The organism is Microbacterium sulfonylureivorans, from assembly GCF_003999995.1.
Taxonomy (GTDB): Bacteria; Actinomycetota; Actinomycetes; order Actinomycetales; family Microbacteriaceae; genus Microbacterium; species Microbacterium sulfonylureivorans.
This window is the reverse complement of the sequence record NZ_RJAD01000001.1, coordinates 227660-283051: the sequence shown is the minus strand read 5'-3', so window position 1 is coordinate 283051 and position 55392 is coordinate 227660. Positions and strand designations below refer to the sequence as shown.

Here is a 55392-nt window from a genome sequence, read left to right as displayed (position 1 = left end):
AGCGACAGCCGCGGCATCATGTCGGCGCGGCGCGCAGTCGTGTACCGCTACGAGCAGGATCCGACCTTCCCGCCCTTCGGTCCCGACGACGTGTACCTCGGCAACGGCGTGTCCGAGCTCATCACGATGGTCATGCAGGCGCTGCTCGACGAGGGCGACGAGGTGCTGATCCCTGCGCCGGACTATCCGCTGTGGACGGCGATGACGAGCCTCGGCGGGGGAACGCCGGTGCACTACCTCGCCGACGAGCAGAACGGCTGGCAGCCCGACCTCGACGACATCCGGGCGAAGGTCACGCCGCGCACCAAGGCGATCGTCGTCATCAACCCGAACAACCCGACCGGCGCGGTGTACTCGCGCGAGGTGCTCGAGGGCATCGCCGAGATCGCACGCGAGAACTCGCTCCTCGTCCTGTCGGACGAGATCTACGACCGCATCCTGTTCGACGACGCCGTCCACATCCCGATGGCGTCGGTCGCCCCCGACCTGCTCGTGCTCACCTTCAACGGCCTGTCCAAGACGTACCGGGTCGCCGGCTACCGCTCCGGCTGGCTCGTCATCACAGGGCCCAAGTCGCACGCCTCGGGATTCCTCGAGGGCATCACGCTGCTCGCGTCCACGCGCCTGTGCCCCAACGTCCCGGCACAGCACGCCGTGCAGGCGGCGCTGTCGGGGGTGCAGTCGATCGATGCGCTCATCGCCTCCACCGGGCGCCTCCACGAGCAGCGCGATGCCGCATGGGAGGGCCTCGAGGCCATCCCCGGCGTCACGTGCGTCCGCCCCGAGGGGGCGCTGTACGCCTTCCCGCGCCTCGATCCCGACGTGTACGAGATCCGCGACGACGCGAAGCTCGTGTACGACTTCCTCGTCGCCGAGCACGTGCTGCTCGTCCAGGGGACGGGATTCAACTGGCCGACACCCGACCACCTGCGGATCGTCACGCTCCCCGAGGCGCGTGTGCTGTCCGAGGCCATCGAGCGGCTCGGCAACTTCCTCTCCTCGTACAAGCAGTGATCGGTCGGATGCCGCGGGAAGCGGCATCCGTCAACCCCTTCCGCCACCCGGGAAGGCGTCGTAGCGTCTCGGCATGGCCATCCAGTTGAATCAGGCGGCGCTGCGCCATGCGCGCGCGCTCATCCGCGAGGGGAAAGTCGTCCGCGACGAGCGGGACGAGTGGTCGGAGGCGGCGCCGACCCCCGATGAGGAGAACGGCTTCATCGAGCGGGAGGGCTGGACCCAGTACTCGCACTGGCACATCGGCGTCGACAGGCGCGAGGATGCCGAGACCAAGGGGGCCTACTCGTTCCCGTTCGGCGACTTCCGCAGGGTGCACCGATCAGGGGTGATCGCGGGGGAGAGTCGTGCGGGGCAGCACGACCACACCGAGATCCGTGACGCGATGAAGTCGCTCCTCGACCTCATCGACGAGGACGACGGGAAGAGTTGACGACAGGGCCGCCCACGTCGTTGTGGTCGACCCTGGCGTCGGTCTGAGATCGCCTCCTCGGCGTCAGAGCAGGGCGAGGGATGTCGCGCGCCAGCGCCCGTCCATGCCCTCGAGCCGAAGGGCGACAGCGCGCGTGCGGGCGGGGCCCTGGACGATGACGACGGACTCGACGACCCCGTCGACGGGCGAGGAGTGGTGCACCGAGAGGATCGTGTGCACGGGACGCTTCGCCGGCATGCCGCGGGCGCTGCGCGCACGTGCCGCGAGGTTGGATCTCGTGACGAGCTTGCGGTACGGCTCTTCGGTGAGCCAGCGTGCGAGCTGGTCGACTTCGCGCACTCCGGCGAGCACTTCGAGCACGCCGCGCGTGATGTTGCGCAGGAACGGCTCGGGCTCGGGGAGCGCGGTGGAGGGCGTCCGCTGCGGTGCGAAGAACTCCGAGAGTTCGACGCTGCCGCCGGGCGCGCGATATGCGCGGGCAGAGCCCGCGGGCGTCATTGCCATTGGTGCCTATCTCGACAGGGGGGATGTCTTGCGGACAGTAGAACACACGGCGAACTCACAGAAAGAATCCGGAAGGGCTCTTGTGGATAACTTGTGATCGAGTCGTGATGATTTGCCCTACTCTCGCTGGGTGCGCTGGGACCGGTTCTTCGACGACCTCGAGGATCAGCTCGCCTCCGAGTGGGAGGCAGAGCGTGCCGCGCTCGACACCGAGGCGGAGCGACTCCGCCTCTCGCGCGTGGCGCTGCACGAGCGCCTCGCGATGCTCGCCGCCGCGGATGCCACGTCGCCCGCCCTGTCGTTCGAGTTCGCCGACGGCACGACGCTGCGGGCCGCCGTGACCGGCGTCGGTGCGGACTGGGTGGCGCTCCTCCCCGCGGAGGGCCGGGCAGGGGCGGTCATCGCGCCGTTCTCGGCGATCGCCGCCATCGGGATGCCCCACCACGAGATCCTCCGCAGCGCGCGGCCCGCTCCCGCCCGGTCGGCGCTGGCCGACCGATTGACGTTCGGGTTCGCGCTGCGCGACCTCGTCCGCCGCCGCGTCGGCGTCTCGATCCACCTCGGATCGGGGAGGGCGCTCACCGGGACGATCGATCGCGCCGGCGCCGATCACCTCGACCTCGCCCTGCACGAGCCAGGTGCGCCGCGACGCGCGGAGAGCGTCGCCGGGCACCGGATCGTGCCGTTCTCCGCCGTCGCGTGGATCCTGGTCGAGGGAACCTCGTCGGTGCTCTGACGCGCCGTCGTCAGTCGGGGTGGCGAACCGAGCCTGTTCCCCACAGCTCGGGGAAGCTCGCGTTCTGCGCCTGACGCCAGAGAGCCGTGCGGCGAGCCTCTTCGGACTGGTCGTCGAGATACGCCGCGACGCTCGCCTCGTCGACGCGCCACCGCGCGGGAGAGCCGACTCGGAGGCCACGGAGCCGCCCCTCGAGAACGAGCGCCATCACCTCGTCGACGGACACGCCGAGCACCTCGCCCACCTGGGCGGGGGCGAGCAGGCGCACGTCCGAAGTCGGGATCTCGGGCATGCCCCCATTATGGCCTCGCCCCGAAGGAGAGGGCCTGGCCCGGAAGGGGCTGTGGATAAAGAATCCGGCCGATCCGCGCCCTGGGCGACGATGGGGGAATGACCGCCGTCGAGTCCGTTCGCACCCCTCGCCGAGCCTTCTGGGGCGACGCCCGATTCCTGCTCGGCATCCTGCTCATCGTCGCCTCCGTGGCGGGCGTGTGGTTCGTCGTGACGGCGTCGCGGCAGACCGTCCCCGCCTACGCCGCAGCGCGCACGATCGTGCCGGGCGAGACGGTGACCTCTGACGACGTCCGCGCGGTCGAAGTCGCCCTCGGTGCACTCGGCGACGCGTACCTGGCCCCCGAGCAGCTCGCCGACGGCCTCGTCGCCACGCGCACCATCGCCGAGGGCGAGCTCGTCCCCTCCGCCGCGCTCGGCGACGCCGCGGGCGCGCGGACGACCAACGTGGTGGTGCACAGCGCGGTCGACGTGCCGGCGTCGGTCGACGCGGGCACCGTCGTCGAGGTGTGGGCGGCACCCCTGGGCAAGTCCGGCGAGTACGACAAGCCGCGCATCCTCGTCGCCGACGCGACCGTCGTCTCGGTCACCCGCGACGACTCGATGATGGGCGGGGGAAGCGCGGCGCTCGAGCTCGTCATCCCCCGGGCGGACGTGGCCGCCACGCTGGCCGCGATGGCGGACGAATCCGCGCTGTCGGTGGTGCCGACCGCGGGCGTGGGCTCGTGAAGCTTCTCCTCGCCGTCGCCGACGGTGCCGCACTGGCCGATGGCCTGCATCGCGAGGGGCAAGAGATCGTCGCCGTCGTGGAGGCCTCCGCCCTTGCGTACGCCGCGCACGAGATGATGCCCGACGCAGACGCGCAAGCCGTGCTGCGCGCGGTCGCGGATGCGGACGCGGTGGTGCTCGACGTCTCGCGCGAGACGGTGACGACGGCGGTCGTGGCGCTGTGCGACCGCGCCGGCACGCGCATCGTCCCGCGCTGCGCCGACATCGCGGCCGAGCGGCTCGCGGGCGCGTTCGGGCTCGAGCGCTCCGTGCCGCTCGACATCGAGACCTGGCGCCTCGCAGACGTGCTCGCCGCCGCTCCGGAGCCGGCAGCGGGCGCACAGCCCGCCTCGCGTCAGGAGCCGCGGGTGATCGTGGTCTGGGGCCCCGGCGGGTCGCCCGGCCGCTCGACGGTCTCCATCGAGCTCGCGGTCGAGCTTGCCCGCGGCGGACGCCATGTCGGGCTCGTCGACGCAGACACGCACGCCCCGTCGATCGCCCTCGCACTGGGCCTCGCCGACGAGGGGCCGGGCTTCGCCGCCGCATGTCGGCAGGCCGGCCTCGGCGGGCTGGATGCCCGCGAGCTGTCACGGGTGAGCGCTCCGCTGGGCCGCTCGGGGGTCGACGTGCTGACGGGACTCAACCGGCCATCGCGCTGGCCCGAGCTCAGCGAGTCCCGCGTCGCCGGCGCACTCGCGACGTGCCGCGAGTGGGCCGATTACACCGTCGTCGACGTGGCCGCGTCCCTCGAGCGCGACGAGGAGATCATGAGCGACCTCGACGGCCCGCGACGCAACGCCGCGACGCTCGCCGCGCTGCGCGCCGCCGACCTCGTGGTCGCCGTCGCCGGTGCCGACCCGGTCGGCGTCTCGCGGTTCCTCCGCGCGCACTCCGAGCTGCGAGCCACGATCGGCGCCACGCGCGTCGCGGTGCTCGCGAACCGGCTCCGACCCGGCACGCTCGGCATCGACGCACGAGGGCAGGTGCGGCGCACGCTCGATCGCTTCGGAGGCATCGACGACGTCTGGTTCCTCCCGCAGGACCCCCGCTCGGCCGACGCGGCCCTTCTCGCGGCGCGGCCGATCGCCGAAGTGGCGCCGAGGTCGCCGATCACCCTCGCCCTGCGCCGGTTCGTCGGCGATGCCATCGCTGCGGCACCCGCCCCCGCCGGGCGAGGCCGGCGCCGCGCGCGCCTCGTCGCACAGCCGGTCGGCTGACACCAGGACCGCACCCCATGGCGCTCCGCACCGAACGCCCGGTTCGCCGACGCGCCCTAAGCTGAGAATCGTGTCCACCCTCAGCGACCTCGTCTACGCCCAGGGCCGTTCCAGCGCGGAGGATGTGGAGTGGCTCCACCGTCTCGCGGGCGACGGTCAGCTCCTCGCCGATCTGGCGTTCGCCGACATCGTGCTGTGGGTTCCGACATCCGATGACTCGTTCGTCGCCGTGGCGCACACGCGCCCGAGCGGCGCCGCCACCCTCTTCTACCGCGACATCGTGGGGGACCGCGTCCGCCCGCAGTGGCGCACGCAGGTGCGGGACGCCTTCCAGACCAGCCGCATCGTCGACTCCGCGTCGCCGGACTGGTTCGAGGAGACCCCGACCCGCGTGCGGGCCGTGCCTGTCGTGCGCTCGCGCGGGAGCGAGGCGGCCCTCACGATCGGCGTGCTGACCCGCCACACCAACCTCGGCGAGGCCCGTACGCCGTCACGGCAGCAGATCACCTTCAACGACTGCGCCGACGAGCTCTTCGGCATGATCGCGACCGGGCACTTCCCCGATATGTCGGCGCCCACCAGCCCGCGTCGAGGTGCGCCCCGAGCGTCGGATGGGCTCGTGCGACTCGATGTGGACGGCATCACCACCTTCGCGAGCCCCAACGCGCTCTCGGCCTTCAACCGACTCGGGTTCGACGACGAGCTCGAGGGCGAGTCGCTGGTCGAGGTCGTCACGCGCATCCTTCCGTCCAATCGCCAGTTCGACGAGTCGCTCCCGGTCGTCGTGACAGGTCGTGCGCCGTGGCGCACCGACGTCGAGGCGCGCGGAGTGACCGTGTCACTGCGGACGATCCCGCTGCGCGATCACGGCAGGCGCATCGGGGCGATCGTGCTCTGCCGCGACGTGACCGAGATCCGCCACCAGGAGCAGGAGCTCATCACCAAGGACGCGACGATCCGCGAGATCCATCACCGCGTCAAGAACAACCTTCAGACCGTTGCGTCGCTGCTTCGCATCCAGGCCCGCCGGTCGCACAGCGAGGAGGCGCGCGAGGCCCTGACGCAGGCCATGCGCCGTGTGTCGGCCATCGCGGTGGTGCACGACACCCTCTCGGAGGGCCTCGCGCAGAACGTGGACTTCGACGAGGTCTTCGACAGGGTGCTCAAGCTCGTCGCGGAGGTCGCCGCCGCCCCGAACACGCGGGCGCGCACCCACTCCACCGGACGCTTCGGCACGCTGCCGAGCGAGTACGCGACCCCTCTGGCGCTCGCGCTCACCGAACTGGTGACCAACGCCGTCGAACACGGGCTCGCCGGACAGGAGGGCGACGTCGAGATCCTCGCCGAGCGCAACGAGGAGAACCTCGAGGTGCGCGTGCGCGACACCGGCTCCGGCCTGCCCGAAGGTCAGGTCGGGCGCGGTCTCGGGACGCAGATCGTCCGCACCCTGATCCAGGGCGAGCTCGGCGGCACCATCGACTGGCACACCATCATGGGCAGCGGAACCGAGGTCACGATCGAGATCCCGTTGCGCTACATCGAGCGCGCCAGGGGCTGATCGGATGCCGCGACCCGCGGCATCCCCCGCTGGGGTGTGATGCCGGGCCGTGCGCGCGACGCGACATTCCGGTCGATACGAGGCTCGATGCGCCGGGTGTCGACCGGAATGATGTGCGTCGGCGGGAGCCGGCGTGCGGCTGTGTCAGGAGGCGCGGCGGGCGCGGGCGGCGCGGCGCTTCAGGGCGCGCCGCTCGTCCTCGGAGAGGCCGCCCCACACGCCCGAGTCCTGACCGGTCTCGAGGGCGTACTGGAGGCAGACCTCGGTCACGGTGCACCGTGCACAGACCGACTTCGCCTTCTCGATCTGGTCGACGGCTGGTCCGGTGTTCCCCACGGGGAAGAACAGCTCGGGGTCGACGGTCAGGCAGGCGGACTTATCGCGCCAGTCCATGGTGGTGCTCCTTGATGACGGGGGTTGGGTGACGAGGACACCGAATTCGGGTCCGGTACCCTGTGGGGATGTGCGAGCGTTGCTCGCCCCACGTCGCTGTGGGAGCACACGGCTTCACCAATCGTCCCATAGCGGTTTACCTAGATCAAGGGATGAACGGCACGTTTCTGTGCAGGTTGCTGAGTATTCCCTTTGCGACATAGAGGGTTCGCACAATCGACAGGCCATTCACTGAAGGATCGTTAGGAATGCGAACAAACACGTTCGGTCGCGTCGCGGCCGTCCTGGTCGGCCTCGAGGGCCTCGGACTCGTCGCGCTCGCGATCTGGCAGGTCGTGGCGCTGGCCTCCGGCGACACGGCGTCGATCGAGAGCGCGCTCGCGCTCGTCGTCCTCACGGTCGTCGGCGCTGCGGCGGTGCTCGCCTTCGCGGTGGCGATCTGGCACGGACGCTCGTGGGGTCGCTCCGGCGGGATCGTCGCGCAGCTGCTGATCCTCGCCGTGGCGCTCGGGGCGGCGACGGGCGCCTACGCCGAGCCGCTCAGCGCGCTCGTGCTCGCTGTGCCCGCCGTCGTCGTGCTGGTGCTTCTCGTGCTCGCCGTGCGCGAGGCGGGTCGCCACGCGCGGGACGAGGCATCCGCCTGACCAGACCGCGCAGGAGAGAGGGCGACGGGTCTACGAGGCGTCGAGCCCGACGAGCTTGCGGATCCGCGCGACGTGCCCGGTGGCCTTGACGTTGTACAGCGCGTGCGCGACGCGTCCGTCGGGGTCGATGACGAACGTGGAGCGGAGCACTCCCACCACCGTCTTGCCGTAGTTGAGCTTCTCGCCCCATGCGCCGTACGCGTCGTGCACCGCGTGGTCGGGGTCGCTCAGCAGGTCGTAGGTCAGACCGTCGCGCTCGCGGAACCGCCGCAGCTTCTCGGGCTCGTCGCGCGAGATGCCGAGCACGGTGTAGCCGGCGGCCTGCAGCGGGGCGAGGCTGTCGCGGAAGTCGCACGCCTCGGTGGTGCATCCGGGCGTCATCGCCTCCGGGTAGAAGAACAGGATGACGCTGCCGCCGCGCAGGGTCGAGAGCGACACCGGGCGGTCGTCCTGATCGACGAGCGTGAAGTCGGGAGCGGGGGAGCCGGGTTCGAGGCGCGTGGTCACGCCTCCAGCCTAGGCGCCGTCGCGCTGCGGACCGGCGTCGCGTTTGGCGAACGTCTCGAGCAGGCGCTGGAGCGAGTCGAGCCGCGCCGCACCGCCCGGTCCGAGCCTGCCCTCCTCGACGGCCTCGACGATCGCGCAGTCGGGGGCATCGGGCAGGTGCGTGCAGCCGCGCGGGCACTCCTCGGCGAGCTCCGCCAGATCGGTGAACGCGCGCAGGATGTTCGAGGTGTCGACGTGCCCGAGACCGAACGACCGCACACCGGGGGTGTCGATGACCCACCCGTTGCCCGCGGGCCCGACGTAGCGAAGCGAGACCGTCGAGCTCGACGTGTGGCGCCCGCGCCCGGTCACGACGTTGACGTGGCCGGTAGCCCGCCGGGCGTCCGGCACCAGTGCGTTCACGAGGGTGGACTTGCCGACGCCGGAGTGGCCGACGAACACGGTGGAGTGCCCGACCAGCGCTTCGCCGATGCGGTCGATCGGCATATCGCTCGTGGGGTCGTCGGCCGAGCCGAGCCCACCCGTGAACACCTGCAGGTCGAGGCCCTCGAAGTGCGCGAGGAACTCGGTCGGGTCGGCGAGGTCGGTCTTGGTCACGACGAGAAGGGGCCGGATGCCGGCATCCAGCGCCGCGACGAGGTAGCGGTCGACCAGCCGCGCGCGCGGCTCGGGGTCGGCGGCAGCCACCACGACGAGCATCTGATCGGCGTTCGCCACGATGACCCGCTCCACCTGGTCGGTGTCGTCGGCGCTGCGGCGGAGCAGTGACGTGCGGTCCTCGATCCCGATGATGCGCGAGAGCGTGCCGTCGTCGCCCGACGTGTCGCCGACGACGCGCGCGCGGTCGCCCGTGACGATCGGCATCTTGCGCAGCTCGCGGGCGCGCACGGCGAGGATCGTGTGCTCGTCGGCACCGTCCTCGTCGACGAGGACGGTGTAGCGGCCGCGGTCGACCCCCAGGACACGCGCGATCCGCGCGTCGGAGTGCGCGGGCCGCCGCTTCGTGCGGGGCCGGTTCGCCTTCGGGTTGGGCCGGACACGGATGTCGGCCTCATCGAACTCGGGTTCGTCGTCGTCGTCGAGGTCGTCGAGCCAGCTCACGATGCCCGCATCGTCTCCGCAGGATGGGCGGCGGCCGCGCCGTCGTCGTCGATCATCGCCTGCCACAGCTGCGGGAACTCCGGCATCGTCTTGGCGGTGGTGCCGATGTCGTCGACCTCCACCTCGGGGACCGCGAGGCCGACGAGGGCGCCGGTCGTGGCCATCCGGTGGTCGTGATGGGCGTGCCACACGCCGCCGTGGAGCGGACGCGGCACGATGCGGATGCCGTCGGGCAGCTCCTCGGCCTCTCCGCCGAGCCGACGCAGCTCGCCGACGAGCGCCGCGATGCGGTCGGTCTCGTGCCCGCGGATGTGCCCGATGCCGTGCAGGGTCGACGGAGCGTCGGCGAAGGCGGCGAGCGCGAAGATCGTGGGGGTGAGCTCGCCCGCGGCCGACAGGTCGAGGTCGACGCCCTGGATGCCGGCGCCCGCCGTCACCGTGAGCGCGCCGCCGCGGCGCTGCACCTTGGCGCCCATGAGCGCGAGGATCTCGGTGAGCATCGCCCCGGGCTGTGTCGAGTGCGCGGGCCAGCCGGTGACCGACACGGAACCGCCGACGATCATCGCCGCCGCGAGGAACGGCGCGGCGTTGGACAGATCGGGCTCGATCGCGACGTCCTTGCCGCGGAGCGGACCGGCGGGGACGATCCACTCGCCGGGAGCCGGTCGCTCGACGTGCACTCCGCGGTGTGCGAGCGCCTCGACGGTCATGTCGATGTGCGGAATGCTCGGCAGCCGCGCACCCGCGTGATGCAGATGCAGGCCGACGTCGAATCGGGGTGCGGCGAGCAGCAGGCCGGAGACGAACTGGCTGGAGGCGCTCGCGTCGATCGTGACCTCGCCGCCCCGCGTGTGACCGTGGCCACGGACGATGAACGGGAGCGCCCACCGGGCGCCGTCGTCGATGTCGACGCCGACGTCGCGGAGCGCCGTGATCATCGCGCCCATCGGGCGGTGGAGGGCGCTCTCGTGCGCGGTGATGGTGACGTCGCCTCGTGCGAACCCGCCGAGGCCGGCGACGAAGCGCATGACGGTCCCCGCCTGCCCGCAGTCGACTTCGGTGTCGCCGCGGAGCGGCCACACGGGCGTGACGACGATGTCGTCGCCGAATCGGCCGGCTCCGGGTTCGAGCTCGATGCCGACTCCGAGCGCCCTCAAGGCCTGGATCATCCGTGCCGAGTCGTCGGAGTGCAGGGGCGCCGTGAGGCGACTGGGTCCGTCGGCGAGGGAGGCGAGGATGAGCTCGCGATTGGTCAGCGACTTCGAGCCCGGGACGGTGACCGTCGCGTGCAGGGGACCGGCCGCCACAGGCGCGCGCCAGTGGCCGCGCCCAGCCGGCGCGGTGGAAGGGGAATAGCCGCTGCCTGTCATCGGGTTCTACCCTACTGAACCCCGTCCCCACGGACCCGGATCAGACACAGAAGCGGAGCCGGATGATCGCCACACTCGATCGCCTCGATACCGAGGCGTCGCTGCGAGACCCTTCAGGTGAGAGGGATGGCGCCGCCGTAGACTGGCGCGTGATGAGCGAGCCGATCGACCAGGTGCAGGACACGCGGAGCCAGTTCGAAGAGCAGGCGCTGCCCTTCATGGACCAGCTGTACGCCGCGGCCATGCGCATGACGCGCAACCCGGCGGACGCCGCCGACCTCGTGCAGGAGACCTTCGTCAAGGCGTTCGCCTCGTGGAAGACCTTCACGCAGGGGACGAACCTCAAGGCGTGGCTGTACCGGATCCTCACGAACACCTACATCAACACCTATCGCAAGAAGCAGCGCGAGCCCTACCAGGGCACCATCGACGAGCTCGAGGACTGGCAGCTCGGCGGCGCCGAATCGACCACGGCCACGAGCACGCGCTCGGCCGAGGCCGAGGCGATCGACCACATGCCGGCCTCGGTCGTCAAGGACGCGCTGCAGTCCATCCCGGAGGACTTCCGGCTGGCGGTCTACCTCGCGGACGTCGAGGGCTTCGCCTACCAGGAGATCGCCGACATCATGAAAACCCCGATCGGCACCGTCATGAGCCGTCTGCACCGTGGCAGGCGAATGCTCCGCGAGCTGCTGGCCGACTATGCGAAAGAGCGCGGCATCTCGACCGCCGCCGCCACGAGGAGCACGAAATGACGGACTGCGGCTGCGACAAGGCGCGGCGCGACCTGGAGGAGTACCTGCGCAACGAAGTGTGCAAGACCCAGCACACCGACATCGCCGAGCACCTCGAGAACTGCCCCGGCTGCCGAGACGAGGCACTCGTCGCCACCACCCTCACCGAGGTCGTGGCGCGGGCGTGCAAGGAGACGGCTCCCGAGGAGCTGCGCGACCAGGTGCTCGCGAAGCTCCGGGCGGTCCAGGCCACGCATTGAGCGCAGTCCCGCCTCTTCAGGATGCGGGAGCGAACACCGTGAGCGCGCCCGGCGCCACGTCGATCGTGAGCGGGAGCGCCCCGATGGGATCGCCGTCGGCATAGGCGGTCACGCCGGACGCCGACAGGCGGACAGAGCGCACCCGGTGCATCGCCACTTCGGGAACCGACGCGTGTGTTCCGGCGTAGACGCGCGGCAGCAATCGCAGCAGCCGCAGGCGTCCTGCCGGCCGCACCAGCACGAGGTCGAGAAGACCGTCTGCGGGATCCGCATCGGGGCAGATCGGGATGCCCCCGCCGTAGGTGCGTCCGTTGCCGACGGTCGCCATGACGAGATCGCCGCCGATGCGCTCGCGCGATCCGTCGGCGAATTCGATGTCGACGTCGTACGGGATGCCTGACAGCGTCAGGAACTCCACGAGGATCGCGATGTTGTACCGCGACCCGCCCCGCGGCCACCGCATCGCGTTGGCACGGTCGTTCACCTTCGAGTCGAACCCGCTCGCGAGGACCGACCCGAAGAACGCCGTCGATCCGTCCTCGCGCGTCACCCGCGCGAGATCGACCGTCCTCGTGACGCCGGCCGCGATCGTGTCGGCCGCTGCGGCGACGTCGAGCTCCCGCAGCCCGAGGGTCGCCGCGAAGTCATTGCCGGTGCCGGCGGGGATGATGCCGAGAGGGATGCCGGTGCCGGCGACTTCCTGGATCGCGAGGTTCACAGTGCCGTCGCCGCCGGCCACGGCGACCGCGTCGGTTCCGAGCGCGATCGCGGCGCGGAGCAGCTCGCTCGACTCGGCGGCGCTGCCGCCGCTGATGATCGCGGTCTTCACGCCGTGCGCGCGCAGCCGCTCGGCCGCATGCGTCGCCGCGCCGGTGTGAGCGCCGGCCCTCGCCGCGGGGTTCACGAGGAGCGCGACGTTCATGCGTCGTCGCCGGTGAGAGGCGACGACGACGCGGCCGCCTGCACGAGGGCGCCGGGGTTCATGATCCCGCGCGGGTCGACGACCGACTTGACCGCGCGCAGGATCTCGGCTCCGAGCGGACCGATCTCGGCCTCGAGGTAGGGGAGGTGGTCGCGGCCCACGGCGTGGTGATGGGTGATCGTCCCGTGCGCGTCGCCGATGGCGCGGGACGCGGCATCCTTCGCCCCGGCCCACTGGGCCGCAGGATCGTCGGTCAGCGCCGCCACGACGGTGAAGTACAGCGAGGCGCCTGCGGGATAGACGTGCGAGATGTGACAGAGCACGATCGGCGTGGTGCCGGCGGCCGCGAGACTGCCGGTGAGCGCTGCCGTGACCGCGGCCTTGAGGGCGGGCAGCTCCGTCCACGTCGCCGCCGTCTCGAGCGTCTCCGCGAGGATTCCCGAGTCCATGAGCGTGTCGCGCAGCGCGGGGGAGGCGAAGCGCCCGCGCTCCCACGAGCGTGCGGGATCCTCCCCGCGCGGCTTGGCGCCGTGCGCGGCGAACACGGCGTTGAGCGAGGCACGTGTCGCCTGCGCGGCCGCGGTGCCGGCGCCTTCGAAGGTGGCGAGGGCGAGGCATCCGCGCAGCCGCGTGAGGTGCCCGCCCATCGCGGCGTTCACGCGCGTCTCGGTCTCGTCGCTGAGGCGCAGCACCGTGGGGCGGATGCCGCGCTGCGTCGCCTCCCGGAGGGCGGCCGCTCCCGACGCGAAGTCGGGGAACGTCCAGGCGCCGTACGCGGTCGCGGCGGGAACGGGCACGATGCGCACGGTGACCTCGGTCAGCACGCCGAACGCGCCCTCCGAGCCGAGGAAGAGCTCGCGGAGGTCGGGTCCTGCGGCGCTCGCGGGGGCCCGGCCGAGGGCGAGGTCGCCGGCGGGCGTCGCCACGCGGAGCGCGTGCACGAGGTCGTCGAACCGGCCGTACCCTCGGGACGCCTGGCCGCTCGATCGCGTCGCGGCGTACCCGCCGATCGAGGCGAACTCGAAGCTCTGCGGGAAATGGCCGAGCGTGTAGCCGCGGGCGCCGAGGAGCTCCTCGGCCTGGGGTCCGGTCGTCCCGGCGCCCAGGGTTGCCAGCAGCGACGTCTCGTCGAGGTCGAGGAGAGCGGCCGTGCGGGCGAGGTCGAGCGAGATCACGGCACGGTGGGCGCCGGTCTCGGGGTCGACGCCGCCGACGACGGACGTGCCTCCCCCGAACGGCACGACGGCGAGGCCGCGCTCGTCGCAGATCGCCAGGAGGGACGCGACCTCGGCGTGATCGGCGGGCGAAACGACGGCGTCGGGCGCCGACTGCAGGTCGTCGCGCCGGCGTCTGAGCAGGTCGGGCGTGCTCTTGCCGCCCAGGTGCAGACCGCGCACACCGTCGTCGCGCGAGGCGTGCGCGTCGCCCACGACCTGCGCGAGGGCCGCCAGGTCTGCGTCAGTGAGCCGTGACGGCGTCAGCGTGGGGTGGTCGCGGCGAGGGACGGGGTGCGCCTTGCCGGGAAGCAGGGTCGCGATGATGGCCTTCGCGCCGGCCGGGAGCCGCGCGGGCTCGTTCCCCCACGCATCCCACATCGAACGCGGGCGCGGTTCCGGCACGGCCAGCGGGCGTGGGGGTGGACCTGAGTGCGCCGTCGCCGTCATGGCGACAGTATGACACATTCTGTATGGTTGTCACATGGCCGATGGTGTGACCGAGACGGAGACCGCGATCCTCGACGCGGCGCTGGCCGAAGTGCTGGCGCACGGCATCCGCCGGACGACGGCATCCGACATCGCCCGCCGCGGCGGGATCGCCCGCCAGACCCTCTATCGGTACTGGCCCGACGCGCAGTCGATCTTCGCCGCCCTCGTCACCCGCGAGCTGGTCGCGGTGCTGCCGGCCGATGCGCCCGAGGCGGACGATCTGGACGGCATGGTCCGGCTTCTCGTCGAGACCGCCGACCGCATCCGGCGCCTCCCGCTCGTCGACCGGCTGCGCGACACCGACCCCGAGCTGTTCGCGAGGTACATCCTCGACCGGCTCGGAACGAGCCAGCGCGCGATCCACGCGGAGACGGCGCGGCGGCTCGCCGCCGGGCAGCGCGCGGGCGTCGTGCGCGACGGCGATCCCGCCCGGCTCGCGGCGATGGTGCTCCTCGTCGCACAGTCCGCCGTACAGTCGGCGCCACTGGTCGCGGAGTGGCTGCCCGACGAGGCGTGGCGCGCCGAGCTGGGCCGCGCCCTGGCCGGCTACCTGCGTCCGGAGGCATCGTGATCCCTCGCATCGTCGGCCGGACGCCGCAGCCCTCCGCGCTGAGCGCCGGTCGCCGTGCCCGCGAGCTCGACGCGCTCGCCGCCGACCCGGTGGTCGACGTCCTCGTCATCGGGGGCGGGGCGACGGGCGCCGGGATCGCGCTGGATGCCGCATCCCGAGGCCTGCGGACGGTGCTCGTCGAGCGGCGCGACCTCGCCCACGGCACGAGCCGGTGGAGCTCCAAGCTCATCCACGGCGGCCTGCGCTACCTCGCATCCGGCCAGCTCGGGATCGCGCACGAGAGCGCGGCCGAACGACACCTGCTCATGACCCGCCTCGCGCCGCACCTCACACGCCCGCTCGCCCAGGTCGTGCCGCTCTACGCTCCCGGCCACGTCTCGCGCGGCGCCTACCTGGGGCTCGGCTACGGTCTCGGCGACGGTCTGCGCCGCTTCGTCGGCACGCCGGGAGACGTCCTCGCCCCGCCCGGCCCGATCGGCCGCGCCGAGACGCTGCGCCTCGTGCCCGCCGTGGATCCCGATGGCCTCCGCGGCGGCGTGCGCGGGTGGGATGGGCAGCTCCTCGACGACGCCCGACTGGTCGTCGCGATCGCCCGCACGGCCGCCGGGTACGGGGCATCCGTCCTCACCCGCGTCGAAGCGGTGTCGGCCGGCGGCGACGCCGCCGTACTGCGGGACGCGATCACCGGATCGGAGATCCGCGTGCGCGCCCGCGCCGTCGTGAGCGCGACCGGCGTGTGGGCGGGCGAGCTCGACCCGTCGGTCCGGCTCCGGCCGAGCCGCGGCACCCACCTCGTCGTCCCCGCCGACGTCCTCGGCGGAGCGGACGCGTCGCTGACCGTCCCCGTGCCGGGCTCGTCGAGCAGATTCGTGTTCACACTCCCCGCACCGCACGGGCGTGCCTACATCGGGCTCACCGACGTCCCGGCCCCGGGCCCGCTGCCCGAAGAGCCGCACGCGACCGAGGACGAGATCGACACGCTCCTTGCGACCGTGAACACGGTGCTCGCCCGGCCCCTCGTCCGTGACGACGTGATCGCGACGTTCGCGGGTCTCCGGCCGCTGCTGGCGGGGGCGGAGGGAGGTGGCGGCGACGACGCGACGAGCGACCTGTCGCGTCGCCACGCCATCCTCGAAGGCCCTTCGGGCGTGCTGAGCGTCGTCGGCGGCAAGCTCACCACGTACCGCCGGATGGCACAGGACGCCGTCGACGCGGTCGCCGAACGTCGCTTCGGCGGCGTCGATCTCCCCGGATCGCTCACGCGCGGCATCCCGCTGACCGGCGCGTGGCCGCGTCAGCGGCTGGGCGGCATCGCCGCGCCGGCGCGCCTCGTCCGCCGCTACGGCGCCGAGGCTCCGTTCGCCGCGAGCCTGCCCGACGGGCCCGGCGCGTCGTGCGGCGTCACCCCGCAGGAGCTGGAGTGGGGCGTGGTGGTCGAAGGCGCGCTGACGATCGACGACCTGCTCGACCGTCGCACGCGCCTGGGCCTCGTCGGAGCCGACCGAGATGCGTCGACGGATGCCGCGGCCGCCGCCTTCGAGCGGGCGGGCGTCGACCCGATCTGACGTTGGCAGGATTCCGCAGAACGACGTCCGATGACCGCGAGCACGGCGTCGTCGGCACCCGCGAGACTGGGTGCATGACCTCGCCCGACCACGCATCGCCCGCCCCGCGCGGGGGCCTCGGCGTCGTGCAGGGCACGGCCCTGTACATCGCCTCCGTGCTCGGCACCGGACTCCTCGTGCTGCCCGGCCTCGCGGCCGAGGCCGCCGGGCCGGCGAGCATCGTCGCCGTTCTCGCCGTGATCGGGCTCTCCGTCCCGCTGGCGGGCACGTTCGCCGTGCTCGCAGCGCGGTACCCCGATCCGGGCGGCGTGGCGAGCTACGTCCGCCGCGCGCTCGGCGGCACGGCCGCCCGCATGACGGGGTACTGGTTCATGTTCGGCGTCTGCGCGGGCGCTCCGGTCGTCGCCGTCCTCGGCGGCGAGTACGTCGTCGCCGCCGCGGGGATCGACCGCGGCATGGTCCCGATCATCGCACTGGCGATCCTGGTTCCGCCGTTCGCCGCCAATGCGTTCGGGGTCCGCGTCGCGGGCTGGGTGCAGTTCGTGCTCACCGCCCTGCTCCTCGCCGTCGTCGTCGGGGTCGTCTCGCTCGCGGCGCCGGCCGTGGAGCCGCAGAACTTCGCGCCCTTCCTGCCGAGCGGCTGGGCCGGCGTGGGCACCGCCATCAGCCTGTTCGTGTGGGCGTTCGCGGGATGGGAGGTCGGCACGCACATCTCGGGCGAGTTCCGCGACCCGCGCCGCGCCATCCCGATCGGAACGGCCATCGCGCTCGTGGTGACCGGCGTCTGCTACCTCGTGCTGCAGATCATCACGGTCGGCGCCCTGGGCGACTCCGCCGGCGACGGCGCCGTGCCGCTCCTCGAACTCGCCCGGCTCGGCTCACCCGGATTCGGCGCCGCCGCGGTCGGAGCCATTGCCGCGATCGTCGCGCTGGGCGTCATGAACGCCTACCTCGCCGCATTCGCGAAGCTCGGGGCATCCCTCGCGCTGAACCGGGATCTGCCGCGCTGGTTCTCCGCCGGGGCGGAGTCCGGCGCCGTGCCGCGACGGGCGCTCGCGCTCACGGGTGTCGTGGTGCTCCTGTACTTCTCACTCATGCTCTGGTCGGGACTCGAGCTGACGCCGTTCATCCTGGTCCACACGAGCAGCATGGTCGCGATCTACGCCGTCGGCATGGTCGCCGCCGTGCGCCTGCTCCGACGCGGCACGGCCGGATGGTGGATGGCCGTCATCGCCGCCGTGCTCTGCGCGGGCATGCTCGTGCTCGCGATCGGCTCGCTGCTGCCGGCCGCCGCCCTCGCCGCCGCCGCCGGCGCCGTCACGGTCGTGCGCCGCGTGCGGCGCGCACGCACCCCCGCGGACCTCGACGCCGGCGAGGCGAAGACGGCGGATGCCGGGGCCGGACGCACGTCGGCCCTGGAAGCGGTCGCTCCCAGGGCCGACGTGACGGCGGTCGACTGACTAGAGGGTCAGCGCCGACGCCATGATCTCGGCCTGCTCGGCCGCGTGCACCTTAGGCGAGCCCGTCGCGGTCGACGCCGCGGCGGCGCGCGAGATGCGGCGGATCGTGCGCCCGTGCAGGTGCTTGCTCACCTCGAGCGCGATGAACGGCCACGCACCCTGGTTCTCGGGCTCGTCCTGCACCCACACCAGCTCTGCGTCGGGGTAGTTCTCCACCACCGCGTTGAGCTCGTCGACGGGAGCCGGGTAGAACTGCTCGAGACGCACGAGTGCGATCCCGGGGTTCGGGTTCTTGTCGAGCTCGGCGCGCAGATCCCAGTGGATCTTGCCCGAGTGCAGGAGGACGCGCTTGACGGCCGCCTTCTCGATACCGCGATTGTCGTCGAGCACGGGCTGGAAGCGTCCGGTCAGGAAGTCCTCGACGGGGCTGGTCGCGCCGCGCAGGCGGAGCATCGCTTTGGGCGTGAAGACCACGAGCGGGCGTCGCGGACGGGCGTAGGCCTGACGACGCAGCAGGTGGAAGTACGACGCGGGCGTCGACGGGCGAGCCACGGTCATGTTGTCCTGCGCGCACATCGCCAGGTAGCGCTCGATGCGCGCCGACGAGTGGTCGGGTCCTTGGCCCTCGTAGCCGTGGGGGAGGAGCAGGGCGACGCTCGACTGCTGGCCCCACTTCTGATCGGCCGACGAGATGAACTCGTCGATGACCGACTGGGCGCCGTTGGCGAAGTCGCCGAACTGGGCCTCCCACAGCACCAGCGAGTCAGCGCGCTCGACCGAGTAGCCGTACTCGAACGCCATGGCCGCGTACTCGCTCAGCAGCGAGTCGTAGACCCAGAACCGGCCCTGGTCGCCCGACAGGTTCGAGAGCGGGATCCACTCCTGGCCGTTCGCGCGGTCGTGGAGCACCGAGTGGCGCTGCACGAACGTCCCGCGCCGGGCATCCTGGCCGGCGAGGCGGACGTTCGTCTTCTCGAGGAGAAGCGAGCCGAAGGCGAGCAGCTCGCCGAAGCCCCAGTCGATCGATCCGTTGCGGCTCATGTCGAGACGCTTGTCGAGGAGCTGCTGCAGCTTCGCGTGCACCGTGAAGCCCTCGGGCTTGTTGACGAACGTGTCGCCGATCAGGTTCACGACCTCACGCGGGACCCCGGTGGTGTCGGGCTCGCCGACGGCGGGCTCGGCGACGGCATCCGGATCGGTCTCGATGACCGGCGAGGAGCCGGTCTCGGCGGCGTGCGTCTCGGCGAAGGCGATCTCGAGGCGGTTCTGGAAGTCCTGCTTGGCCTTCTCGTACTCCTCCTCGGTGATGTCTCCGCGGCCGACGAGAGCCTCGGTGTACAGGCGACGCACCGAGCGCTTCGCCTCGATGAGGTTCGTCATGAGCGGCTGCGTCATAGAAGGGTCGTCGCCCTCGTTGTGGCCGCGCCGGCGGTAGCAGACGAGGTCGATGACGACATCCCGGTGGAATCGCTCGCGGTACGCGAACGCGAGCTGCGCCACCCGAGTGACGGCCTCGGGGTCGTCGCCGTTCACGTGGAAGATCGGCGCCTGGATCGTCTTGGCGACGTCGGTGGCGTACACAGACGTCCGCGCATCGATCGGGGTGGTGGTGAAGCCGACCTGATTGTTGACGACCACGTGCACGGTGCCGCCGGTGCGGTAGCCGCGCAGCTGCGACATCTGCAGCGTCTCGACCACGACGCCCTGGCCCGCGAACGCGGCGTCGCCGTGCACGAGGATCGGCAGCCAGGAGAATGTGCCGATGGGCTTGCGGTCCTGCTTCGCGCGCACGATGCCCTCGAGCACGCCGTCGACGGTCTCGAGGTGCGACGGGTTCGCGGCGAGGTAGACGGGGAGCTGGTCGCCGCCGTCGGCGACGAACGTGCCCTCGGTTCCGAGGTGGTACTTGACGTCGCCGGAGCCGCTCTTCGAGCCGATCGCGACCGAGCCCTCGAACTCACGGAACACCTGTCCGTAGGTCTTGCCGCCGATGTTGGTCAGCACGTTCAGTCGGCCGCGGTGCGCCATGCCGATGGCCGCGCCGTCGAGGCCGGCTTCGGCCGCGCCCTGGAGGATCTCGTCGAGGAGGGGGATGAGCGACTCGCCGCCCTCGAGGCTGAAGCGCTTCTGGCCCACGTACTTCGTCTGCAGGAACGTCTCGAACGCCTCGGCCTGGTTGAGCTTGTCGAGGATCCGCAGCTGCTCGGCGTGGCCGGGCTTCTGGTACTTGAGCTCGACGTTCTCCTGGAACCACTTGCGCTGCTCGGGGTCCTGGATGTGCATGTACTCGATGCCGATGGTGCGGCAGTACGAGTCGCGGAGCACACCGAGGATGTCGCGGAGCTTCATCGTGCGCTTGCCGCCGAACCCGCCCGTGACGAACTCGCGGTCGAGGTCCCAGAACGTCAGACCGTGCTGCTCGATCTCGAGATCGGGGTGGGTGCGCTGCACGTACTCGAGCGGGTCGATGTCGGCCATGAGGTGGCCGCGGACGCGGAACGAGTTGATGAGCTCCTGGACGCGGGCCTGCTTGTCGACGCGCTCGGCGAGGTCGACGTTGATGTCGGCCGCCCAGTGGATCGGGGCGTAGGGGATGCGCAGCGCGGCGAAGATGTCTTCGTAGAAGTTGCGCTGGCCGATGAGCAGCTCGTGCACCTTCTTCAGGAACTCGCCCGAGCCCGCGCCCTGGATGACGCGGTGGTCGTAGGTGCTCGTGAGCGTGATCGTCTTGCCGATCGCCAGCTCGTTGAGCGTCTTGTCGCTCGCGCCCTGGAACTCGGCGGGGTACTCGAGCGCACCGGCCCCGACGATGCAGCCCTGGCCCTTCATCAGCCGGGGGACCGAGTGCACGGTGCCGATGCCGCCGGGGTTCGTCAGCGAGATCGTCGTGCCCTGGAAATCGGTGGCGGTGAGCTTGTTGTTGCGTGCACGGGAGACGAGGTCTTCGTAGGTCGCGAGGAACTCGCCGAACGTCAGCTGGTCGGCCCGCTTGATGCTGGGCACCAGGAGCGCGCGCGTGCCGTCGGGCTTGGGGAGGTCGATCGCGATGCCGAGGTTCACATGCGCGGGCGCGACGACCGACGGCTTGCCGTCGATCTCGGCGTAGAACACGTTCTGGCTCGGCGTCTCCTTGAGCGCCCGGATGATCGCCCAGCCGATCAGGTGCGTGAAGCTCACCTTGCCGCCGCGCGTGCGCGACATGTGGTTGTTGATCACGATGCGGTTGTCGATCATGAGCTTCGCCGGGACGGTGCGGACGCTCGTGGCCGTGGGGACGGTGAGCGACTCGTCCATGTTCGCGGCGAGGGTCTTCGGCATGCCGCGCAGGACGGTGACCTGGTCTTCGACGGCCTCGGCGGCGGCCGACGGCTGGGCCTTCGGCGCCTGCGCCGGGATCGGCTGCGGCGCGGCGGGGCGCGTCGTGGTGCGCGCGACGGGCTGCGCGCCGATGACGGGTATCGGTGCCGTGACGGGGCGGGGCTCGGTGGCGATCGAGGTGGTGGCGGGCGGATTCGCCCCCTCCGACACGGGCTGCGTCGGCACCGTCGGCGCCGGTGCGGGGTCGGCTTCGTCGACGGGGTGGTAGGCCTCGAGAACAGGCCACCATGCCTTGTCTACGGAGTTCCGGTCGATTTTGAACTGCTCGTACAGCTCGTCGACGAGCCACTCGTTGGCTCCGAACTCTCCTTCGTTCGAAACCCCGAGGCCCGTCACCTGGCTCGACACGCTGGATCGCCTGCTTTCATCGGTGAAGATCTGAGATGCGTGCGGGGCCGCTGAGTGCCCTCCCGCACGACTGTTAAGCGTATCCCAGTCTGCCGGGGCGATTCCGGCGGAGAGTGTGCCCCACCTGAAAGAACGCACATCATTATCCGTACAGGAACTGTCACTACCCTTGCTGGATATGGAGTTCTACGGCGACCAGCCTGACGTCGACCTGACGTATTCGGATGTCTTCCTCGTTCCCCGGCGATCGTCGATCACCAGTCGCCTCGACGTCGACCTGTCTCCGGGCGACGGCACGACCGCGACGGTCCCACTCGTCTCGGCGAACATGAACTCGGTCACCGGCGCGCGGCTGGCGGCGACGCTCGCACGTCGCGGCGGTCTCGGCGTGCTGCCCCAGGACATGCCGCTGCAGGAGCTCGACGCCACCATCCGGTGGGTGAAGTCGCAGCCCGTGCCGTGGGACACGCCGCTCGTCCTTCCGCCCGAGGCGACCGTCGCCGACGCCCTCCGGCTGCTTCCGGCCACCGACGGCCATGGCATCGTGGTGGCGGATGCCTCGTCCGGCCATGTCGATGTCGACGACATCCTCGGCGTCGTGCCCGCGCAGCGGCTCGGCACGGCCCTGCCGGACGCGCGTCTGGGCGACCTCGCGCGCGGGCGTGCGGCATCCGTCGACGCGGTCGACATCGAGAGCGCGCGCCATGCGTTCGACGTCATCGTCGCCGCCGGGGCCGAGACCGTGTGCGTGGTCGACCACGGGCACCTCGTCGGAACCCTCTCGCGCCGGAGCGCCCTGCGCTCCACCCTCTACCGGCCCGCGGTCGACGCCTCGGGCCGTCTGATCGTCGCCGCCGCCATCGGCATCAACGGCGACATCGCCGCGAAGGCGCAGGCGCTCGCCGCGGCAGGCGTCGACGTGCTCGTCGTCGACACGGCGCACGGCCACCAGGAGGGGATGCTGCGCGCGCTGCGCGCCGTCGCCGACCTGGGGCTCGGCATCCCGATCGCCGCCGGCAACATCGTCACCGCGGAGGGCGTGCACGACCTCGTCACCGCCGGGGCCGACATCCTCAAGGTCGGCGTCGGACCGGGCGCGATGTGCACGACCCGCATGATGACCGCCGTCGGCCGGCCGCAGTTCTCCGCCGTGCTCGAGACCGCCGAGGCGGCCCGCCTCATGGGGGCGCACGTATGGGCGGACGGCGGAGTGCGCTACCCGCGCGACGTCGCCCTCGCCCTCGCGGCGGGTGCGGCATCCGTCATGATCGGCTCGTGGTTCGCAGGCACGATCGAGGCTCCCGGCGAGCTGCAGACCGATGCCTCCGGACGGGTCTACAAGGAGTCGTGGGGCATGGCCTCCACGAAGGCCGTGCACGAGCGCTTCGGGCGTCTCGACCCGTACGAGCTCGCCCGCAAGGAACTCTTCGCCGAGGGCATCTCCTCGTCGAAGATCTACCTGGACCCGCTGCGCCCGGGGCTCGAGGACCTGCTCGACATGATCACCTCGGGCGTGCGCTCGTCGTTCACCTACGCCGGCGCCTCGACGGTCGCCGAGTTCCACGACCGCGCGCGAGTGGGCCTGCAGTCCGCCGCAGGGTACGAAGAGGGCAAGGCGCTCCCCGTCAGCTGGTGACGGTCCGGTTCAGGCGAGCACCTGACGCGGTTTGCGCCTCCAGCCGCGGCTCGGCCTGCGGCATACGCCGCGAACTGCGGCGGATCGTGCGGGTCAGCGTCCAGGACGGCCGCGCGTGGACGGAAGGCCGTCCGCCGTGAGGATGTCGTACAGCAGGCGCGGCCGCTCGAGCGACGGCGTGCGCCACCGCGAGAGGGCTCTGACCTGACGACGGAGTTCGTCGCCGCGATCCTTCTCCGCGATCAGCGCCTGCTGCGGAGACCGCCCGCGCAGCAGCTGAGGATCGAGGTACTTCCCCGTCCCGTCGAACTCTCCCGCATGGCGATGTTCCGGCCACCAGAAGTCCGTGTACGCGAACCCTGTCGACAGCCGGAATCGCTGCTGCAGCACCGGATCGGGAAATCCGAGGTGCGCGATCAGCACGCGACTGTGCGACTCGCGGACGCTGTCGGCGCCGCCACGTCCGAAGGCGCTCGCTCGGAGGACGGTGGCCGATGCACGACCGTCGTAGGAGCGCGCGGCATCCGACAGGAGCGCGGGCGTCGTCAGGGCGCCGCCGCGCCGTCGCGTCCAGAGCGCCTGATCCGCCGCGACGACCCCGGCCAGGAAACCCGAGGACGCCGCGAGGTCGACCGCGGTGCGGGCGGGGGCGGTGATGAAGTGGTCGCCCCACGGCATCAGCTCCGTGGTCGCCACCCCACGACGATGTCGGCGGATCACTCCCGATGAGCCGCCGATGGCCTCGCCGCTCACATCGATGACCTCCGGCCAGCCGCCGAGGCGATCGATGCCGAGCACGGCGGCCGCCGACGAGTGGGAGAAGACCGCACCCGGCGCCATCCTCGCCGCGGCCTCCCAGACCCGCTGGGCGTGCCGCGCGATGTCGGACAGCCGCAACCAGTCCGCGGCCGGGACGTACGAACCGCGCGACACGCGGACGAGTGCGCCCTCGGCGACGCCCTTCCGGGTCCGGCGGGCGTCTGCGCCGCGGTCGAGACCGTCGCGGGACCGTCGCACGTCGTCGAGCGGGGATTCGAAGAGCCAGGCCATGCGCTCCACGATGGCGGCACCGGTCGCCCCGCGGGCCGGCGCCCTCGATCGAACTCGGCCTCGGGCTCGAGCGGCGTCCTGGGGAGGAACCCTCGCCGGTTCCGCCGCTCGCGGTTCGCGGCATCCGACGCAGTTCGTGCTGCGGCTCGCGCGAGGAACTGCGTCGCGCGAGCGGAGCGCATGCGAAGGGTGGGCGCGAGAGGCGCGAGAGAAGAGGGGATCGGGGATGCCTCGGCCGAGGCATCCGCTCTCTGTGGGTCACCCGGCCTGCCGTAGACTTGTCGGCACGATGGACGACCCTCCCAGTTGCAGACCTTCGCCCCACCGACCCGCCTCCCGTTCGATCGGGGGTGACGCGTGATGGATTACGTCATGCTGGGCGTGGGGCTCCTGCTCACGGTCGGGACCGGCCTGTTCGTCGCGAGTGAGTTCGCGCTGGTCAACCTCGACCGCGCCGACCTCGAGGCCCGCCAGGCCGCCGGCGAAACCAGGCTCGCGCTGACGATCAGCGCATTGAAGATCACATCGACGCACCTGTCGAGCGCGCAGCTGGGAATCACGCTGACGACGCTGCTCACCGGTTACACGATGGAGCCGGCGATCTCGAACCTGCTGCGCCCGGTGTTCACCGCATGGGGTCTGCCCGAGGGGCTGGTGAGTCCGCTCGCGGTCATCATCGCCGTATCGATCGCCACGATCTTCTCGATGATCATCGGCGAGCTCGTCCCGAAGAACTTCGCTCTCGCGATCCCGCGGCAGACGGCCAAGCTCGTGATCCCGTTCCAGACGGCGTTCACGACGGTGTTCCGACCGGCGATCTTCGTGCTCAACGGCAGCGCGAACGGCGTGCTCCGCTCGTTCGGCATCGAGCCGAAGGAGGAGCTGTCGGGCGCCCGCACCGCCGAGGAGCTCTCCAGCCTGGTCCGCCGCTCGGCCAGCGCCGGCGTGCTCGAGGAGGACACGGCATCCCTCCTCGACCGCAGCCTGACCTTCGCCCGCCTGAGCGCCGCCGATGTGATGACGCCGCGGCCCAGCATCCACGCCGTCGCCGCCGACGACACCGCCGAGGACGTGATCCAGCTCGCTCGGCGCACAGGCCACAGTCGCTTTCCGGTGTACGACGACTCGATGGACGACATCACCGGCGTCGTCCACCTGAAGGCCGCCGTCGGCGTGCCGCGGGCCCGTCGCGCAGACGTGCCGGCCGCGGCGCTCGCGACGGAGCCGCTGCGCATCCCCGAGGCGGTCCACCTCGACGCCCTCGTGTCGGAGCTTCGCGCCCGCGGCTACCAGATGGCCGTCGTGGTCGACGAGTACGGCGGCACCGCCGGCGTCGTCACCCTCGAGGATCTCGTCGAGGAGATCGTCGGCGAAGTGCTCGACGAGCACGACCGCCGCCGCGCCGGCGTGGTCCGAGCCGAGGGGTCGGTCAGCTTCCCCGGCGAGCTCCGCCCCGACGAGGTGCGCGACCGCACGGGCATCCGCATCCCCGAAGGCGACGTGTACGACACCGTCGGCGGCTTCATCATGAGCGAGCTCGAGCGGATCCCCGTCGTGGGAGACGCGATCGAGGTCGAGGACGGGACGATCGAGGTGCAGCGCATGGACGGCCGGCGCGTCGACCGGGTGCGCTTCACGCCCTCGCCGATGCCGCACGACGACGCGGCGACCGAAGGGGGTGAGCGTCGATGAGCGATTGGGCGGGTATCGCCTGGCTGGTCGTGCTGCTGGCCTTCAACGCCTTCTTCGTCGGAGCGGAGTTCGCCGTCATCTCCGCGCGCCGTTCGCAGATCGAGCCGCTCGCCGAGAAGGGGTCGCGCTCGGCCAGGACCGCGCTCTACGCGATGGAGCACGCGACGCTCATGCTCGCGACCAGCCAGCTCGGCATCACGATCTGCTCGCTCCTGATCCTGAACGTGTCGGAGCCGGCCATCCACCACCTCCTGGCGGAGCCCCTCGGGCTCACCGGGTGGTCGGAGGGCGTCGTCGACGCGGTCGCGTTCGTGATCGCCCTGCTGGCCGTGTCGTACCTCCACGTCGTGTTCGGCGAGATGGTGCCGAAGAACCTCGCGTTCTCGGTGCCCGACCGTGCGGTGCTCATGCTCGCGACGCCCCTGGTGTGGGTGTCGAAGGTCTTCCACCCCGTGATCGTCACGCTGAACTGGATCGCGAACCACGTGGTGCGCCTGTTCCGCGTCGAGCCGAAGGACGAGGCCGCCTCGACCTTCACCCTCGAGGAGGTCGCCACGATCGTGAACCAGTCGCGCATCGAGGGCGTCCTCGACGACGTCGCCGGGACGGTCGCGGCGGCGGTCGAGTTCACCGACAAGAAGGCCGGCGACATCGCGGTGCCGCTCGCCGATCTCGTGACCCTTCCCGCGACGACGACGCCGGACAGGATCGAGCGAGCCGTCGCGAAGCACGGCTTCTCGCGGTACGTGATCGTCGATGCCGCGGGCGCACCCCTGGGGTACGTGCACCTCAAGGACATCCTGCAGGCCGCGGAGGGAGCGGATGCCGAGGCCGCCGTCGCGCGCCCGATCCCGTCGAAGCGCATCCACCACATGGTGCCGGTGCTCGAGACGACCGATCTCGAGGACGCGCTCGCGGTGATGCGCCGTGCGGGGCGCCATCTCGCACAGGTGCGCGACTCCGAAGGACGCACGACCGCGGTGCTGTTCCTCGAGGACATCATCGAGGAGCTGATCGGCGAGGTGCAGGACGCGACCCGTCGCGGCCTTCGCTGACCGCGGACGGGGGCCCGGCCGCCGCTGCGCGCCCGCTCGTGGTTCGGGGCGGTCTCAGCCGAGGCGGGCCCGCACGTACTGCTTCGGCCAGTAGTCGATGTCGGCGCCGAGCTCGGCGGCCGCCCGCAGGGCGTAGTGCGGATCGCGCAGCCATTCGCGGCCGGCCATGACCGCGTCGGCGTCGCCTGCGGCGACGACCTGTTCCGCGAGGCCGGGCTCGTCGATCATGCCTACGGCGCTCACCGGCACGCCGGCAGTCCGGCGGACGTGGGCGGCGAGGTCGACCTGATACCCGGGGCCGGGCGTGATGCGCTGGTGGGCGACGAGGCCGCCGCTGGAGATGTCGAAGAAGTCGGCGCCGCGGTCGGCCGCCCAGCGTGCGACGGTCGCCGTCTGGTCGGCGTCCCAGCCGCCGCCGGCCCAGTCCGTGGCGGAGAAGCGCACGAGCAGCGGTGCGGCGGGCGCGGCATCCCGCACCGCACCGACCACGCGCAGGAGCAGGCGTGCGCGGTTCTCGAGCGAGCCGCCGTACTCGTCGTCGCGCGCGTTCGACAGCGGCGAGAGGAACTGGTGCAGGAGGTAGCCGTGGGCTGCGTGGATCTCGAGCACCTCGAACCCCGCGGCGATGGCGCGGCGCGCGGCATCGGCGAAGTCGGAGACGACCCGGTCGATGCCGCCGAGGTCGAGCGCGACCGGCGCGGCGAAGCCGTCGAACGCGATCGCCGAGGGTGCCACGGTCTGCCACCCTCCGTCGGCGACCGGCACCGAGCCGCGGTGGCCTGAGAACGGCGACCAGGTCGAGGCCTTGCGTCCGGCATGGGCCAGCTGCACGCCGGCCACCGCGCCTCGCGCGTGCACGGCTGCGACGATCGGCGCCCAGGCGTCGCGCTGCGCGTCGTTCCACAGGCCGGTGTCCTCGGGCGAGATGCGGCCCTCGGGGGAGACCGCGGTGGCCTCCGCGATGACGAGGCCGGCGCCGCCCGACGCGAACTGGGCGAGGTGGGTGTGGTGCCACTCCTGCGGCACGCCGTCGACCGCGCTGTACTGGCACATCGGCGAGACCCACAGGCGGTTCCGCAGGGTGATGTCGCGCAACGACAGGGGCGTGAAGAGGATGCTCATCCGGGCGAGACTCCGCGAGTAGGGTGGCGCCATGACGCGGTCATGGACGGTGGAGGACACGGGACGCGCCCTCCGGAGGCCAACGGCCGCCGACGACAAGTATTCCCGAGGCGTCCTGGGTGTCCGCACCGGCTCCGATGCCTATCCGGGCGCCGCGGTCCTGGGAGTCGAAGCGGCCTGGCGTGCGGGCGTGGGCATGGTGAGGTACGTCGGACCGGCACGTCCGACGGGACTCGTCCTCGCCCGGCGCCCCGAGACGGTCGCGGCCGACGGGCGGGTGCAGGCCTGGCTGATGGGCTCGGGAACGGATGCCTCGACCCGCGCCCGGGGCGAGACCGAGGCGCTGCGCGGCATCCTCCACGACACCGACCCGGTGATCGTCGACGCGGGCGCGCTCGATCTCGCCGCGGACGGTACGGCCCCGCGCATCCTGACCCCGCATGCCCGCGAGCACGCCCGGCTGCGGTCGGCGCTCGGGCTCGCGACGGCCGGACCCGATCGTGTCGTCGCGGCCCGCGAGACGGCGGATGCGACCGGCGCCGTGGTGCTGCTCAAGGGCGCGGTGACCGTTGTCGCGTCGCCCGACGGGTCGGCGTTCGAGGTCGTGGCGGGAACCGCGTGGCTCGCCACGGCCGGCACGGGCGACGTCCTGGCCGGCGTGATCGGCGCGCTCGTGGCGGGTGCCGTTGCCGGCGGACGAGTGACGGATGCCGCGTCCCTCGCCTCGCTCGCGGCAGCGGCGGCCTGGCTGCACGGACACGCGGGACGCCTGGCGTCCGCCGAGCGCGGTGGGGGACCGATCACGGCGCTCGACGTCGCGGACGAGCTGCCCCGCGCCGTCGCCGAGGCGCTCGACGCCGTCTGAGCCCGGTGACCGGGCGGGCACCGTGCGCTGAATAGGATGAGACGGTGTCGAGGCGCGCGGGGCTGTGGATCGCGTTCGTGTTCGTCCACCTGATCGTCGCGGTGCTCGGCTTCGTCCTGCCGAACCTGCCGATGGGCGACGTGTACCTCGTCTACGAGCCGTGGGCGCGCAGCGCGGCGTCGGGGACGGCGATCATGGGCGTCACCGAGCCGTGGGTGTACCCCCAGCTCGCCCTGGCGCCGATGATGCTCGCGCTGGGCATCGCCTGGGTCGCCGGGTACACGGTCGCGTGGGCGCTCGTCGTCATCGTGGCCAACGCCCTCGCGTTCGCGCTGCTCGTCGGTCGGGGGCGCTCGACCGGTCGCACGCTGGCGGCGGCGTTCTGGCTCGCGTTCATCCTGCTGCTCGGCCCGGTCGGCATGTACCGGCTCGACGGGGTCACCGTGTCGCTCGCGCTCGCGGGCTCGCTGTGGCTCGTCGGCCGCCCCCTCCTGGCCGCGATCCTGCTGTCGGTGGCCACGTGGATGAAGGTGTGGCCGGCGGCCCTCCTCGCCGCGGCGGTCATCGCCGTCCGCCGGCGGCTCGTCGTACTCGGGGGTGCGCTCATCGTCAGCGCGGTCACGGTCGCCCTGGTCGCCTCGGCGGGCGGGGCGGCGCACGTCCTCGGGTTCGTGGAGGGGCAGACGGGCCGTGGCCTGCAGCTCGAGGCGCCGGTGACGGCGTGGCACCTCTGGCAGGCGGTGGCGGGCGTGGACGGCGCATTCGTCTACTACGACTCCGACATCCTCACCTTCCAGGTCACCGGCGCGAACGTCGACGCGGTCATCGCCGTCATGACTCCGCTCCTCGCGCTGGCGGTCCTGGCGATCGCTGCGCTCGGCGCTGTGAAGGCAGGGCGCGGAGCAGGTTTCGCCGTGCTCTTCCCGCCGCTCGCGCTGGCGCTCGTGCTCGCGTTCATCGTCTTCAACAAGGTCGGATCGCCGCAGTTCCTCGCGTGGATCATCGCCCCCGTCGCGCTCGGGCTGGTCATCGACCGGCGTCGCTGGCGGTGGCCGGCCGTCGGCGCGCTCGCGGCTGCGCTGCTCACCCAGTTCGTCTACCCGTTGCTGTACGACCGGCTGATCGTGGCGGATGCCTTCGCGGCGGGCGTGCTGACGCTCCGCAACGTGCTGCTGATCGCGCTGCTCGTCTGGGCGATCGTGCGCGTCGCCCGCGTGCCGGGGCGGCTGCGGCGTCCCGCGCCTTCTCTCACCTGACCTTCACGACCCCGTCCCCACCGAACCGGAGGTTCCCATGCTCGTCGCCTTCTCCGTCGCCCCCGGCGGCACCGGCAACGCCGACGGCTCCGTCCACGACGCCGTCGCCGCTGCGGTCCGCGTCGTCCGCGCGAGCGGCCTGCCCCACCGCACGACGTCGATGTTCACCGAGATCGAGGGGGAGTGGGACGAGGTCTTCGACGTCGTGCGCCGCGCCACCGAGGCCGTGCAGCCGTACGGCTCGCGGGTGTCGCTCGTGCTCAAGGCCGACATCCGCCCGGGATACTCGGGCGAGCTCGACGGCAAGGTCGAGCGGCTCGAGGCGGCGATCGACGAGCAGACGGGCGACGACTCCGAGGCGTGAGCAACGCGGGCGGGACGCATCCTGTCGAATCGATTCGACAGGATGCCGTCGCCGCCGCTAGCATGACCGGGTGACCTCCTCGACTCTGACGAGGGGTGCGGCGACGTGGGCGCTCCTCTCCCTCGCCGTCGGCAGCTTCGGCATCGGCATGACCGAATTCGTCGTGATGGGCCTGCTGCCGAACATCGCCTCCGATCTGCTGCCCACTCAGTGGGCGACGAGCCCCGAAGACGCGATCGCGCAGGCCGGCTGGCTCATCAGCCTCTACGCACTCGGCGTCGTGATCGGCGCGCCGACGATCGCCGGTGCGGTCGCCAAGTATCCGCGGCATCGCGTGATGATCGGCCTCGCGCTCGCGCTCACGGTCTTCAACGCGCTGACCTTCCTCGCTCCGACGTACGAGTGGGTCGCGGTCTCCCGCCTGCTGGCCGGGCTTCCGCACGGGGCCTACTTCGGCATCGGCGCCCTCGTGGCCGCGGAGGTGCTCGGGCCCGGTCAGCGGGCGAAGGGCGTCTCGTTCGTCCTCACCGGCCTCACGATCGCGAATGTGGTCGGCGTCCCGCTCGGCACCTATCTCGGCCAGCAGGTCGGATGGCGTTCGGCGTTCATGGTGGTCGCGGGCATCTTCGCCGCCGCCACGATCCTCATCGCGTTCTTCGTGCCGGAGCATCCGGGCGACCCCGGCCGCACCCTCCGCGCGGAGCTCAAGGTCTTCCGCATCGGACAGGTCTGGCTGGCGCTGGGTGTCGGCGCGATCGGGTTCGGCGGATTCTTCGCCGTCTACACGTACGTCGCGCCCATGGTGACCGAGGTCGCCGGGTCACCCGAGTGGGTGGTGCCGATCGTGCTCGTGGTCATGGGCCTCGGCATGACGATCGGCAACCTCGTCGGCGGCCGCCTGGCCGACGTCGACCTCAAGCGCACGCTCGTCGGGGGGCTCGTCGCACTCTCCGTCGTGCTCGCCCTCCTCGCGCTGACGTCGCACTGGATCTGGGCGCTCGGATTCTTCGTGTTCCTCACCGGGTTCACGTCGTCGGCCCTGAGCCCGACCATCCAGACGCGACTCATGGACGTCGCGCAGGACAACCAGTCGATCGCCGCGGCGCTGAACCACTCGGCGCTCAACATCGGCAACAGCCTCGGCGCGCTCCTCGGCGGCGTCGTGATCGCGGTCGGCTGGGGGTTCGTCGCTCCGGCGTGGGTCGGCGTCGCCCTCGCGCTCGGCGGCCTCGCCGTGGCGCTCGCGAGCCTCGCGTCCGAGCGCGCGCGGGGCATCGTGCTCTCGAACTGAGGTTGCCGGCGCCGCCCCGATTCCCCGCGAACGGGCACGTCCCACCTGAGCGGGCACGTTGCGCCCGGGTGAGACGTGCCCGCTCGGGCGAGGCGTGCCCGCTCGCGCGAGACGTGCCCGCGAGACGTGCCCGCGAGCCGGTACGGTCGGCACCGCGCCTAAAGTGAGGGGATGCCCGAGCCGACGCCGACTCCCGACCGGGCGCTGCGCGCGCTCGCCGACTCCATGACGGATTCGCGGGCCCGTCGGCCCGAGGACGCGTCGGACCCTGGCATCCCCGTGGCGGCGACCGTCGTGATCCTGCGCGACGCCGCCCGCGGGCCCGAGGTGCTGCTGCTCGAGCGGCCCGATCGCGGATCGTTCGCGGGGGCATGGGTCTTTCCCGGCGGCAAGCTCGAAGTCGACGACCGCCTCGCCGAGGACGAGCCGGAAGAGGACGCCGCGCGCCGCGCGGGCGTGCGCGAGACGTCGGAGGAGTCCGGCCTCGTCCTCGATCCCGATGCGCTCGTGACGATCTCGTGCTGGGATCCGCCGCCCGGCATCGCGCTGCGGATCCGCACGTGGTTCTTCGCGGTCTCCGCGCCGGACGCCCCGCTGGCGCTCGCCGCCGAGGAGGCCGTCGCGGCGGAGTGGGTGACGCCGACGGACATGCTCGCCCGGCACGGGCGCGGCGAAGTCACCCTGTACCCGCCGACGTGGGTCACTCTCCACGATCTCGCCGGGCATGCCGACGTCTCGTCCGTCCTCGCGACGGCGCGACTCGGCGGGGTCCGGCGCTTCGAGACCGTCGCGCGGCGCGGTGCCGATGGACCGCTGCTGCTGTGGGACGGTGACGCCGAATACGATCCGGATGCCGCGGCCGAGGCATCCGCTGCCCGCCACCGGCTCGAGATCGGCGCTCTGCCGTGGCGGTACACGCGCATCGCCCGGTGAGCGACGGTCAGTGGCGACGCAGGCGAGGTGCCGCGACGAGCGCCATGCCGAGCATAATGACCGCGACGGCCCAGGCCGCCGCCCTGAGATCGGCTCCGGACTCGGCGAGGGCTGGCGGATCATCGACGTCGGCCGGTTGCGGGGCGGGCGGATCATCGACGTCGGCCGGAGGCGGGGTGGGAGCAGGAGTCTCCGTCGGGACGGCGGCGAGCTCGAACACGACCGGCGCGGGTGCGGCGGAGTCCGCCACGACCGCGATCGGCGGCGGCGCGGTGTAGCCGGGAGGCGGGATGACGACCAGCTGGTAGGGGTCGTCGACAGGTCGCTGCTCGGTCTCGATGGCGAAGGTGCCGTCGGGCGCCACCGGCGTCTGCACGGGCAGCTCCTCGGCGTTCAGCACCGGAGTGCCGTCCTGGTTGTTCAGCTGAATGAGCGTGTCAGGCGGGATCGGTGAGCCTGCAGACTGATCGGGCAGCTCGACTGTGCCCGTGATCGTCGCCTTCGGTGCGGGTGAGGCGAGCCAGAGCTGGAAGATCGGGAATCCGGACCGTGCGCCGTACAGCAGCTCGATCACCGCGAGATCGGTCGTCGGCTTGAACCAGCCGTATGCCCCGGATGTGTCGAGTCCAGGGGCCGGGCTGCCCGGCAGGCTGTTGCCGCGCAGGGTTCCCGGGACGTAGTCGACACCGTCGAATGTCTCAGGTGCCGTGACCCACACCGGCTGATCGGTGTAGGGGCCGGCGCCGCAGCTTCCTGGACGGGGCACATTCGTGCAGTAGTTGCCCGCCGACTGGAATCCGAGCTGCTCCGACGTCAGCGGAGTCGTGCGACCCGGGTCCGCCCATGCCCGGACGAACACCCAGTCCGCGTCGATGTCGCCGAGCGCGAATCCCCAGCCGTCGGGCTGCGGCCCGGTGAACGTCAGCGTCGTCGTGGCATTCGTCTGTCCGGCCGCCGTACTGACGTTGAGGTACGGCTGCGACTTGGTGGAGCCGAAGTCCTGCCCGAAGGCGGTCGACGCGCCGAGGAATCCGGTCACCCCGCTCGGTCCGGTCACCGTCGTCGCATTGCTGGTGACCGTGACGGGCGCGAACGCCGCCGACGGCGGGAACGTTGCGGTGGCGGTGTGAGCGCCCGTTCCGCCGGCGATCGACCACGTGGGGAACACCCCGACCTGGTCGGGGAGGACGGCTGATGCCGGGGTGGTCATGAGAGCCAGGGCGCTCGCGAGGCCGGCGACCGCGACGGCGGCAGCACTGCGGTGCATCCATCGTGTTCGTCGAGCAGTGGTCCGTGCTTCCGGGGCGCGCGACATGCGTCCGATCCTACGGTGATGTCCCCGTCGGGTCGCAAGTGCCCGGCACGGCGCCGATCGCGGGCTCCGCGCTGAGTCAGCCCTCGAGCAGACGCCGCAGGTGGGACCCGACGGTGTGGGTCTCGATGAGGAACCCGTCGTGGCCGAAGTCGCTCGCGAGCACGACCGAGCGGTCCCCGTCGAGGGTTCGTCGGATGCCCTTGGCGATCCGGTGCTGCCCGTCGATGGGGAAGAGGCGGTCGCTGTCGATGCCGAGGACGAGCGCCGTCGCGGTCACGCGCGCGAGCGCGTCCTCGATGCCGCCGCGGTCGCGGCCGACGTCGTGCGAGTTCATCGCCTCGACGAGGGTGACATAGCTGTTCGCGTCGAACCGGCGCGTGAACTTGTTGCCGTGGAAGTCCAGGTACGACTCCACCGCGAAGCGTCCGCCGTGGCCGAGCGGGCTCACTCCGGACTGCCACGAGCGCTGGAACCGCTGGTTGAGCTCGGTCGGGGAGCGGTAGTTCAGCAGCGCCATGCGGCGGGCGAGAGCCAGGCCGCGGTTCGGGCCGTCGCCGTCGGCGGCGTCGTAGTACTCGCCCGCCTGGTACCGCGGGTCGATGCGGACGGCCTCGATCTGCACCGAGTTGAGCGCGATCTGGTCGGCGGTGTTGACGGGCGGCGCCGACAGGATGCCGACGCGCTCCACGCGGTCGGGCAGCCCCACGGCCCACTCGAGCGCGTGCATCCCGCCCATGGATCCGCCGACGACACCGGCCCACACATCGATGCCGAGGGCGTCGGCCAGGCGCACCTGGGCGGCGACCTGGTCGCGGATCGTCAGATACGGGAACCGTGATGCCCATTCGTACCCGTCGGGCCCGATACTGGCCGGGCCCGTGGATCCCTGGCATCCGCCGAGCATGTTGGGGGCGACCACGAACCAGCGGTCGGTGTCGATCGGCGCTCCCGGGCCGACGATCTCGTCCCACCAGCCGGTGGTCGGATGCCCCGGCCCGGCGGGGCCGCGCACGTGACTGTCACCCGTGAGGGCGTGCAGGATCAGCACCGCATTGTCGCGCGCCGGGTTGAGCACGCCCCACGTCTCGTAGGCCAGTCGGTAGGCGGGGAGCTCGCGTCCGCCCTCGGTGCGGAACGAGCCGAAGGCGGCGAAATGCCGCTCGCCGACCGGGTCGCCGTCGCGCCACGCGCCCGTCGCCGGCGGGCGTCCGAGCAGCAGGCGGGCGTCGGCCTCCGTCACCGGTGCCGAGGGCACGGTGTCTTCGGAGGTCTGCCAGTCCATTCGCCCATTCTCGCGCGTGACCTCGGGAAGGGGCCGACTGTTACGCCCCGTCGCGGATTCAGCCCGCGAACGGCCGCGTCTCGTAGGTAGCGCCGTGCTGCCCGGCGAGGGCGATCGCGCGCCCGTTCCAGGTCTGCACGAACCGATGGTCGGTCGCGGTGCCCTCCGGAACCTGGGCGTCGATCTCGGGCAGCGTCCCCGTGGTCTCGTTCGACAGCCACACCACGTCGCGATCGATCGCCGGCCCGAGCCCGCCGATCAGGTCGGCGAACCGGCGGCGCTCCCCGGCGTCGAGATACAGCAGCACGGCGCTGTGGAACACGACGAGGGTGGCGTCGGAGGGAGCGGCGGCCGCGACATCCGTCAGTCTCTCGAGAAGGTCGCCGCGCACGATCTCGGGGGGATCGGATGCCGCGACCGCCGCCGCCGCGCGCAGCCGGGCGACGCGCGGATCGTGGTCGGGTCCGGGCCACACGAGGTTGGCGAGCCAGTCGATCGCGTCCGCGTCAGCGGCGTCGATCGGATCGAGGTCGATCCCGCGGCGCCAGACCACGTCCGGGTGCCGGGTGGGGACGGATGCCTCGTCGTCCACCGTGCATGCGAGGACGACGTCGCTCCGCCCGGTGGGCGGATCGACCCGTCGAACCCCGGACGGGGTCGCGTACTCGGCGCTGCAGCGATCGGGGAAGAGGCAGAGTCCGGCGGCGGCGCCGACCTCGAGGAGCGCGAGCGGCCGGTCGATCCGCGCCAGGGGAGGGAGCCATGTCGCGCAGCGGTTGACCTCGTTCGTCTGCACCGTGCGGGTGTCGCCGGTGGCGACGAGGAGGTCCCAGTGGTCGAGCAGCCACGGTCGCAGCTCCGGGTACCGGACGAGCGGCGCGCCCTCCCAGCGGGCGGATGCGAACACGAGGTTCGGCTGCTGCTTGGGCTTTGCGAGCAGTGCCAGGCGGGAGAGCACCTCGCCGTCGGTCGAGACACCCAGCGCCCAGTGCTCGTAGAGCGGAGACGTGCCGTGCGCCCACCGGCGGCCGAAGTCCTCGTAGAAGGCCGCGATCGCTGCGGTGGCGTCGGTGTCCACGCGCCCCACCCTACGAGCCCCGGCGCGGGTGTCGCCAGGCCGGTCTAGCATGCGGGCATGGACGTCATCGAGTATCTGATGGACGGCGACCCCGCGATCCGCTGGCAGGTCATGCGCGATCTCACGGATGCCCCGGCCGACCGGGTCGCAGCGGAGCGGGCGCGCGTGGCCACCGAGGGGTGGGGCGCGAGGCTCCTGGCCGAGCAGGGCGAAGACGGGCTGTGGGACGGCGGCACCTACCGCCCGGGATGGGTCGACGACAGCCGGCCGTTCTACGACGCGTGGACGGCGACGCACTTCTCGCTGCAGTCGCTGGTCGAATACGGAATCGAGCCCGATTCGCCCGAGGCGCAGCGGGCGGTGGCACTGGTGCGCGACAACGCGCGGTGGGACTACAACGGCGAGCTGTACTTCCAGGGCGAGGGAGAGCCGTGCATCAACGGCACCGCGCTGCTCGTGGGCGCGTATTTCGGGCAGGCGGCCGCGCCGATCGCCGCCACCCTCCTCGAGACCCAGCACGACGACGGCGGGTGGAACTGCTGGGAGGAGGATGCCGCGACCCCGGGGTCGTTCCACTCGACGCTCGCCGCCCTCGAGGGGCTGTGGGCGTGGGAGCAGGCGACCGGCGGCGACGACGAGGTGCGTGCCGCTCGGCTCCGCGGCGAGGAGTTCCTCCTCGAGCGCAGCCTCTTCCGCCGGAAGTCGACGGGAGAGATCGCCGACCTGCGGATGACGATGCTCTCGTCACCGACCCGGTGGTACTACGACATCCTGCGCGCGCTGGAGTACTTCCGTCTGACGCGCCCCGAGCGCGACGAGCGCTGCACCGAGGCCGTCGAGCGACTGCGGGCGAAGCGCACGCCGATGGGGCTCTTCCCGCTCGAGAACACCCATCAGGGGGCGACGCTCTTCGACCTCGAAGCGGAGGGTGAAGGGTTCCCCAGCCGCTGGGTCACGCTGCGCGCTCTGCGGACCCTCCGCTGGTGGGACGCGGCCTGAGGGCGCCGAGCCGAGAACGGCGGATGCCCCGACCCGCGAGGGGCCGGGGCATCCGCCGTTCTGACGCCGTTACGCGCGTGCAGCGTCCGACACGCGACGGGCTGCGGCGAGTGCCTGCTCGAGGTCGGCCTTGAGGTCGTCGATGTTCTCGAGACCCACCGACAGACGCACCAGGCCGGGGGTGACGCCCGTGGTCAGCTGCTGCTCGGGCGTGAGCTGCGAGTGGGTGGTCGATGCGGGGTGGATCACGAGCGAGCGCACGTCGCCGATGTTGGCGAGGTGGCTGAAGAGGGTCAGCGAGTTGACGAACTCACGACCCGCCTCGACGCCGCCCTTGAGCTCGAACGACAGCACCGCGCCGACGCCCTTGGGGGCGTACCTGTTGGCGGCGGCGTACCAGGGCGACGTGGGCAGGCCCGAGTAGTTGACCGACGCGACGTCGCTCTGGTTCTCGAGCCACTCCGCGATCTCCTGCGCATTCTGGACGTGACGCTCGATGCGCAGCGACAGCGTCTCGATGCCCTGGATGAGCAGCCACGCGCTCTGCGGGGCGATGGCCGCGCCGAGGTCGCGGAGCAGCTGCACGCGCGCCTTGATGATGTAGGCGAGGCTGTCGCCGACCGCGGCCGTGTAACTGGCGCCGTGGTAGCTCGGGTCGGGCTCGGTGAGCCCCGGGAACTTCTCGACGTTCTCGGACCACTTGAACGTGCCGCCGTCGACGATGATGCCGCCGATGACGGTGCCGTGGCCGCCGAGGAACTTCGTGGCCGAGTGGATCACGATGTCGGCGCCGAACTCGAACGGCTTGATGAGGTACGGGGTGGCGATCGTGTTGTCGACGATCAGGGGGATGCCGGCTTCGTGCGCGACGTCGGCGACGGTGCGGATGTCGAGGACGTTGATCTTCGGGTTGCCGATGGTCTCGGCGAAGAACAGCTTGGTGTTCGGGCGGACCGCGCGGCGCCACTCCTCGGCGTCGTCCTGGTTCTCGACGAACGTCGTCTCGATGCCGAGCTTGGCGAGCGTGTACTTGAAGAGGTTGTAGGTGCCGCCGTAGATCGAGCTCGACGAGACGATGTGGTCGCCGGCCTGGGCGATGTTGAGCACCGCGAACGTCTCGGCGGCCTGACCGCTCGCGACGAGGAGGGCGCCGGTGCCTCCCTCGAGCGCGGCGAGGCGCTCCTCGACGACGGCCTGCGTCGGGTTCTGGATGCGCGTGTAGATGTTGCCGAACTCGGCCAGGGCGAACAGATTCGCCGCGTGATCGGCGTTGTCGAACACGTAGGACGTGGTCTGGTAGATCGGCGTGGCGCGCGCCTTCGTCACCGGGTCCGGCGCGGCGCCGGAGTGGATCTGCTTGGTCTCGAAACGCCAGTTCTCGGGTGCGGACATGGCTTGCTCCTGCGGGTTCGGTGGGGCGAGGGCGATCTCCCCCGACCGGATCGACAGTACGGATGCCTCGTTCTGTCAACAACGAGAGGGAAATGTGACGTAACCTCCCCGGCTCGCTGCGCGGCCCCGAACGCCCTCGCGGGAGCGCAGGTTCGGGGTCGAAGGCGCAGTCCTCCTCGCGCGAAGCCTGCGCTTTCGCGCCGCAGCTCGCACCCTCGCGGATGGGCGGTGCCGGGCGGGATGGGTAGCGTGGAGGCATGACGACGAGACGTGCGGTGGTGACCGGGGCCAGTTCGGGGATCGGTGAGGCGACGGCGCGGGCGCTGCGCTCGCGGGGCTGGGATGTCGTCGCCGTCGCCCGACGCGCCGAGCGGCTCGCCGAGCTCGAGGCCGAGATCGGCGCGGTGGCATTCGCCGCCGATCTGACCTCCGATGCCGATGTCGAGGCGCTGGCGGGGTTCCTCGCGGAGTCAGGGCCGGTCCACTCGCTCGTGCACGTCGCCGGCGGCGCACGCGGCGCCGACCGCGTCGAGGACGGCCGCGTCGAGGACTGGCAGTGGATGTTCGACGTGAACGTCCTGTCGGCGCAGCGGCTCGTCTCCGCGCTCCTTCCGCAGCTGCGCCTCGCGGCCGCCGGCGACGGCTACGCCGACGCGCTCTTCGTGACCTCGACCGCCGCTCAGACGGCGTACGCCGGGGGAGCGGGCTACAACGCGGCCAAGGCCGGCGAGGCGATGCTGGCGCACGCGCTGCGCCTCGAGCTGAACGGCGAGCCGATCCGCGTGATCGAGGTCGCGCCCGGCATGGTGCACACCGAGGAGTTCACGGCCAACCGCCTCGGCGGAGACAAGGCGGCGGCCGAGCGGGTCTACGAAGGCGTCGAGGCTCCGCTCACCGCGGAGGACGTCGCCGACGTGATCGCGTACGCGCTCGATGCGCCCGGGCACGTGAATCTCGACCTCATCACCATGCGCCCGGTCGCCCAGTCCGCGCAGCACCTGCTGGCACGCGGCCCGCTGCGCCCCCGCGCCGACGAGGGCAAGCTCTCGTGACCGCCGTCACGGGGACCGTGATCACCTACCCCTCGGGCGCCACCGCCTCAACCGGAACCGTCGTGCACGTGGCCGACGCCGGGGACGGACGCTCGGCGGTCGTTCTCGACACGACCGCGTTCCACCCCGTCGACACCGCGTGGCCCGATCAGCCGGCGGATCGGGGCTCGCTGCGCGCGGGCGGCCGATCGTTCGAGATCGGCGCGTCGGTCGTCGGCGCGACACAGGGCGGCGAGCTTCTCCTCGGCACCGAGGTGCCGGTCCGCACCGGCACGGAGGGCTGGACCTTCGTCGTCGCGCACATCGTCGACGGCGACGCCATCGCCGTGGGCGACACCGTCGAGATCGACGTGGATGCCGCCTACCGCGACGCCCTATCGGCGGGCCACACCGCCTGCCATCTCGCGTCGCTGGCTCTCGACGCCGCGCTCGCCGACGCGTGGCGCAAGGAGGCGCCCGTCGACGCTCTGGGCGCGCCGGCATTCGACTCGCTCGCGATCCAGGAGTCGCGGATCGTGCCCGACGGCTCACGCGACGTCTACCGCATCGGCAAGTCGCTGCGCCGCAAGGGATTCGACCCGGTCGCGCTCGAGGACCTCGACGATCTCGCGGGGCGCGTCGACGCGCAGCTCGCGGAGTGGATCGCCGCCGGCGGCGCAGTGGCCATCGAGGCCGACGGGCCGATGCTCGCCGACCGGCGCACCTGGGTGTGCGCCCTTCCGGGGGGCGACGCCCGCATCCCCTGCGGCGGAACGCACGTCGCCGCGCTCGCAGACCTCGCCTCGGCGACGGTCTCGTTCGAGGCGACGCCCGTCGAGGGCGGTCTCGAACTCGTCATGACCACGACGGCCGTTCGCCGCTGATCGAGCGGATGCCGCGGCATCCGCTCTTCGCCGGTCGCGTTGCGATCGCGGATGATCGACGCGAGCGCGGAGGTTCGGCGGCCGTTCCTCCGCGCAGCGATCGATCGTCCGCGCTCAGATGATCTGCGCCTCTCCGGCGACCGCCTCGACCTCTTCGGGCAGGGTGTCGGCGAAGGCGACCTTCGGAACGAAGAGCAGCAGGACTGCGGCGAGGAACCCGCCCGCCGCGCAGATCGACCAGACCGCCATGTACCCGCCGAGCGAGGCAGCCGTCTCGCTCGCGGCGATCCCTGCGCCCGCGGCGAGCACCACGCCGAATATCGCCGACGCGAACGTGCCGCCGATCGTCTTCGTCGTGTTCGTGAGCGCCGACGCGATGCCGGTCTGCCCGTGGGGTGCGGCGGCGGCCGCGGCCGCGGGAAGGGCGCCGACCAGCGCGCCGGAGCCGATGCCGGCGATCGAGAGGTTGAGCAGCACCTGCCAGAGCTCGACATGGAACGGGATGAACAGCAGATACCCGATGCCGACCAGCGCCGACGCGACGATGAGGATGAGACGGGGGTTGGCACGGCGAGAGGTGACGGCGAACACGATCGCGCCCACGATGAGCGAGACGAGGTAGACGCCGATGACGTTGGATCTGCCGGTCGCGTCGAGCCCGAGGCCGTAGCCCAGCGAGGAGTCGGTGCCGGCATACGTCGACAGCGGTCCCTGCGCGCCCAGCAGGCTGATGCCGATGAGGAACGCCGTCGCCTGGACCGGCCACATCTCGGGTCGGCGGAGCACGCGGATGTCGACCGCGGGGTCGGGCTGCCGCAGCTCGAACAGCACGAATCCGATGAAGGCCGCGACGCCGAGGACGAGGAGGATCCACACGCCGGCGAAACCGGCGCCGTTGAGGCGGAGGAAGGTGAGGGCGCTCGTGACGAGCAGGAGGCCGAACGCGAGGATCACGAACCCCCACGTGTCGAGTCGGCGCCCCTTCACGGGCTCGGACTCGGGCACGCCGAGCCAGATCACGAGGCAGATCAGCGTCACCACGATCGCGGGGACGAGCAGGGTGAGTGTGAGGTCGCCGCCGGTCGCGGCGAAGATCCGACCGGCTGCCAGAGCGCCGATGATCGCGCCCGCCTCGAGGCCGACGACGAGCAGGCCGGCCGCCCGGCGGGTCATCGAGACGCCGCGGTTCTGACGTCGGCCGCGCTCGAAGATGAGCGCGATCTCGAGCGGCAGCCACACGACGTAGAAGCCCTGCAGAGCCCACGCGATCAGGAAGCTCCAGAAGTCGCCCGCGAACGCCAGCCACCAGCTCGCACCGGCGGTGAGGATCGCCGCGATGAGCAGGATCCTCTTGTGCCCGTACATGTCGCCGAGCTTGGCGAGCACCGGCACGACGAGCGCCGACAGCAGCAGCTGCGCCGCCTCGAACCAGTTCACATCGGCATCGTGGATGCCGAGCTGGTCGACGATGTCGCTGAACAGCGGCACGTAGTAGCCCTGGAGGATGCCGCTGGTGACCTCGACGAGCACGAACCAGCCGATCAGGCCGGCGGTGATGCCGAGCGCGGAGCCGCGAAGTCGATCGGCGGCGGAGGAGGCGAGAGACACGAGGGCGAGACTACCCTCCACGCGCTCTTCGCTCATCGCTTTCATCCGTCGCGGCGCGGGGCGAAGTCGGCGCGCAGGCGACCGCGGCCGCGTCCTACTCTGGAGGGGTGTGGATGACGCCCCGACCGCTCCGATCCCGAGCCGCCGCATGGCGATGACGCTGACGCAGCTCGCCGAGGCCGGGCTCGTCGATCCCGGCTGGGCGACGGCCCTCGAACCCGTCGCCCCCGACATCGCCGCGCTCGGCGAGCGACTGCGCGGAGAGGTCGCCGCGGGCCGCGCGTACCTGCCGGCGGGTGACCGCGTGCTTCGGGCCTTCCAGCGCCCGCTGTCCGACGTGCGGGTCCTCATCGTCGGTCAGGACCCCTACCCGACGCCGGGGCATCCGATCGGGCTGTCGTTCGCCGTCGACCGGCACGTCAAGCCCCTCCCGCGGAGCCTCTCCAACATCTACCAGGAGCTCGAGGCCGACCTCGGCATCCCGCGTGCCGCCCACGGCGACCTGTCCGCGTGGAGCGACCAGGGCGTGATGCTGCTCAACCGCGTGCTCACGGTCACGCCGGGTCAGCCGGCATCCCACCGCGGCTGGGGCTGGGAGAAGGTGACCGAGCACGCGATCCGCACGCTGGTCGAGCGCGACGGTCCGCTCGTCGCGATCCTGTGGGGGAGGGATGCCGCAAACCTGCGCCCGCTCCTCGGCGGGACGCCGATCATCGAGTCGGCGCATCCGTCGCCACTGTCCGCCAGCCGGGGCTTCTTCGGCTCTCGGCCCTTCTCCCGCGCCAATGAACTCCTCGCGCAGCTCGGGGCCGGAGCGGTCGAATGGGCCCTTCCGGCCGAGGCGTAGGCTGGCGGAATGCTCGAGGAGGAATACGACCGGGATCGGCGGCGTCCGCCGCTGCATCTTCGCCGCAGGCCCGAGCCGGAACGGCCGTTCTCGTACGAGATCCGCCCGGTCGCCGAGCGCGACATCGCCGACATCCGCGAGATCTACAACTACTACGTGACCAACTCCGTCGTGACGTTCGACGAGAAGAAGTGGTCCGTCGCGCAGTGGCGCGACAAGCTCGCGTTCCTTGACAAGCTCGACCTGCCGTTCATCGTCGCCGAGTCGCCGACGGGGCAGATCCTCGGATACGCCCTCGTGCAGCCGATGTCGAGCAAGTCGGCCTATCGGTACTCGGTCGAGAACTCGATCTATCTCGGGCAGGCCGCGACCGGCAAGGGCCTCGGAAAGGCGCTCCTGGTCGCGCTCATCGCCGCGTGCGAGGAGAAGGGCATCCGCCAGATGGTCGCGGTGATCAGCGACAAGGGGGCCGAAGGCTCGGTCGCTCTGCACGAGAAGCTCGGCTTCGTCGAGGTCGGCCGCATGGGACGTGTCGGGTTCAAGTTCGGCCGCTGGCTCGGCACGATCTACATGCAGAAGGAGCTCAAGCCGGTGAAGAAGAAGAGAGGGCTGTTCGGGCGCTGAGCCCGAGCTGTTCAGTCGTCGGGCCGGCCCCACGCGCGCACGGCGTCGACGAGCTCGCGCCACGCGCCCACGACCTCGTCGTCGGGGAGCTCCGTCTCGCGCTCGGGTTCTTCGCCGCACCGGGCGCGGATCCACCACGTGAACCGATCGGCGCCGCGCGGAGGGTGCGGGTCGTCTCCTGCCGGGACCTCGCCGTCGGGCGGCACCGCGGGTGCGGCATCCCACGGGCAGTTGGAGATCAGCTCGATCCACTGGGATGCCTCCGCCGGAGGCGGGTCGGCCTGCCAGTGCCGGGTGAGCCCGGCGAACCCGCCGCTGCGCTTCACAGCGACTTCGACGGGGATGGCTGCGAGAGACTCTTCGGCGCGGTCGGGCACGTCGGCGTCCGTGCCGCCGTCGACCTCGGCCGGCAGGTCGCCCGCGTCGCCGCGGACGTCGGCTCGCGTCTGGTCACGCAGCGGGCTGTGCGGCTCGTCCATCGTCGATCACGCCGACGCCTGCCCAGCCTGCCCGGACGGCGGCGACCTCCTCCGACTCCTCACCGTACTCCGCAGCGGCGGCCGACAGGGTGGCGTTCGCGAAGGTGGAGAAGTCGGCCGTCGACGGAAGGGTGCCCGATGTGATCGTGCGGTACCAGATGAGTCCGGCGCGCTCCCACGCCCGCCCGCCGAGTGCCGTCGCCGTGAGGTAGAACGCGTGGTTCGGGATGCCGGAGTTGATGTGGACTCCGCCGTTGTCGTCGCGGGTCACGACGTAGCCGTCCATGTGCGCGGGCTGCGGGTCCTTTCCGAGCACATCGTCGTCGTACGCCGTTCCGGGGGCGGCGAGCGAGCGCAGCGCCGTGCCCTCGACGGCGTCGGTGAAGATCCCCTCGCCGATGAGCCAGGACGCCTCGTCGGCGGTCTGCCCGAGACGGTGCTGTTCGGCGAGGGACCCGAAGACATCCGCGATCGACTCGTTGAGAGCGCCGGACTGGCCGCGGTACAGCAGGCCGCCCTCGTCTTCGATCACACCATGGGCGAGCTCGTGGGCGATCACGGTCAGGGAGCCGGTGAAGCCCGAGAACACCTCGCCGTCGCCGTCGCCGAACACCATGCGCTCGCCGTTCCAGAACGCATTGTCGTAATCCTGGCCGTAGTGGACCGTCGACAGCAGCGTGCCTCCCGCGCCGTCGAGGCTGTTGCGGCCGAAGGCGTCCCACAGGAAGTCGAAGGTCGCGCCCAGCCCGTCGAAGGCCTCGTCGACCGAGTCGTCGCCGCTCGCGGGGTCGTCCTCGCCGCGCACGCGCACGCCGGGGAGGACCTCGCGATGCTGCGCGTCGGAGATCTCGCGATCGGGCGCCGGGGTGGTCTCGGCGACGAGGGTGCCGTCGTCTTCGATCGACAGGCGCAGGCGGGAGCGCACGGGCCGGTATTCGCGAGGCGCCGCCAGCGTGGATCGCGCCGCCTCCGCTGCCCGCGCCCACGTGGGCTCCTGCACAGCGGCGATGCGGGCGAGCAGGTACGGGGGGACGATCGCGTGAGCCATGGTCCGAGGCTAGCGGCGGCCGCCGACGCGCCGGTCAGGCGATGCCGGGCTCGATCACGGGGATAGAGGCGAGGAGTCGACGGGTGTAGGCGACCTGCGGCTGCAGCAGCACCTTCTCGGTCGGTCCCTCCTCGACGATGCGCCCGTCCTTCATCACGACGACCTCGTCGCACAGGTTCTGGACCACCCCGATGTCGTGCGACACCAGGACGAGCGTCAGCCCGTCCCGGGCGCGCAGACCGGCGAGCAGCTCGAGGATCTGAGCGCGCACGGTCACGTCGAGCGCCGACAGCGGCTCGTCGCCGACGAGCAGCTCGGGGCGGTGGACGATGGCCCGCGCGAGCGCGATCCGCTGCCGCTGGCCGCCCGAGAACTCGTGCGGGAACCGGTTCGCCATGCCGGCTTCGAGCCCGACGTCCTCGAGCACCTCGCGCACCCGCGCCCTGCGGTCGCCCTCGATCCCGAGCGCCCAGAGCGGTTCTCCGACGATGCGGCCGATGCTCATGCGCGGATCGAGAGAGGCGTACGGGTCCTGGAACACGATGCCCGTTCGGCGGCGCAGCCAGTGCAGAGAACGGGCGCCGGCCGAGGCGTCGACGGGGCGACCGTCGAATTCGACCGTCCCCTCGGTGGGCGCGTCGAGGGCGAGGAGCAGCCGCACCAGCGTCGACTTGCCCGAGCCGGACTCTCCGATGATCCCGACCGCCGAGCCCGCGCGCACGTCGATGTCGGCGTCCTCCAGGCCGGTGGTGAACACCCGTGGTCCGAAGAGCGTGGACTTCGGCGCGGGATAGCGTCGCGTGAGTCCGCGGCCGCTGACGAGGAACTCGCTCATGAGGTGCCCCCCGGTCGCCACAGGGTGGCCGTGGCGTCGCGCAGGAGTCCCTGGGTGACGGGCGAGGACGGGGCCGTCAGCAGCCGCGACACCGGAGCCTCCTCGACCACGCGCCCGTCTTCGAGAACGACCCCGTGCGTGGCGATCTGCGACAGCACCGCGAGGTCGTGGGTGATGAAGACGAGCGACATGCCGTCGTCCTCCACGAGCGAGAGCAGCAGTTCGAGGATCTCGGCCTGGATCGTCACGTCGAGCGCCGTCGTCGGCTCGTCTGCGATGAGCAGTCGCGGGCGGCAGGCGAGAGCCATCGCGATCGCCACGCGCTGGCGCTGGCCGCCGGACAGCTGGTGCGGGTACCGCGACACGATGCGCTCGGGGTCGGGGAGGGCCACGCGGGATGCCTCCGCCACCGCGCGGGCCGCGGCATCCCGCTTCGACGCCTTCTCGTGGATGCGGATCGACTCGGCGATCTGCCTGCCCACCGTGCGGATCGGATTGAGAGCGGTCCGCGGCTCCTGGAAGACGATCCCGATCTCGTCGCCCCGCAGCTGCGCGAGCTCACGGTCGGGGAGGCCGATCAGCTCGCGCCCGTTCCAGACGATGCTCCCGCGCGCGGTCGCGCCGTCGGGGAGAAGGCCGAGGATCGCCAGCGCGGTGAGCGACTTGCCCGAGCCGGACTCGCCGATCAGGCCGACGCGGGCGCCATCGGGGACCGAGAAGCTCACGCCGTCGACGACCCGGCGGTCGCCGATGTCGATCGTGAGATCGCGCACGTCAAGGCTCACGCCACCACCTCCGGCACGTGCGTGCGCGCCACACGGGCGGCACCTCGCGCGTGGCTCAGCGTCGGGTCGGTCGCCTCGCGCAGGCCGTCTCCGAGGAGGTTGAGGCCGAGCACGGTCACCGTGATCGCGAGTCCCGGCCAGACCACCGAGAGCGGATGCACCGTGATGAACTGCTGCAGCTCGGCCAGCAGCAGTCCCCACGACGGCTCGGTCACGGGGGCCCCGAAGCCGAGGTAGGACAGGCCGGCCTCGGCGAGGACGGCGACCGCCATGCCCCACGACAGCTGCACGATGAACACCGGTGCGACGTTGGGGAGGAGGTGCCGCGCGAGGTTCTGCGACGGGGTCAGTCCCGAGGCGCGCCCGGCGAGCACGAAGTCGCTGTGGAGCACGCGGCGCAGCTCCGGCCGAGTGACCCGCGCGATGTTGACGCCGAATCCGATGCCGACGGCCCAGATCACGACCCAGAGCGAGCCGCCCCACACAGCCGAGATCATCATGGCGATGATGAGCACGGGGAAGGCGATGAGGATGTCGACGAACACGGCCACCGACTCCCGCACCCATCGCACGGTCAGGGCGCCCAGCGCCGCGAGCGCGATGCCCACGAGCGTCGCGATCACCCCTGCCCCGACGGCGACCCAGATCGTGGTGCGGGCCCCGGCCATGAGCAGGCTCAGGATGTCGCGGCCCGTCGCATCCGTGCCCAGCAGGTGCGGCCATCCGGGAGGTGCCCAGCGATCGGATATGTCGACCTGCTGCGGGTCGAACGGCGTCCAGAACCGGGCGACGATCGCGGTGAGGACGACGACTGCGACGACGATGAGGCCGAAGCGGCCGGTGGACAGTCGCCACAGCCGGCCGAGCCAGGCCCAGCGCGACGGACGGGCGGCCGCTCCGGCACCCGGCCCCTCCGCATGTCCCGATCCGTCCGCCTGATGTCCCGATTCGGCTCGGTCTGACGGACCCGAAGCGGGAGAGTTCGGGACGCGCCTGTCGGGGGTGGGTGCCGAGGGCTGTGACGAGCCGGTCATGCCGCCTCCCTCTGCCGCGGATCGATCACGCGGTGGACGAGGTCGACGACGAAGCCGACGACGAGGACGAACCCGGTGAGCACGAGCAGCTCGCCCTGCACCTTCGGAAGGTCGCGCGCGCTCACGTCGGCGACGAGCATCCGACCGATCCCGGGGAGGGTGAACAGCTGCTCGATGATGACCGCGCCGACGATGATGCCGGCGACCTGCAGGCCGAGCACCGTGATCACCGACAGCCCCACGTCGGGCAGACCGTGGCGGATGAGCGCAGCGTTGCGGGTGAGGCCCTTGGCCGCGCCGGTGCGGACGTGGTCCTGCCCGACGGCCTGCAGCGTGGCGCTGCGGACGAATCGCATGAGCATCGCCCCCTCGACGATGCCGATCGTGAGGGCCGGCAGGATCAGCGCGCGGAAGGCGGCCCACGGATCCTGCCAGCCCGCACGCGGGAAGCCCTGTGCGGGCAGCCAGCCGAGCCAGACGGCGAACACCACGACGAGCATCATTCCCGCCCAGACGACGGGCACGGCCGCGAGAGTCTGGGCTCCGACGCTCAGCGCGGTGCCGTCCGCACGGCCGCGTCGCATCGCCGACAGCACCCCGAGCGGCACGCTGAAGACCACCGCGATCGTCAGCGCCATGACGCCGAGCGGCACGGTGACCTGCGCCTTCTCGGCGAGCTCGCTCGCGACCGTCGACCCGGTCAGCAGGGATGTGCCCAGCTCACCGCGGAGCACCCCTCCGATCCACTCGAGGTACTGCGCCGGGAGCGGCTGGTCGAGGCCCAGGCGCTCCCGGATCGCGGCGATCTGCTCGGGCGTGCTGTTGGTGCCCGCGATGAGCTGTGCGACGTCGCCGGGCAGCACCCGCAGCGAGAGGAAGATCAGCACGCTGGCGACGAGCAAGCCGAGCAGGAGCAGGGCCAGACGCGTCAGCGTGTATCTGATCACCCGTTGCTCTTGGCCAGCTCGGCGAGATTCAGGCGCTCGTTCACGTTGATCGAGGGCATACCGGTGATGTTATCGCCGACCGCGACGACGGACGCCCCGGTGTACAGCCAGTCGCCCGCGGCGTCCTCCGACACGATGCGCGCGGCATCCGCCAGGAGCTGCGCGGCCTCGCCCTCGTCCGTCGCGGCGAGCGACTCGGCGTACAGCTCCTGCACCTCGGGGTTGTCGTAGGTGAAGTAGTAGTCGGGGTTCGCCCAGTTCTCGAAGTCACGCGCCTCGGTGTGGAGGACGAAGCTCAGGTCGTAGTCCCGGTTGACGTACACGTCGTTGAGCCAGGTGGAGAAGTCCACCGAGTCGACCTCGAGGGTGATTCCGACCTCGTTGAGGTTCGACACGAGGATCTGCGGGATCGTCGTGGAGTAGAAGTTCGGGATCTTGAGCGTCAGGGTGAGGTCCTCGACTCCGGCCTCCTCGAGGAGCGCGCGTGCCGCCTCCGGGTCGTACGGTGCGACGTCGGCGAGGTCCTCGTATCCGGGGTCGAGCGACGGGATCGGGCCGTACTGCGTCTCGCCCGAGGCGAGCGCCTCGACGAACGCGTCGTGGTCGATCGCCTGGCGGATCGCCTGGCGCACCCGCTGGTCGGCGAGCGGGCTGCCGGCGCTCTGGTTGAACGCGAGGGTGCCCTTGTCGGTCGACTGGCCGAGGACGAGGGCGAAGTCGCCGTCCGCCTCGATCTGTTCCTTCAGGTTCGCGTCGAACCCGGTGAGGACGTCGACCTCGCCCGCGAGCGCGGCGTTGAGGGCCGCCTGGTTGTCGGGGATGTAGTCGAAGACGACCTCGGCGACCTGCGCAGGCTCGCCCCAGTACGCGTCGTTGCGGAGGTACGTGATGCTGGCGCCCTGACGCCAGTCGTCGAGCGTGAACGGGCCGGTGCCGTTCGCGGCGGTGCTGTAGTCGACGGTGTCGCCCTCCTTGAGGATGATGCCGGCGCGCCCCGTGAGATTCCACAGCAGGCTGGAGTCGGGCGCGGCCAGCGTCAGGGTGATCTCCTGTCCCTCGGCCGTGACGGACGTCACGTTCGCGAGCCGGGCCGAGTCGCTCCATGCCGGGGTGGCGCGCCGGGTCTCGAGCGACCACACGACGTCCTGGGGGGTGAGGGCCTGGCCGTCGTGGAACGTCACGCCCTCACGGAGCGTGAAGGTGTACGTCAGCCCGTCGGGCGAGACCGTCCAGTCGCTCGCGAGAGAGGGCACGATCTCCTGCTCGGGAGTGCGGGCGACGAGCCCCTGATAGACGTTGTCGACGAGGATCTGGTCGAGGGCTGCGCCGGCGGTCTGGCGGATGTCGAGGTTCTCGGGTTCGAGCACGAGCCGGATCGCGACCGACGCATCGGGATCGGGCGCCGCGCTGGTGGTCGGCGCCTGGTCTGCGCCGGAGCTGCAGGCGCTGAGCAGGAGGGCTCCTGCGGCGAGGAGCGCGGTCGCGGCGAGGGCGGTGCGACGAAGCATTGAGGTCCTTTCGGAGGGGGATCCGCGAGTGCGCGGGACCGGCAGCGGTGCCTTCGGGTCGGGCGTGACGGTGCGGGAGACAAGCCTATTCAGCGGGTGGGGTCGGTGAGGAACCCGCTACCCGGAACGCAACACAAGCGTTAATCGTTCCCGGCGAGCTCGCGCACCAGCGCGCCGAGGTCCTTCGGGATGTCCTCCTGCACGTTGTGACCGGCGGGAACGACGAGGACGGATGCCTCGGGCACGCGTTCGGCGAACTGCGCGGCATCCGCCTCGGTCACGTAGCCGCGCGCGCCGCGGATCAGCGTCGTCGGGGCGGCGACGGCAGCGAGATCCTCCCAGCCGGACTCGCCGAGCACGGCGGAGACCGCGTCGGACGGCTCCGCGGCGGCCACGGCGTCGGGCCCGGCTGCAGCCGTCGCGGCGGCGAGGTGGGCGAAGTGGTGCTTCCACTCGACGCGTCCGTCGGGGCGCACGCGCGAGTTGAAGAACACGCCTCGCTCGGCCTTGCGGCGCGTGCCGCCGCCGAGTCCGAACGCGAGGGCGCGGTCGACGAGCTCGTCGCGCGAGGCCCAGTCGGTGGGTCCGGCGAAGAAGTCGCGGATCTGGGTGGGGCCCGCGTTCGGATCGACGCCGGGGGTGATGTCGATGACGACGAGCTCGCGCACGAGATCGGGCCGGGATGCCGCGACCGCCGCCGCGGTGAGGCCGCCGAGCGACTGGCCCACGAGCACCTGCGGCACGTCGGTCCAGGCATCCATCCCGGCGGCGACGTCGGGCGCGAGCACTCGCGCGACGTACGCGAAGTCGTCGCGCCACGACGAGTCGCCGTGACCGGGGAGGTCGATGGCGAGGGCCGGGAGCCCGAGCCCGAGGATCGTGGTGTCCCACGTGTGGGCGTTGAGGCCGGCGCCGTGCAGGAAGGTGACGACGGGCGAGGCATCCGGCGACCCTTCGGGGGTATAGCGCAGGGCGCTCAGCGTCCGGCCGTCGGCCAGCCTGAGCGACAGGCGCTCGCCGCGGGGGACGGGACGGTCGATGCCCGCGTCGGCGGCCTGCTCGGGGAGGAAGGAGAACTCGTCGATGGCGTCGCTCACCCCGACATTCTCTCCCACCGGGGAGGGCCCGTGCGGCCGCGCAGCGGGAGGGAGTCGTCGCGCGGCGCTCCATAGAATGTCCGCGGAGGACTGCATGCCCGACACCACGCTCGACGAGGCGCTCGCCGACCTGGCCGCTCTCGAAGACCCCAGGATGCGCGCGGCCAACGAGGCGCGCGGCGACGACCACGGCATCAACCTCAGCCGGATGCGCGCGCTGGCGAAGCGGATCAAGGCCGATCAGCCTCTGGCCCGAGAGCTCTGGGCGACGGGCGAGACGTCCGCTCGGCTGCTCGCACTGCTGATCTGCCGCCCCCGCGAATTCGACGCCGACGAGCTGGACCGGATGCTGCGCGAGACGCGGGTGCCGAAGGTGAACGACTGGTTCGTGAACTACGTCGCCAAGAAGACGCCGCTCGCCGAGGAGCTGCGTCTGCGGTGGTTCGACGACGCCGACCCGACCGTGGCGGCGGCGGCATGGTCGCTGACCACCGAGCGCGTGGTCAAGAGCCCGGACGGGCTCGACCTCGACCGCCTCCTCGACCTGATCGAGCGTGACATGAAGGACGCCCCCGGTCGCCTCCAGTGGGCGATGAACGAGACCCTCGCCCAGATCGGCATCCACGACGCGGCCCTCCGCCCCCGCGCGGTGCGGATCGGGGAGGAGCTCCAGGTGCTCGCGGACTACCCGACGCCACCCGGATGCACCTCGCCCTTCGCGCCGATCTGGATCGCCGAGATCGTGCGGCGCAGGGAAGGCTGACCGCGCCCGCTCCCGAGGGCCGTGGGTAGGCTGGCGGCATGACCGAAGAGCGCCGTGTCCACCTCTCGCGTTCGGCCCCTCCCGCGTACCAGGCGCTCGCCGCGTTCTCGAAGTCCGTCGGCGCGATCGCCGGCGAGAGCGGCATCGACGACCGGCTGAAGGAGCTCGTCCAGATCCACACGTCGCAGCTGAACGGCTGCGCGTACTGCGTGCGGGTGCACGTGGAGCGGGCCGTCAAGGCGGGCATCACGGCCGACATCGTGGCGCAGCTGCCGGTGTGGCGAGAGTCGGGGGTCTTCTCCGAGCGCGAGCGGGCGGGCCTCGAGCTCGCCGAGGCGTTCGTCTACATCCACGAGGAAGGCGTCCCCGACGACGTCTACAACAGCGTGGGAACGGTGCTGAGCGAGAAGGAGTATGTCGCGCTCAGCTGGATCCTGGTGTCGATCAACGCCTTCAACCGGGTGGCCATCGCGGGACGCTACAGCGTTCCGCCGCGCGACGACCTCGTCGGTGAGGACCGGGACGCCGCCTCAGGCGCCGCGTGGTGACCGACCCCGACGATCTCGTCGTCCCGGGGGCGGTGAACCTGCGGGACGTCGGCGGGCTGCCCGCGGGCCCGACGGTGACGCGTCACGGCGTGCTCTACCGCTCGGGCAATCTGGCCCAGCTCGACGAGCGCGGTACGACCGCACTCGGCGGGCTGCGCCTGCGTCGCATCATCGACCTGCGCGCCGACGAAGAGGTCGCGCACGCACCGAGCCGTGTCGACGGGCTCGGGATCGTCACGCAGCGCGTTCCTCTGTTCCTCGGGTCGGTGGAGTCGTTCTTCGCCGACGACATCAGTCTCGACGAGATGTACCGCCGCCTCGTCGAGGACTCGGCGGCGGGAGTGGTCGAGGTGGTGCGCGGCATCGTCGCCGACCAGCCGGTGCTCGTCCACTGCACGGTGGGGAAGGACCGCACGGGGGTGACCGTCGCGCTCACTCTCGCCGCGGCCGGGGTCGACCTCGAGGCCGTGGTCGCGGACTACGCGCGCACCGAGGGCCTGCTGCCCGAGCGGCGCAACCGCCGGGTGGTCGAGATCCTGCGGTCGATGCATCCGGAGGCGGTGCACCTGGAGGATCTCGCGACGCGCTCCCCGGCGCCGGTCATGCGCGCGCTGCTCGACGGCGTCGCCGAGCGCTACGGCTCTGCTGCGGACTACCTGCGCGCGCACGGCCTCGCCGACGATGAGATCTCTGAACTGCGGCGGATCCTGCTGCGCGATGCGTGACGCAGAAAGGCAGTGAGGTTAGGCAACCCTTCACGCGCGGTATAGTGGAGATGTCATGAGCCACTCCACCGAGCACAGCGCCGCGGCCTGCCGTTCTTCCCGGCACACGCGCGTGCAGCATCTGATCACGGCCGACGAGTCCTCGTTCGCCGAGCTCGAGGCTGTGCTGGCGACGCTCCCGATCTGCTCGACGGGCCGGGTGTTCATCGAGATCCCGGATGCCTCGTGGCAGGCCGACATCTCGGTTCCGAGCCGCATGGTGCTGACCTGGCTCGACCGCTCCCAGCGCAGCGGCGCCCCGGGCACGAGCCGCGGCTGCGCGGCGGGTGAGGCGCTCTCGCGCGCCGTGACCGCGTGGTCGAACGAGATGCTGTGCGCCGAGGACGATGAGACCCGCATCCATCTGCTGGGCGGCTACCTCGGCACGGCCGACATCGTCGACCACCTCATCGGCATGGGCATCGCCGCCGGCCAGATCCACGCCCCCGAGCAGTACGGACTGGCGACCGCGCACTGACACGCGGACGGCGCCCGCGCCGTTCCCCGGCCGCGACCGGTGCGCTCGCTACAGTCGTGCGCATGACCGAGACCGCAGCCCCCGTCCTCGCCTCAGGCTCCGTGAATCCGCGCGATCTGCGCATGCCCACGTGGGTGATCGTCTGGCTCACGATCTCCGCCGTGATCCAGACCTATGATGCGTGCTACGTGCTTCTCGGTCCGCTGTCCCACGACGGCGGACCGCTCGCCGCACTCTGGCCGGGGCACGTCTTCTACGGCTCGTTCGACCATCGCTACGCGCAGTTCGACGCGTTCGGCAGCGCGCAGAGCTGGGCGAACCTCGTCGAGGTCATCGTGATCGTGTGGGCGCTGCTGCATGCGAAGAAGTGGTCTGGTGTCGTCGTGGGACTCCTCGTCACCGTCGCGACGTTCTGGAAGACCGTCATCTATTTCCTCGTCGAGGCGTCGAGCGGTCTCGAGATGACCCGCCAGTCGCTCGAGCGCGGCGACCTCGTCGGCTTCCTGATGGTGGCGGTCCTGCCGAACCTCTTCTGGATCGTCTTCCCGCTCGCGGTGGTGATCGCGCTCGGACGCCAGGTCCTGCGCGTGGGGCGGGGCGTTCAGGCCTCCGCCACGTGATCCGACTCCGTCAGACCGCGCCTCGGGGAACGTAGTTGCCGTCCTCGAGGCCGGCCTCGATCTCGAAGCGGTTGCGCAGGGGGTTGCGCCCGGCGAAGAGGTAGAGGAAGGGCATCAGGAAGCCGTACCGCTCCCACTGGCGCTTGTGCACCGCCTCGTGCCGCAGGAGATGGGTGGTGACGCGACCGTCGCCCGTGAGGAAGCATCCGCCGACGCAGACACCGCCGCGGGCGAACGCCCACTTCGGCAGCCCCCGGAAGACCCACAGTCCTTCGCGCTTCTCGATGCGCCCCGTGCTCCAGATCGACCCCCACACCCAGCCCACCGTCGTGCCGTACCAGTAGCCGACGCGGCTGACGGGCGAGTCGAGCAGGAACGAGGGGATGCCCCGGTCGAATCGGCGGCCGCGCTCCACAGCACGGTCGGCGACCCTTCGCCAGTCTGCGGGCGGCGTGGGGATGGGGCTCACGCGAGCGCCCCGACCACGCGCAGGATGGCGCCGAGGTCGTCGGTCGCCGTCGCCGCCGACGCGGGGGAGTAGCCCGTCAGGGAGGCGCCCACGAGAGGCAGCTCGGCACGGAGGGCGGCGATCGCCGCGGTGAGCTCGGCGACGGTCACGCCGAACGGCTCGGGATGGGCGTTGCCGGTCACCTCCGCCGGGTCGAGCACGTCGACGTCGACG

General features: G+C 71.6%; 56 protein-coding genes (2 of these 56 only partly in view). 30 read left to right on the top strand and 26 right to left on the bottom strand.

Translation table 11 applies throughout. The features are described 5' to 3' along the window. Together EER34_RS01340 and EER34_RS01335 are read left to right on the top strand one after the other, a co-directional pair. Positions 1-1014 carry the 3' portion of a pyridoxal phosphate-dependent aminotransferase gene (locus EER34_RS01340; protein ID WP_127472783.1) on the top strand. Its footprint begins 213 nt before the window's first position, so the window shows 1014 of its 1227 coding nt (coding positions 214-1227); its start codon lies beyond the left edge, outside the window; its stop codon occupies positions 1012-1014. 73 nt (positions 1015-1087) lie between these two features. After that, positions 1088-1447 (top strand): hypothetical protein, encoded by a 360-nt coding sequence (locus EER34_RS01335; RefSeq protein WP_127472782.1) that lies wholly within the window; start codon positions 1088-1090, stop codon positions 1445-1447. 63 nt (positions 1448-1510) lie between these two features. Here the strand turns inward: EER34_RS01335 and EER34_RS01330 are convergent, their stop codons facing one another. Further along, a complete protein-coding gene (locus EER34_RS01330) occupies positions 1511-1951 on the bottom strand; it encodes an Rv3235 family protein (RefSeq protein ID WP_127472781.1) in 441 nt (146 codons plus the stop codon). 130 nt (positions 1952-2081) lie between these two features. Between EER34_RS01330 and EER34_RS01325 the strand changes: the two genes are divergently transcribed. Continuing rightward, positions 2082-2687, top strand: coding sequence for a hypothetical protein (locus EER34_RS01325; protein WP_127472780.1), 606 nt, complete (start codon positions 2082-2084; stop codon positions 2685-2687). A gap of 10 nt (positions 2688-2697) precedes the next feature. Here the strand turns inward: EER34_RS01325 and EER34_RS01320 are convergent, their stop codons facing one another. Next, on the bottom strand, positions 2698-2979 hold the full coding sequence (locus EER34_RS01320; protein WP_127472779.1) for a helix-turn-helix domain-containing protein: 282 nt from the start codon (positions 2977-2979) through the stop codon (positions 2698-2700). A gap of 98 nt (positions 2980-3077) precedes the next feature. On the opposite strand from EER34_RS01320, the gene EER34_RS01315 reads away from it, so the two are divergent. The 3 genes from EER34_RS01315 to EER34_RS01305 all read left to right on the top strand — a co-directional run bounded on the left by EER34_RS01315 (position 3078) and on the right by EER34_RS01305 (position 6521). Continuing rightward, the gene (locus tag EER34_RS01315) at positions 3078-3707 is read left to right on the top strand and encodes an SAF domain-containing protein (RefSeq protein WP_127472778.1); all 630 of its coding nucleotides are present in this window, start codon (positions 3078-3080) and stop codon (positions 3705-3707) included. Beyond that, positions 3704-4963, top strand: coding sequence for a CpaE/TadZ family protein (locus EER34_RS01310; protein WP_127472777.1), 1260 nt, complete (start codon positions 3704-3706; stop codon positions 4961-4963). The genes EER34_RS01315 and EER34_RS01310 overlap by 4 nt, the downstream gene beginning before the upstream one ends. Positions 4964-5033: 70 nt before the next feature. Next, on the top strand, positions 5034-6521 hold the full coding sequence (locus tag EER34_RS01305) for a sensor histidine kinase (protein ID WP_127472776.1): 1488 nt from the start codon (positions 5034-5036) through the stop codon (positions 6519-6521). Between the two features lie 144 nt (positions 6522-6665). Here EER34_RS01305 and EER34_RS01300 read toward each other — a convergent pair whose 3' ends face one another. Next, positions 6666-6914, bottom strand: a complete 249-nt coding sequence (locus EER34_RS01300) for a WhiB family transcriptional regulator (protein ID WP_055967481.1) — start codon at positions 6912-6914, stop codon at positions 6666-6668. 248 nt (positions 6915-7162) lie between these two features. Between EER34_RS01300 and EER34_RS01295 the strand changes: the two genes are divergently transcribed. Continuing rightward, complete coding sequence (locus EER34_RS01295; protein WP_127472775.1) at positions 7163-7558, top strand: histidine kinase; 396 nt, start codon at positions 7163-7165, stop codon at positions 7556-7558. A 30-nt stretch (positions 7559-7588) separates the two neighbouring features. Here the strand turns inward: EER34_RS01295 and bcp are convergent, their stop codons facing one another. From bcp to aroA, 3 genes are read right to left on the bottom strand one after another with little or no spacing between them, the layout of a single operon-like run. Further along, positions 7589-8065 carry a thioredoxin-dependent thiol peroxidase gene (gene bcp, locus EER34_RS01290; RefSeq protein WP_127472774.1) on the bottom strand — a complete coding sequence of 159 codons (477 nt, stop codon included), beginning with the start codon at positions 8063-8065 and terminating at the stop codon, positions 7589-7591. 9 nt (positions 8066-8074) lie between these two features. Further along, positions 8075-9166 carry a ribosome small subunit-dependent GTPase A gene (gene rsgA, locus EER34_RS01285; RefSeq protein ID WP_127472773.1) on the bottom strand — a complete coding sequence of 364 codons (1092 nt, stop codon included), beginning with the start codon at positions 9164-9166 and terminating at the stop codon, positions 8075-8077. Next, positions 9163-10536 (bottom strand): 3-phosphoshikimate 1-carboxyvinyltransferase, encoded by a 1374-nt coding sequence (gene aroA, locus EER34_RS01280; RefSeq protein ID WP_127472772.1) that lies wholly within the window; start codon positions 10534-10536, stop codon positions 9163-9165. Before aroA ends, rsgA begins: the two co-directional genes overlap by 4 nt. A 62-nt stretch (positions 10537-10598) precedes the next feature. Here aroA and EER34_RS01275 point away from each other — a divergent pair, with 62 nt between their 5' ends. Further along, positions 10599-11291, top strand: a complete 693-nt coding sequence (locus EER34_RS01275; protein WP_127472771.1) for a sigma-70 family RNA polymerase sigma factor — start codon at positions 10599-10601, stop codon at positions 11289-11291. Further along, positions 11288-11530: a zf-HC2 domain-containing protein gene (locus EER34_RS01270; RefSeq protein ID WP_127472770.1), complete on the top strand. Its 243-nt coding sequence runs from the start codon at positions 11288-11290 to the stop codon at positions 11528-11530. The genes EER34_RS01275 and EER34_RS01270 overlap by 4 nt, the downstream gene beginning before the upstream one ends. A gap of 16 nt (positions 11531-11546) precedes the next feature. Here EER34_RS01270 and EER34_RS01265 read toward each other — a convergent pair whose 3' ends face one another. After that, a complete protein-coding gene (locus EER34_RS01265; protein ID WP_127472769.1) occupies positions 11547-12452 on the bottom strand; it encodes a diacylglycerol kinase in 906 nt (301 codons plus the stop codon). Continuing rightward, complete coding sequence (locus EER34_RS01260) at positions 12449-14116, bottom strand: FAD-binding oxidoreductase (RefSeq protein WP_164743413.1); 1668 nt, start codon at positions 14114-14116, stop codon at positions 12449-12451. The genes EER34_RS01265 and EER34_RS01260 overlap by 4 nt, the downstream gene beginning before the upstream one ends. A 34-nt stretch (positions 14117-14150) precedes the next feature. On the opposite strand from EER34_RS01260, the gene EER34_RS01255 reads away from it, so the two are divergent. The 3 genes from EER34_RS01255 (at position 14151) to EER34_RS01245 (ending at position 17754) form a co-directional block, all read left to right on the top strand. Next, positions 14151-14729, top strand: coding sequence for a TetR/AcrR family transcriptional regulator (locus EER34_RS01255; protein WP_127472767.1), 579 nt, complete (start codon positions 14151-14153; stop codon positions 14727-14729). Beyond that, on the top strand, positions 14726-16294 hold the full coding sequence (locus tag EER34_RS01250; RefSeq protein WP_127472766.1) for a glycerol-3-phosphate dehydrogenase/oxidase: 1569 nt from the start codon (positions 14726-14728) through the stop codon (positions 16292-16294). The genes EER34_RS01255 and EER34_RS01250 overlap by 4 nt, the downstream gene beginning before the upstream one ends. A gap of 74 nt (positions 16295-16368) precedes the next feature. After that, positions 16369-17754, top strand: a complete 1386-nt coding sequence (locus EER34_RS01245) for an APC family permease (protein ID WP_127472765.1) — start codon at positions 16369-16371, stop codon at positions 17752-17754. Here the strand turns inward: EER34_RS01245 and EER34_RS01240 are convergent, their stop codons facing one another. Next, on the bottom strand, positions 17755-21480 hold the full coding sequence (locus EER34_RS01240; protein ID WP_127472764.1) for a multifunctional oxoglutarate decarboxylase/oxoglutarate dehydrogenase thiamine pyrophosphate-binding subunit/dihydrolipoyllysine-residue succinyltransferase subunit: 3726 nt from the start codon (positions 21478-21480) through the stop codon (positions 17755-17757). Positions 21481-21658: 178 nt separating this feature from the next. Here EER34_RS01240 and guaB1 point away from each other — a divergent pair, with 178 nt between their 5' ends. Beyond that, complete coding sequence (gene guaB1 / locus EER34_RS01235) at positions 21659-23116, top strand: GMP reductase (RefSeq protein WP_127472763.1); 1458 nt, start codon at positions 21659-21661, stop codon at positions 23114-23116. A 93-nt stretch (positions 23117-23209) separates the two neighbouring features. Here the strand turns inward: guaB1 and EER34_RS01230 are convergent, their stop codons facing one another. Then, the gene (locus EER34_RS01230; protein WP_127472762.1) at positions 23210-24166 is read right to left on the bottom strand and encodes a hypothetical protein; all 957 of its coding nucleotides are present in this window, start codon (positions 24164-24166) and stop codon (positions 23210-23212) included. 360 nt (positions 24167-24526) lie between these two features. On the opposite strand from EER34_RS01230, the gene EER34_RS01225 reads away from it, so the two are divergent. Together EER34_RS01225 and EER34_RS01220 are read left to right on the top strand one after the other, a co-directional pair. Beyond that, complete coding sequence (locus EER34_RS01225) at positions 24527-25858, top strand: hemolysin family protein (RefSeq protein WP_127474228.1); 1332 nt, start codon at positions 24527-24529, stop codon at positions 25856-25858. Next, positions 25855-26913, top strand: a complete 1059-nt coding sequence (locus tag EER34_RS01220; protein ID WP_127472761.1) for a hemolysin family protein — start codon at positions 25855-25857, stop codon at positions 26911-26913. Before EER34_RS01225 ends, EER34_RS01220 begins: the two co-directional genes overlap by 4 nt. 54 nt (positions 26914-26967) lie before the next feature. Here the strand turns inward: EER34_RS01220 and EER34_RS01215 are convergent, their stop codons facing one another. Then, a complete protein-coding gene (locus tag EER34_RS01215; RefSeq protein WP_127472760.1) occupies positions 26968-28035 on the bottom strand; it encodes an NADH:flavin oxidoreductase/NADH oxidase in 1068 nt (355 codons plus the stop codon). Positions 28036-28066: 31 nt separating this feature from the next. On the opposite strand from EER34_RS01215, the gene EER34_RS01210 reads away from it, so the two are divergent. From EER34_RS01210 to EER34_RS01190, 5 genes are all read left to right on the top strand, one after another. Continuing rightward, positions 28067-28900: an ADP-dependent NAD(P)H-hydrate dehydratase gene (locus tag EER34_RS01210; protein ID WP_127472759.1), complete on the top strand. Its 834-nt coding sequence runs from the start codon at positions 28067-28069 to the stop codon at positions 28898-28900. 44 nt (positions 28901-28944) lie between these two features. Next, positions 28945-30156 carry a glycosyltransferase 87 family protein gene (locus EER34_RS01205; RefSeq protein ID WP_164743412.1) on the top strand — a complete coding sequence of 404 codons (1212 nt, stop codon included), beginning with the start codon at positions 28945-28947 and terminating at the stop codon, positions 30154-30156. A gap of 37 nt (positions 30157-30193) precedes the next feature. Then, a complete protein-coding gene (locus EER34_RS01200) occupies positions 30194-30520 on the top strand; it encodes a thiamine-binding protein (RefSeq protein ID WP_127472758.1) in 327 nt (108 codons plus the stop codon). A 70-nt stretch (positions 30521-30590) separates the two neighbouring features. Further along, complete coding sequence (locus tag EER34_RS01195; RefSeq protein WP_127472757.1) at positions 30591-31811, top strand: MFS transporter; 1221 nt, start codon at positions 30591-30593, stop codon at positions 31809-31811. A gap of 171 nt (positions 31812-31982) precedes the next feature. Continuing rightward, the gene (locus EER34_RS01190; protein WP_127472756.1) at positions 31983-32744 is read left to right on the top strand and encodes an NUDIX domain-containing protein; all 762 of its coding nucleotides are present in this window, start codon (positions 31983-31985) and stop codon (positions 32742-32744) included. Positions 32745-32751: 7 nt separating this feature from the next. On the opposite strand, the gene EER34_RS01185 is transcribed toward EER34_RS01190, so the two are convergent. The 3 genes from EER34_RS01185 to EER34_RS01175 all read right to left on the bottom strand — a co-directional run bounded on the left by EER34_RS01185 (position 32752) and on the right by EER34_RS01175 (position 36419). After that, on the bottom strand, positions 32752-34011 hold the full coding sequence (locus EER34_RS01185; protein WP_127472755.1) for a hypothetical protein: 1260 nt from the start codon (positions 34009-34011) through the stop codon (positions 32752-32754). A 124-nt stretch (positions 34012-34135) separates the two neighbouring features. Further along, complete coding sequence (gene metX / locus EER34_RS01180) at positions 34136-35341, bottom strand: homoserine O-acetyltransferase MetX (RefSeq protein WP_127472754.1); 1206 nt, start codon at positions 35339-35341, stop codon at positions 34136-34138. A gap of 58 nt (positions 35342-35399) precedes the next feature. After that, positions 35400-36419, bottom strand: coding sequence for a DUF2332 domain-containing protein (locus tag EER34_RS01175; protein WP_240642062.1), 1020 nt, complete (start codon positions 36417-36419; stop codon positions 35400-35402). Positions 36420-36476: 57 nt separating this feature from the next. On the opposite strand from EER34_RS01175, the gene EER34_RS01170 reads away from it, so the two are divergent. After that, on the top strand, positions 36477-37418 hold the full coding sequence (locus EER34_RS01170) for a prenyltransferase/squalene oxidase repeat-containing protein (protein WP_127472752.1): 942 nt from the start codon (positions 36477-36479) through the stop codon (positions 37416-37418). Positions 37419-37487: 69 nt separating this feature from the next. Here EER34_RS01170 and EER34_RS01165 read toward each other — a convergent pair whose 3' ends face one another. Further along, positions 37488-38810 carry a bifunctional o-acetylhomoserine/o-acetylserine sulfhydrylase gene (locus EER34_RS01165; protein ID WP_127472751.1) on the bottom strand — a complete coding sequence of 441 codons (1323 nt, stop codon included), beginning with the start codon at positions 38808-38810 and terminating at the stop codon, positions 37488-37490. Positions 38811-39067: 257 nt separating this feature from the next. Here EER34_RS01165 and EER34_RS01160 point away from each other — a divergent pair, with 257 nt between their 5' ends. Beyond that, complete coding sequence (locus EER34_RS01160; protein ID WP_205791307.1) at positions 39068-39862, top strand: SDR family oxidoreductase; 795 nt, start codon at positions 39068-39070, stop codon at positions 39860-39862. Beyond that, positions 39859-40725 carry an alanyl-tRNA editing protein gene (locus tag EER34_RS01155; protein ID WP_127472750.1) on the top strand — a complete coding sequence of 289 codons (867 nt, stop codon included), beginning with the start codon at positions 39859-39861 and terminating at the stop codon, positions 40723-40725. The genes EER34_RS01160 and EER34_RS01155 overlap by 4 nt, the downstream gene beginning before the upstream one ends. Before the next feature lie 114 nt (positions 40726-40839). Here the strand turns inward: EER34_RS01155 and EER34_RS01150 are convergent, their stop codons facing one another. Beyond that, entirely contained in the window at positions 40840-42369 is a 1530-nt protein-coding gene (locus EER34_RS01150) for an MFS transporter (RefSeq protein ID WP_127472749.1), read from the bottom strand. Between the two features lie 112 nt (positions 42370-42481). Between EER34_RS01150 and EER34_RS01145 the strand changes: the two genes are divergently transcribed. Both EER34_RS01145 and EER34_RS01140 read left to right on the top strand, forming a co-directional pair. Continuing rightward, on the top strand, positions 42482-43180 hold the full coding sequence (locus EER34_RS01145; protein ID WP_127474225.1) for a uracil-DNA glycosylase: 699 nt from the start codon (positions 42482-42484) through the stop codon (positions 43178-43180). A gap of 9 nt (positions 43181-43189) precedes the next feature. Beyond that, a complete protein-coding gene (locus tag EER34_RS01140; RefSeq protein WP_127472748.1) occupies positions 43190-43804 on the top strand; it encodes a GNAT family N-acetyltransferase in 615 nt (204 codons plus the stop codon). A gap of 11 nt (positions 43805-43815) precedes the next feature. Here EER34_RS01140 and EER34_RS01135 read toward each other — a convergent pair whose 3' ends face one another. The 8 genes from EER34_RS01135 to EER34_RS01100 form a co-directional block, all read right to left on the bottom strand. Further along, positions 43816-44283, bottom strand: coding sequence for a protealysin inhibitor emfourin (locus EER34_RS01135; RefSeq protein ID WP_240642061.1), 468 nt, complete (start codon positions 44281-44283; stop codon positions 43816-43818). Further along, a complete protein-coding gene (locus EER34_RS01130; RefSeq protein WP_127472747.1) occupies positions 44255-45331 on the bottom strand; it encodes a M4 family metallopeptidase in 1077 nt (358 codons plus the stop codon). The genes EER34_RS01135 and EER34_RS01130 overlap by 29 nt, the downstream gene beginning before the upstream one ends. Positions 45332-45365: 34 nt before the next feature. Then, positions 45366-46166: an ABC transporter ATP-binding protein gene (locus tag EER34_RS01125; RefSeq protein ID WP_127472746.1), complete on the bottom strand. Its 801-nt coding sequence runs from the start codon at positions 46164-46166 to the stop codon at positions 45366-45368. After that, positions 46163-46951 (bottom strand): ATP-binding cassette domain-containing protein, encoded by a 789-nt coding sequence (locus tag EER34_RS01120; RefSeq protein WP_127472745.1) that lies wholly within the window; start codon positions 46949-46951, stop codon positions 46163-46165. The genes EER34_RS01125 and EER34_RS01120 overlap by 4 nt, the downstream gene beginning before the upstream one ends. Next, positions 46948-47985 (bottom strand): ABC transporter permease, encoded by a 1038-nt coding sequence (locus EER34_RS01115; protein WP_240642060.1) that lies wholly within the window; start codon positions 47983-47985, stop codon positions 46948-46950. Before EER34_RS01115 ends, EER34_RS01120 begins: the two co-directional genes overlap by 4 nt. After that, positions 47982-48932, bottom strand: a complete 951-nt coding sequence (locus EER34_RS01110; RefSeq protein WP_127472744.1) for an ABC transporter permease — start codon at positions 48930-48932, stop codon at positions 47982-47984. Before EER34_RS01110 ends, EER34_RS01115 begins: the two co-directional genes overlap by 4 nt. After that, a complete protein-coding gene (locus tag EER34_RS01105; protein ID WP_127472743.1) occupies positions 48929-50440 on the bottom strand; it encodes an ABC transporter substrate-binding protein in 1512 nt (503 codons plus the stop codon). Before EER34_RS01105 ends, EER34_RS01110 begins: the two co-directional genes overlap by 4 nt. A gap of 140 nt (positions 50441-50580) precedes the next feature. Further along, the gene (locus EER34_RS01100; RefSeq protein WP_240642058.1) at positions 50581-51537 is read right to left on the bottom strand and encodes an alpha/beta fold hydrolase; all 957 of its coding nucleotides are present in this window, start codon (positions 51535-51537) and stop codon (positions 50581-50583) included. Between the two features lie 94 nt (positions 51538-51631). Between EER34_RS01100 and EER34_RS01095 the strand changes: the two genes are divergently transcribed. From EER34_RS01095 to EER34_RS01075, 5 genes are all read left to right on the top strand, one after another. Then, positions 51632-52300, top strand: a complete 669-nt coding sequence (locus tag EER34_RS01095; RefSeq protein WP_127472741.1) for a DNA alkylation repair protein — start codon at positions 51632-51634, stop codon at positions 52298-52300. A 38-nt stretch (positions 52301-52338) separates the two neighbouring features. Then, positions 52339-52848, top strand: a complete 510-nt coding sequence (locus tag EER34_RS01090; RefSeq protein WP_127472740.1) for a carboxymuconolactone decarboxylase family protein — start codon at positions 52339-52341, stop codon at positions 52846-52848. Further along, positions 52845-53573 carry a tyrosine-protein phosphatase gene (locus EER34_RS01085; protein ID WP_127472739.1) on the top strand — a complete coding sequence of 243 codons (729 nt, stop codon included), beginning with the start codon at positions 52845-52847 and terminating at the stop codon, positions 53571-53573. The genes EER34_RS01090 and EER34_RS01085 overlap by 4 nt, the downstream gene beginning before the upstream one ends. A 55-nt stretch (positions 53574-53628) precedes the next feature. Further along, a complete protein-coding gene (locus EER34_RS01080; RefSeq protein WP_127472738.1) occupies positions 53629-54090 on the top strand; it encodes an SIP domain-containing protein in 462 nt (153 codons plus the stop codon). 62 nt (positions 54091-54152) lie between these two features. Beyond that, the gene (locus EER34_RS01075; protein ID WP_127472737.1) at positions 54153-54710 is read left to right on the top strand and encodes a hypothetical protein; all 558 of its coding nucleotides are present in this window, start codon (positions 54153-54155) and stop codon (positions 54708-54710) included. A 10-nt stretch (positions 54711-54720) separates the two neighbouring features. On the opposite strand, the gene EER34_RS01070 is transcribed toward EER34_RS01075, so the two are convergent. Next, positions 54721-55179 carry a Fe-S oxidoreductase gene (locus EER34_RS01070; RefSeq protein WP_205791305.1) on the bottom strand — a complete coding sequence of 153 codons (459 nt, stop codon included), beginning with the start codon at positions 55177-55179 and terminating at the stop codon, positions 54721-54723. Further along, a protein-coding gene (locus EER34_RS01065) for an arginase family protein (protein WP_127472736.1) crosses the window boundary here: on the bottom strand, positions 55176-55392 show its 3' end. 605 nt of this gene lie beyond the right edge of the window; only the last 217 of its 822 coding nucleotides appear in the window; its start codon lies beyond the right edge, outside the window; the stop codon is at positions 55176-55178. Before EER34_RS01065 ends, EER34_RS01070 begins: the two co-directional genes overlap by 4 nt.

Bases quoted from the DNA above. Each gene is read 5' to 3' on its own strand.
- EER34_RS01165 (WP_127472751.1), bottom strand. From the start codon at position 38,810: ATGTCCGCACCCGAGAACTGGCGTTTCGAGACCAAGCAGATCCACTCC.
- EER34_RS01215 (WP_127472760.1), bottom strand. From the start codon at position 28,035: ATGAGCATCCTCTTCACGCCCCTGTCGTTGCGCGACATCACCCTGCGG.
- EER34_RS01255 (WP_127472767.1), top strand. From the start codon at position 14,151: ATGGCCGATGGTGTGACCGAGACGGAGACCGCGATCCTCGACGCGGCG.
- EER34_RS01320 (WP_127472779.1), bottom strand. From the start codon at position 2,979: ATGCCCGAGATCCCGACTTCGGACGTGCGCCTGCTCGCCCCCGCCCAG.
- EER34_RS01295 (WP_127472775.1), top strand. From the start codon at position 7,163: ATGCGAACAAACACGTTCGGTCGCGTCGCGGCCGTCCTGGTCGGCCTC.
- aroA (WP_127472772.1), bottom strand. From the start codon at position 10,536: ATGACAGGCAGCGGCTATTCCCCTTCCACCGCGCCGGCTGGGCGCGGC.
- EER34_RS01225 (WP_127474228.1), top strand. From the start codon at position 24,527: ATGGATTACGTCATGCTGGGCGTGGGGCTCCTGCTCACGGTCGGGACC.
- EER34_RS01130 (WP_127472747.1), bottom strand. From the start codon at position 45,331: ATGGCTCACGCGATCGTCCCCCCGTACCTGCTCGCCCGCATCGCCGCT.
- EER34_RS01075 (WP_127472737.1), top strand. From the start codon at position 54,153: ATGACCGAGACCGCAGCCCCCGTCCTCGCCTCAGGCTCCGTGAATCCG.
- EER34_RS01300 (WP_055967481.1), bottom strand. From the start codon at position 6,914: ATGGACTGGCGCGATAAGTCCGCCTGCCTGACCGTCGACCCCGAGCTG.
- EER34_RS01245 (WP_127472765.1), top strand. From the start codon at position 16,369: ATGACCTCGCCCGACCACGCATCGCCCGCCCCGCGCGGGGGCCTCGGC.
- EER34_RS01220 (WP_127472761.1), top strand. From the start codon at position 25,855: ATGAGCGATTGGGCGGGTATCGCCTGGCTGGTCGTGCTGCTGGCCTTC.
- EER34_RS01080 (WP_127472738.1), top strand. From the start codon at position 53,629: ATGAGCCACTCCACCGAGCACAGCGCCGCGGCCTGCCGTTCTTCCCGG.
- EER34_RS01160 (WP_205791307.1), top strand. From the start codon at position 39,068: ATGACGACGAGACGTGCGGTGGTGACCGGGGCCAGTTCGGGGATCGGT.
- EER34_RS01095 (WP_127472741.1), top strand. From the start codon at position 51,632: ATGCCCGACACCACGCTCGACGAGGCGCTCGCCGACCTGGCCGCTCTC.
- EER34_RS01210 (WP_127472759.1), top strand. From the start codon at position 28,067: ATGACGCGGTCATGGACGGTGGAGGACACGGGACGCGCCCTCCGGAGG.
- metX (WP_127472754.1), bottom strand. From the start codon at position 35,341: ATGGACTGGCAGACCTCCGAAGACACCGTGCCCTCGGCACCGGTGACG.
- EER34_RS01270 (WP_127472770.1), top strand. From the start codon at position 11,288: ATGACGGACTGCGGCTGCGACAAGGCGCGGCGCGACCTGGAGGAGTAC.
- EER34_RS01260 (WP_164743413.1), bottom strand. From the start codon at position 14,116: ATGACGGCGACGGCGCACTCAGGTCCACCCCCACGCCCGCTGGCCGTG.
- EER34_RS01105 (WP_127472743.1), bottom strand. From the start codon at position 50,440: ATGCTTCGTCGCACCGCCCTCGCCGCGACCGCGCTCCTCGCCGCAGGA.
- EER34_RS01125 (WP_127472746.1), bottom strand. From the start codon at position 46,166: ATGAGCGAGTTCCTCGTCAGCGGCCGCGGACTCACGCGACGCTATCCC.
- EER34_RS01275 (WP_127472771.1), top strand. From the start codon at position 10,599: ATGATCGCCACACTCGATCGCCTCGATACCGAGGCGTCGCTGCGAGAC.
- EER34_RS01145 (WP_127474225.1), top strand. From the start codon at position 42,482: ATGGCGATGACGCTGACGCAGCTCGCCGAGGCCGGGCTCGTCGATCCC.
- EER34_RS01265 (WP_127472769.1), bottom strand. From the start codon at position 12,452: ATGAACGTCGCGCTCCTCGTGAACCCCGCGGCGAGGGCCGGCGCTCAC.
- EER34_RS01335 (WP_127472782.1), top strand. From the start codon at position 1,088: ATGGCCATCCAGTTGAATCAGGCGGCGCTGCGCCATGCGCGCGCGCTC.
- EER34_RS01150 (WP_127472749.1), bottom strand. From the start codon at position 42,369: ATGAGCGAAGAGCGCGTGGAGGGTAGTCTCGCCCTCGTGTCTCTCGCC.
- EER34_RS01170 (WP_127472752.1), top strand. From the start codon at position 36,477: ATGGACGTCATCGAGTATCTGATGGACGGCGACCCCGCGATCCGCTGG.
- EER34_RS01200 (WP_127472758.1), top strand. From the start codon at position 30,194: ATGCTCGTCGCCTTCTCCGTCGCCCCCGGCGGCACCGGCAACGCCGAC.
- EER34_RS01230 (WP_127472762.1), bottom strand. From the start codon at position 24,166: ATGGCCTGGCTCTTCGAATCCCCGCTCGACGACGTGCGACGGTCCCGC.
- EER34_RS01185 (WP_127472755.1), bottom strand. From the start codon at position 34,011: ATGCACCGCAGTGCTGCCGCCGTCGCGGTCGCCGGCCTCGCGAGCGCC.
- EER34_RS01135 (WP_240642061.1), bottom strand. From the start codon at position 44,283: ATGGACGAGCCGCACAGCCCGCTGCGTGACCAGACGCGAGCCGACGTC.
- guaB1 (WP_127472763.1), top strand. From the start codon at position 21,659: ATGGAGTTCTACGGCGACCAGCCTGACGTCGACCTGACGTATTCGGAT.
- EER34_RS01090 (WP_127472740.1), top strand. From the start codon at position 52,339: ATGACCGAAGAGCGCCGTGTCCACCTCTCGCGTTCGGCCCCTCCCGCG.
- EER34_RS01140 (WP_127472748.1), top strand. From the start codon at position 43,190: ATGCTCGAGGAGGAATACGACCGGGATCGGCGGCGTCCGCCGCTGCAT.
- EER34_RS01330 (WP_127472781.1), bottom strand. From the start codon at position 1,951: ATGGCAATGACGCCCGCGGGCTCTGCCCGCGCATATCGCGCGCCCGGC.
- EER34_RS01190 (WP_127472756.1), top strand. From the start codon at position 31,983: ATGCCCGAGCCGACGCCGACTCCCGACCGGGCGCTGCGCGCGCTCGCC.
- EER34_RS01115 (WP_240642060.1), bottom strand. From the start codon at position 47,985: ATGACCGGCTCGTCACAGCCCTCGGCACCCACCCCCGACAGGCGCGTC.
- EER34_RS01315 (WP_127472778.1), top strand. From the start codon at position 3,078: ATGACCGCCGTCGAGTCCGTTCGCACCCCTCGCCGAGCCTTCTGGGGC.